The organism is Methanofollis formosanus (assembly GCF_019633745.1).
Taxonomy (GTDB): Archaea; Halobacteriota; Methanomicrobia; order Methanomicrobiales; family Methanofollaceae; genus Methanofollis; species Methanofollis formosanus.
This window is the reverse complement of sequence record NZ_CP037968.1, coordinates 994573-1052243: the sequence shown is the minus strand read 5'-3', so window position 1 is coordinate 1052243 and position 57671 is coordinate 994573. Positions and strand designations below refer to the sequence as shown.

The 57671-nt window shown below is 60.5% G+C and carries 41 protein-coding genes, 2 tRNA genes and 1 riboswitch (2 of these 44 only partly in view); of the genes, 18 read left to right on the top strand and 25 right to left on the bottom strand.

Annotation, left to right across the window (positions count from 1 at the left end; translation table 11 throughout):
* Positions 1–459: the 5' portion of a TrmB family transcriptional regulator gene (locus E2N92_RS04725; RefSeq protein WP_220682540.1), read on the bottom strand. The gene continues 303 nt to the left of window position 1, outside the view; only the first 459 of its 762 coding nucleotides appear in the window; its start codon is at positions 457–459; its stop codon lies beyond the left edge, outside the window.
* A gap of 91 nt (positions 460–550) precedes the next feature.
* Between E2N92_RS04725 and E2N92_RS04720 the strand changes: the two genes are divergently transcribed.
* Positions 551–877 carry a DMT family transporter gene (locus tag E2N92_RS04720; RefSeq protein WP_220682539.1) on the top strand — a complete coding sequence of 109 codons (327 nt, stop codon included), beginning with the start codon at positions 551–553 and terminating at the stop codon, positions 875–877.
* A 1115-nt stretch (positions 878–1992) separates the two neighbouring features.
* Here E2N92_RS04720 and E2N92_RS04715 read toward each other — a convergent pair.
* Positions 1993–2508 carry a ferritin gene (locus tag E2N92_RS04715; RefSeq protein ID WP_220682538.1) on the bottom strand — a complete coding sequence of 172 codons (516 nt, stop codon included), beginning with the start codon at positions 2506–2508 and terminating at the stop codon, positions 1993–1995.
* A gap of 830 nt (positions 2509–3338) precedes the next feature.
* Here E2N92_RS04715 and E2N92_RS04710 point away from each other — a divergent pair.
* The gene (locus E2N92_RS04710) at positions 3339–3698 is read left to right on the top strand and encodes a transposase (protein ID WP_220682537.1); all 360 of its coding nucleotides are present in this window, start codon (positions 3339–3341) and stop codon (positions 3696–3698) included.
* A gap of 20 nt (positions 3699–3718) precedes the next feature.
* The gene (locus E2N92_RS04705; protein WP_246589318.1) at positions 3719–4132 is read left to right on the top strand and encodes a transposase; all 414 of its coding nucleotides are present in this window, start codon (positions 3719–3721) and stop codon (positions 4130–4132) included.
* 73 nt (positions 4133–4205) lie between these two features.
* Here E2N92_RS04705 and E2N92_RS04700 read toward each other — a convergent pair whose 3' ends face one another.
* Positions 4206–5048, bottom strand: coding sequence for a thiamine pyrophosphate-dependent enzyme (locus tag E2N92_RS04700; protein ID WP_220682536.1), 843 nt, complete (start codon positions 5046–5048; stop codon positions 4206–4208).
* Positions 5045–6700 carry a 2-oxoacid:acceptor oxidoreductase subunit alpha gene (locus E2N92_RS04695; RefSeq protein ID WP_220682535.1) on the bottom strand — a complete coding sequence of 552 codons (1656 nt, stop codon included), beginning with the start codon at positions 6698–6700 and terminating at the stop codon, positions 5045–5047. The genes E2N92_RS04700 and E2N92_RS04695 overlap by 4 nt, the downstream gene beginning before the upstream one ends.
* 98 nt (positions 6701–6798) lie before the next feature.
* On the opposite strand from E2N92_RS04695, the gene E2N92_RS04690 reads away from it, so the two are divergent.
* A complete protein-coding gene (locus tag E2N92_RS04690; RefSeq protein WP_220682534.1) occupies positions 6799–7299 on the top strand; it encodes a hypothetical protein in 501 nt (166 codons plus the stop codon).
* 438 nt (positions 7300–7737) lie between these two features.
* Here E2N92_RS04690 and E2N92_RS04685 read toward each other — a convergent pair whose 3' ends face one another.
* Positions 7738–8433 (bottom strand): 2,5-diamino-6-(ribosylamino)-4(3H)-pyrimidinone 5'-phosphate reductase, encoded by a 696-nt coding sequence (locus E2N92_RS04685; protein ID WP_220682533.1) that lies wholly within the window; start codon positions 8431–8433, stop codon positions 7738–7740.
* Between the two features lie 226 nt (positions 8434–8659).
* On the opposite strand from E2N92_RS04685, the gene E2N92_RS04680 reads away from it, so the two are divergent.
* Both E2N92_RS04680 and E2N92_RS04675 read left to right on the top strand, forming a co-directional pair.
* Positions 8660–9940: a sensor histidine kinase gene (locus E2N92_RS04680; RefSeq protein WP_220682532.1), complete on the top strand. Its 1281-nt coding sequence runs from the start codon at positions 8660–8662 to the stop codon at positions 9938–9940.
* Positions 9930–10298 carry a response regulator gene (locus E2N92_RS04675; protein WP_220682530.1) on the top strand — a complete coding sequence of 123 codons (369 nt, stop codon included), beginning with the start codon at positions 9930–9932 and terminating at the stop codon, positions 10296–10298. The genes E2N92_RS04680 and E2N92_RS04675 overlap by 11 nt, the downstream gene beginning before the upstream one ends.
* 228 nt (positions 10299–10526) lie before the next feature.
* Here E2N92_RS04675 and E2N92_RS04670 read toward each other — a convergent pair whose 3' ends face one another.
* Positions 10527–11507 (bottom strand): DNA-methyltransferase, encoded by a 981-nt coding sequence (locus E2N92_RS04670; protein WP_220682529.1) that lies wholly within the window; start codon positions 11505–11507, stop codon positions 10527–10529.
* 170 nt (positions 11508–11677) lie between these two features.
* Here E2N92_RS04670 and E2N92_RS04665 point away from each other — a divergent pair, with 170 nt between their 5' ends.
* From E2N92_RS04665 to E2N92_RS04655, 3 genes are all read left to right on the top strand, one after another.
* Complete coding sequence (locus E2N92_RS04665) at positions 11678–12328, top strand: DUF4013 domain-containing protein (protein WP_220682527.1); 651 nt, start codon at positions 11678–11680, stop codon at positions 12326–12328.
* Positions 12329–12394: 66 nt separating this feature from the next.
* Positions 12395–12799, top strand: coding sequence for a DUF2178 domain-containing protein (locus E2N92_RS04660; RefSeq protein WP_220682526.1), 405 nt, complete (start codon positions 12395–12397; stop codon positions 12797–12799).
* Entirely contained in the window at positions 12792–12992 is a 201-nt protein-coding gene (locus E2N92_RS04655) for a helix-turn-helix transcriptional regulator (RefSeq protein WP_220682524.1), read from the top strand. The genes E2N92_RS04660 and E2N92_RS04655 overlap by 8 nt, the downstream gene beginning before the upstream one ends.
* 668 nt (positions 12993–13660) lie before the next feature.
* On the opposite strand, the gene E2N92_RS04650 is transcribed toward E2N92_RS04655, so the two are convergent.
* On the bottom strand, positions 13661–14245 hold the full coding sequence (locus tag E2N92_RS04650) for a Yip1 family protein (protein ID WP_220682523.1): 585 nt from the start codon (positions 14243–14245) through the stop codon (positions 13661–13663).
* A 175-nt stretch (positions 14246–14420) separates the two neighbouring features.
* On the opposite strand from E2N92_RS04650, the gene E2N92_RS04645 reads away from it, so the two are divergent.
* The 4 genes from E2N92_RS04645 (at position 14421) to E2N92_RS04630 (ending at position 18091) form a co-directional block, all read left to right on the top strand.
* Positions 14421–15611, top strand: a complete 1191-nt coding sequence (locus E2N92_RS04645; protein WP_220682522.1) for a COG1361 S-layer family protein — start codon at positions 14421–14423, stop codon at positions 15609–15611.
* Positions 15611–16288 carry an ABC transporter ATP-binding protein gene (locus E2N92_RS04640; protein WP_220682521.1) on the top strand — a complete coding sequence of 226 codons (678 nt, stop codon included), beginning with the start codon at positions 15611–15613 and terminating at the stop codon, positions 16286–16288. Before E2N92_RS04645 ends, E2N92_RS04640 begins: the two co-directional genes overlap by 1 nt.
* The gene (locus E2N92_RS04635) at positions 16285–17463 is read left to right on the top strand and encodes an ABC transporter permease (protein WP_220682519.1); all 1179 of its coding nucleotides are present in this window, start codon (positions 16285–16287) and stop codon (positions 17461–17463) included. The genes E2N92_RS04640 and E2N92_RS04635 overlap by 4 nt, the downstream gene beginning before the upstream one ends.
* 102 nt (positions 17464–17565) lie before the next feature.
* Positions 17566–17627: riboswitch (Fluoride riboswitch) on the top strand.
* Between the two features lie 77 nt (positions 17628–17704).
* Positions 17705–18091 (top strand): fluoride efflux transporter FluC, encoded by a 387-nt coding sequence (locus E2N92_RS04630; RefSeq protein ID WP_220682518.1) that lies wholly within the window; start codon positions 17705–17707, stop codon positions 18089–18091.
* A 15-nt stretch (positions 18092–18106) separates the two neighbouring features.
* On the opposite strand, the gene E2N92_RS04625 is transcribed toward E2N92_RS04630, so the two are convergent.
* Together E2N92_RS04625 and E2N92_RS04620 are read right to left on the bottom strand one after the other, a co-directional pair.
* Positions 18107–18772 (bottom strand): dihydrofolate reductase family protein, encoded by a 666-nt coding sequence (locus tag E2N92_RS04625; RefSeq protein WP_220682517.1) that lies wholly within the window; start codon positions 18770–18772, stop codon positions 18107–18109.
* 120 nt (positions 18773–18892) lie between these two features.
* Positions 18893–18966 (bottom strand) — tRNA-Phe (locus tag E2N92_RS04620).
* An 88-nt stretch (positions 18967–19054) separates the two neighbouring features.
* Between E2N92_RS04620 and E2N92_RS04615 the strand changes: the two genes are divergently transcribed.
* Positions 19055–20020: a DHH family phosphoesterase gene (locus E2N92_RS04615; RefSeq protein ID WP_220682515.1), complete on the top strand. Its 966-nt coding sequence runs from the start codon at positions 19055–19057 to the stop codon at positions 20018–20020.
* Here E2N92_RS04615 and E2N92_RS04610 read toward each other — a convergent pair.
* Positions 20013–20786, bottom strand: a complete 774-nt coding sequence (locus E2N92_RS04610) for a hypothetical protein (protein ID WP_220682514.1) — start codon at positions 20784–20786, stop codon at positions 20013–20015. The two genes, E2N92_RS04615 and E2N92_RS04610, sit on opposite strands and share 8 nt — an antisense overlap.
* A gap of 50 nt (positions 20787–20836) precedes the next feature.
* Between E2N92_RS04610 and E2N92_RS04605 the strand changes: the two genes are divergently transcribed.
* A complete protein-coding gene (locus tag E2N92_RS04605; RefSeq protein ID WP_246589317.1) occupies positions 20837–21709 on the top strand; it encodes a GNAT family N-acetyltransferase in 873 nt (290 codons plus the stop codon).
* A gap of 52 nt (positions 21710–21761) precedes the next feature.
* Positions 21762–23762 (top strand): methionine--tRNA ligase, encoded by a 2001-nt coding sequence (gene metG, locus E2N92_RS04600; protein WP_220682512.1) that lies wholly within the window; start codon positions 21762–21764, stop codon positions 23760–23762.
* Positions 23763–25006: 1244 nt separating this feature from the next.
* On the opposite strand, the gene E2N92_RS04595 is transcribed toward metG, so the two are convergent.
* From E2N92_RS04595 to E2N92_RS04585, 3 genes are all read right to left on the bottom strand, one after another.
* Positions 25007–25081: transfer RNA gene (locus E2N92_RS04595), tRNA-Arg, on the bottom strand.
* Positions 25082–25137: 56 nt separating this feature from the next.
* The gene (locus E2N92_RS04590) at positions 25138–25536 is read right to left on the bottom strand and encodes a DUF473 domain-containing protein (RefSeq protein WP_220682510.1); all 399 of its coding nucleotides are present in this window, start codon (positions 25534–25536) and stop codon (positions 25138–25140) included.
* A 5-nt stretch (positions 25537–25541) separates the two neighbouring features.
* Positions 25542–26264 carry a proteasome assembly chaperone family protein gene (locus tag E2N92_RS04585; protein WP_220682509.1) on the bottom strand — a complete coding sequence of 241 codons (723 nt, stop codon included), beginning with the start codon at positions 26262–26264 and terminating at the stop codon, positions 25542–25544.
* Positions 26265–26427: 163 nt separating this feature from the next.
* Between E2N92_RS04585 and E2N92_RS04580 the strand changes: the two genes are divergently transcribed.
* Positions 26428–26736: a DUF5611 family protein gene (locus tag E2N92_RS04580; RefSeq protein WP_220682508.1), complete on the top strand. Its 309-nt coding sequence runs from the start codon at positions 26428–26430 to the stop codon at positions 26734–26736.
* A 54-nt stretch (positions 26737–26790) separates the two neighbouring features.
* Here the strand turns inward: E2N92_RS04580 and E2N92_RS04575 are convergent, their stop codons facing one another.
* From E2N92_RS04575 to E2N92_RS04540, 8 genes are all read right to left on the bottom strand, one after another.
* Positions 26791–27363 carry a hypothetical protein gene (locus tag E2N92_RS04575; RefSeq protein ID WP_220682507.1) on the bottom strand — a complete coding sequence of 191 codons (573 nt, stop codon included), beginning with the start codon at positions 27361–27363 and terminating at the stop codon, positions 26791–26793.
* Positions 27305–27469: a hypothetical protein gene (locus tag E2N92_RS04570; RefSeq protein WP_220682505.1), complete on the bottom strand. Its 165-nt coding sequence runs from the start codon at positions 27467–27469 to the stop codon at positions 27305–27307. Before E2N92_RS04570 ends, E2N92_RS04575 begins: the two co-directional genes overlap by 59 nt.
* Before the next feature lie 17 nt (positions 27470–27486).
* The gene (locus E2N92_RS04565; RefSeq protein WP_220682504.1) at positions 27487–30423 is read right to left on the bottom strand and encodes a NosD domain-containing protein; all 2937 of its coding nucleotides are present in this window, start codon (positions 30421–30423) and stop codon (positions 27487–27489) included.
* A gap of 29 nt (positions 30424–30452) precedes the next feature.
* The gene (locus tag E2N92_RS04560) at positions 30453–31616 is read right to left on the bottom strand and encodes a hypothetical protein (RefSeq protein WP_220682503.1); all 1164 of its coding nucleotides are present in this window, start codon (positions 31614–31616) and stop codon (positions 30453–30455) included.
* Between the two features lie 615 nt (positions 31617–32231).
* The gene (locus tag E2N92_RS04555) at positions 32232–36551 is read right to left on the bottom strand and encodes an Ig-like domain-containing protein (RefSeq protein ID WP_220682502.1); all 4320 of its coding nucleotides are present in this window, start codon (positions 36549–36551) and stop codon (positions 32232–32234) included.
* Positions 36552–37003: 452 nt separating this feature from the next.
* Positions 37004–38092 carry a hypothetical protein gene (locus tag E2N92_RS04550; RefSeq protein ID WP_220682501.1) on the bottom strand — a complete coding sequence of 363 codons (1089 nt, stop codon included), beginning with the start codon at positions 38090–38092 and terminating at the stop codon, positions 37004–37006.
* A 23-nt stretch (positions 38093–38115) separates the two neighbouring features.
* Positions 38116–44799 (bottom strand): NosD domain-containing protein, encoded by a 6684-nt coding sequence (locus E2N92_RS04545; protein WP_220682500.1) that lies wholly within the window; start codon positions 44797–44799, stop codon positions 38116–38118.
* A gap of 451 nt (positions 44800–45250) precedes the next feature.
* Positions 45251–49321: a NosD domain-containing protein gene (locus E2N92_RS04540; protein WP_220682499.1), complete on the bottom strand. Its 4071-nt coding sequence runs from the start codon at positions 49319–49321 to the stop codon at positions 45251–45253.
* Positions 49322–49862: 541 nt separating this feature from the next.
* Between E2N92_RS04540 and E2N92_RS04535 the strand changes: the two genes are divergently transcribed.
* A complete protein-coding gene (locus E2N92_RS04535; protein WP_220682498.1) occupies positions 49863–50576 on the top strand; it encodes a DNA alkylation repair protein in 714 nt (237 codons plus the stop codon).
* Positions 50577–52141: 1565 nt separating this feature from the next.
* Here E2N92_RS04535 and leuS read toward each other — a convergent pair.
* The 4 genes in view from leuS to E2N92_RS04515 are tightly spaced (at most 27 nt apart) and all read right to left on the bottom strand, a layout consistent with a single transcriptional unit that may run on beyond the window.
* Complete coding sequence (leuS, locus tag E2N92_RS04530; RefSeq protein ID WP_220682497.1) at positions 52142–54934, bottom strand: leucine--tRNA ligase; 2793 nt, start codon at positions 54932–54934, stop codon at positions 52142–52144.
* Positions 54935–54957: 23 nt separating this feature from the next.
* Complete coding sequence (locus E2N92_RS04525; protein ID WP_220682496.1) at positions 54958–56880, bottom strand: PINc/VapC family ATPase; 1923 nt, start codon at positions 56878–56880, stop codon at positions 54958–54960.
* A gap of 27 nt (positions 56881–56907) precedes the next feature.
* A complete protein-coding gene (gene hisI, locus E2N92_RS04520) occupies positions 56908–57270 on the bottom strand; it encodes a phosphoribosyl-AMP cyclohydrolase (RefSeq protein WP_220682495.1) in 363 nt (120 codons plus the stop codon).
* Between the two features lie 5 nt (positions 57271–57275).
* Positions 57276–57671 carry the 3' end of an A24 family peptidase C-terminal domain-containing protein gene (locus E2N92_RS04515; RefSeq protein ID WP_220682494.1) on the bottom strand. 399 nt of this gene lie beyond the right edge of the window, so the window shows 396 of its 795 coding nt (coding positions 400–795); its start codon lies beyond the right edge, outside the window; the stop codon is at positions 57276–57278.

The following is a 57671-nucleotide window of genomic DNA, read 5'->3' as shown; positions in this document are numbered from 1 at the left end:
CTCTTTGAGGACGCTCGCGAACTGGCGGAGATATTCGGGGTATGCGGAGAGGACGATGATCTCGTGCTCAGCACGGTCGATCATCTGCCTGACCCGGTTTTTGATCGCCCACTCGGAGTGAAGGGACCAGATCAGGGACCGGTGCGGGTACTCGGAGCCGATCCTCTTCAGGGCGTCGGTGGCCCGGTTGAGATCCCGGTTAAAATCGTCCCTGATGGCGCCGAGGACTTCTTCCGGTGCGACGGCCGCGTACCGCGTCGGGGTGCCGTGCTGGACATCGAGGTAGCTTTTTCTGACCAGTGCGTTCAGGATCTGATAGATTTTCCCACGCGGGACGCCGCTCAGTTCTGAGATCGTCCTGGCCGTACCCTCACCCATGCCGACGAGGGCGACATAGGTCCGCGCCTCGTACTCGTTCCACCCGATTGCCTTCAGGCATGCTACCGGATCGTCGGTCATCGTCATTTCCTGGAACCCGGAGGAGATGATGTTTTGCAACCCTGCCAGTTGCATCCCCCTTATATCGCGGTGTTGCACACCAGGGATCTGCATGAACGCCTTATTCATCCTTCTCGGTGCGGTCGGTATCGAGGTCTGCGCCACGACCTGCCTCAAACTCTCCGACGGATTCACCCACCCTCTGCCCTCTCTGGGAGTGGTGGCGGGGTATGCGACCTCTTTCTGGCTCCTCTCCCTTGTCCTGAAGGAACTGGACGTCGGTGTCGCCTATGCCGTCTGGGCGGGCCTTGGCACCGCGCTCGTCGCGGTGATCGGGCTTCTTGTCTTCAAGGAATCGTTCAGCCTCTTCAAGGCCGCATCGGTCCTGCTGATCGTCCTCGGCGTCGTCGGGCTGAACCTGGGCGGGGGCGTTCATTGAAGGCCGGACGAAAAAAAGAGGGGTTTTCAGTCCTCGGCGGCGACCACCCTGCGGACTGGTCCGGGGATGCAGATGGGGAAAGAAACCCCGGAGGTTGGTGCCCCCGATGAGCCCGTCGCCGGCTCATGGGCTGAAAATAGCCTTTAAGATTATAATTTCGGCTTTGTAGAATCGGACATGAACCCTGGGCTCAAGCATACGCGATGAAAATTCTTGGTGGTCTCTAGTGAGTGGATCCTTGCTCCCTCTTCGGAGCAGGACACCACATAGGGCGACCACTTCGTTGCCGCCCCCACCCATCTTCGTCGTGAGGGGTCCGGGGTGTGCAACCCCCCGGTGCGAGATTCCAGGAACGATTCTACGATGAGGGCGGCACATCGGATCTATCACGCCTTCCCAAACATCGGTGCCGGGGGCGCTGCCCCCGGACCCCCGGGACGAAGATAGGGCCGGGAAGGCAGAGGCCCGATCATTCAGGAGATGCATCTGCAATATCTGTATCAGTCCTGAAGGCGGGTGGTGGATTCAAACCATTATGGAAACCTGGAGAGATGATCGTCAGGATCATTTTCATGGTAAAACCTCTTGATGACTATCTCTGCGGGGGGCTTGCCCCCCCCCGGTCCCCCCACGACGAGGATGGGCGGGGGCGGCAAGGAGGTGTTGGCCCGAGGGAGTGTCCTGCTCCGACGAAGGAGCACGGATCCACACACCCTCGAGACCAACGAGAATTTTCATCCCGTATGCTTGAGCCGCGAGTTCATGCTCAATTCTACAGGGCCATAATTCCTCTTAAAATGGCTGGAATAATCCAATATTTTGGCTCTGTAGAAACCATCCTCTTTTCATCACCTCAACCCCCTGTGACCTTCATTCCATCGCCTTCCCTCATGCTCACGCCGGGGGCGCTGCCCCCGGACCCCCGGGATTGCGATAGGGTTGGGAAGGCGGAGAGATGACCACAGAGAGGGGGGTGCAGTCCACCTCCCTATCGTGATGCGGGGGGTCCGGGGGGCGGCCAGCCCCCCGCAGAGATAACCATCAAGAGCATTTCTACAAAGCCAATATTTTTGTAGAGTTTGGACTTCAAATTCTCGAGAGATAAAAAAAGGATTTCAGGGCGCCCCCTGTGTCGGCGGCGTGAAGACCCTGGTCCCGAGTTCTTTGTCGAGCATGAAGAGCCCGTTGGTCTCGTCCCCGATCAACTGGAGTTTCCCGATGATCTCGGTGTCGTTGGCCTCTTCCTCGACCTGCTCGTCCACGTACCACTGGAGGAAGTTGGTGGTGGCGTGGTCCCTCTCGGCCATGGCAAGGTCGACGAGGTCGTTGATCATCTTCGTCACCCGCTGTTCGTGGGCATAGGTGGCCTCGAAGACCGCAAGCGGCGACTCCCACTCGTTGGGGGGTGCCTCGATCGGGAGCATCGTCACCCGTCCGCCCCGTGCGATACAGTAGTCGTAGAACTTCATCGCGTGGAACTGTTCTTCCTTTACCTGGACCTGCATCCAGTTCGCAAAACCGGGGAGGCCGCGGTCCGAGAACCAGGCCGACATCGAGAGGTACAGGTAGGCCGAGTAGAGTTCACGGTTGATCTGGCGGTTCAGCGCCTCAAGCATCGTGTGCGAGATCATGCTCTCACCAGGTGTCTCCAGGACATGCCCGGCAATAAAGGGATCGTTTGGTTCGTGTCGGCGAGGGAGTGGGAGGTGAGGTCACATTTTTTCGGCTAGATCTCGTCTGGCTCTTTTCTCCCTGATAAGGGGGTCAGGGGTTCCCCCGGACCCCCACGCCGGGACAATTGGCAGGGGGACGGCACGGCAGAAGATGCAATATTATCGGCTCTGTAGAATCAGGCATGAACCTCTGGCTCAAGCATACGGGATGAAAATTTCTCGTCGTTTGCTCTCTCTCTATTCAAGACAGGAGAATCTGGGGGGATCGTGTTCCATCGCCGCCCCCACCTATCTTCGTCGTGGGGGTCCGGGGGTTTCCCCCGGCGCGAGATTGTAGGAGAGATTTGACGATTCGAGGCGGCTGATCCACCAGAGGAATTTTCTATCCTCTGCGTATCAGCTTCAACGGGATATGGCAAGTTCAGACTCTCATGCAAACCTGAAGAGCGGATCGTCAGGATCATTTTCATGGTAATTTTTTATGAGGGGAAAGCACGCCTCAAGCATATGGGATGAAAATATCATATCAGAACTGGATCAATTCTTGCCCCTCATCCTTACGAACGAGGAGCGAGTAGAAGTCGAGCATCATGCCGCCCCCCGGCTATCTTCGTCGTGGGGGGTCCGGGGGCAGCGCCCCCGGCGCAAGCATGAAAGAAGGCGATGGATGCAGATCAGAGGGGGGTTGAGATGATGAAAAGAGGATGGTTTACCATGAGCATATCCCAAAAGTGATCCTCTAGTCACATTGCCGAATTATAAATCATATTGGATTAAACCTTTATATCGTGGCATTCAGCGAGATCGATGATAGCCTCTGGTCAATCATCAGCGATTACCTTCCCCCTCAGAAGCCTCCCACTGGACGACCGCGTTCTGATCTTCGTCTTTTAATGAATGGAATTCTCTTTGTTCTTACTACAGGATGTACATGGAGCGATGTTCCTGAAAAATATGGAACCAAATCGACGGTACATCGATTTCATCAATATCTATGTGAGAAAAGTGCCTATCAGGCGATATTTTTTGATCTCCTTCAGCGAGGATACGATCTCAAAATCGTTGATCTGTCCCATTGTTCGATTGATACAAAGTCTATTCCCGCAAAAAAAGGGGTATCATCGGATTTGATGGCCATAAGAAAATAAAAGGGAACAAACTGAGCGTATTGGTCGATCGAAACGGTAGACCCCTTTCTTGTGTTGTATCCCCTGCAAATAATCATGATTCAACACTTTATACACAAACCCTTGAAGGATTCACGTTTTTCGGAAATAAATTCAAACCAATATTCATATCCGCAGATCCAGCGTACGATTCAATAAAAATAAGGGCATACAATGACCAAAACAGAATAAAGAGCAATATTCCAATAAATACAAGAAACACAAAAGATCCAGAGAATAAAAGAACAGTACCCTTTGATCCAGAACTTTACAAGAAAAGAGGAGCCATCGAACGATTTTTTAGTTGGATTGAAGCATTTAAGAAGATTGCTCCAAGGCACGAAAGAAAAGAAGAATCATTCCTTGGATTGATCATGTTCGCATGTGGGATCATGATCTGGAGAGTTTTGGGATGACCTCCATGAAAAACATTTCATGGGGTATGCCTGAGGCGTGCTCTCGACTCATGCCTGATTCTACAAGGCCATATTATCTCCTCCCCTCAAGCACCTCCCTGATCACCTCCCGGCGCCGGTGGTCGGGCAACCGTCCCATCGGCGGCCAGGCCTCGCGCTCCCGCTCGATCTCGTAGAAGACGCCGAGGGCGATGGGGGCGCCGTCCGAGTAGTCCCACTCACGCGCCCGCTCCAGCGCGGCGGTCAGGTCGGTGGTGTCGTGGCCCTCGAGTTCGTAGACCTGGTTGTTGTAGGCGGCGGTGAGGTTGTTGTACGTGGCGCAGACCTGGAGCACCTCCACAAAGGAGAAACCCCGGTGGAGGACCGCCCGGCGCAGCACCTCCCTGAGGTGATCGAGGCGGCGGGTGTAGACCCTGGCCACAAAGGTCGCTCCTGAGGCGAGGGCAAGTTCGACCGGGTTGAAAGGACGTTCTTTCACGCCTGCGGGGGTCGAACGCCCTTTGAACCCGGTGTACGAGGTCGGGGTGTACTGCCCGGTGGTGAGACCGTAGACCCGGTTGTCGTGGACGACGGCGGTGATGTCGGTGTTCCGCTTGGCCGCAAAGACGAGGTGGCCGAGTCCCTCGGCATAGGCGTCGCCGTCGCCGGCGCAGGCCACCACCGTCAGGGAGGGGTCGGCCAGTTTGATCCCGGCCGCCACTGGAAGGGTCCGGCCGTGGATGGCATAGAAACTGTTGACCGCGAGGTAGTCGGCGATCTTGGCATGGCACCCGATCCCGGAGACGAGCACGAACTCCTCGGGCCGCTGATCCTCATCGGCGACGAGACCGGCGAAGACGTCCTTGAGGGCGTGCTGCACGGCGAAGTTGCCGCATCCCGGGCACCAGGTGTTCTGCGCACCGGTGATCCAGGTCATATCCCCACCTCCTTCAGCCGCCGCTCCAGGTCTTCCAGGAAGAATGGCCGTCCGTCGTACTTCCCGACCATGGCGTCGACCCGGTGCCCCTCCGCCCTGACCAGTCGGGCGAGTTGCCCGTCCAGGTTCTCCTCGACGGCGATAATTCGGCCGGCCCCTGCAAGCGCCGCACCGAACTGTTCGGTCGGGAACGGGGAGAGGACGACCGGCCTGACCACGCTGAGTCCCAGGTCGCCGGCCGCTTCGGTGCAGACCCCCGCGGTCGAGCCCCAGCAGAGGAGGACGGTCCCGGCCGCGGGATCGCCGGCGGTCATGACCGCGGGGTAACCCCTGAGCACCTTGGCCATGGCCTGCTCCTTCTCCTTCCGTTTTTCAGCCATATGGGCGACGGTCTCCGGATCCTCGACGGTGATCCCGGCCTCGTCGTGGGCGTACGAGTTCACCTTCACGACCGCCCCGGCCGTCCCGGGATCGGCGAGCGGCGAGACGCCGTCCGGGCCGGGGGCGTACCGGCGGTACCCGCCGTCGCCGTCCCAGCGGACGGGCGGGAGCGGGGGCCTCCGTGGTGCGCCGTGGAAGGTGTACATCCCCTCGCCGAGATTTTTGTCGGTGAGCAGGACCGCCGGCGTCTGGAACCGCCAGGAGAGGTCGAGGAGTGCCCCGGCCCAGTACCATGCCTCCTCGAGCGTGGCCGGGGCGGCGACCGGGCGCGGGAACTCGCCCTGGCCGGCCGAGAGGGCGAAGAGCAGGTCGCCCTGCCCCGAGTAGGTCGGAACACCGGTGCTCGGCCCGGGCCGCTGGGCGAGGACGACCAGCACCGGGAGTTCGGCCATCCCGGCCAGGGAGAACCCCTCGGTCATCAGGCAGAATCCTCCGCCCGAGGTGCCGACCGCCACCCGCCGCCCGGCGTACGCCGCCCCAAGTGCCATCAGCATCACTCCGATCTCGTTCTCCGGGTGAACGACGCTCGTCCCGAACGCCTCCTGCCCGGCGGCCAGGAAGTGGAGGATGCCGGAGGAGGGCGTCATCGGGTAGGCGATATAGCCTTCAAGCCCGGCGTCCACCAGACCGAGGGCGACGGCCTCGTTTCCGCTCAGGGTGGGAAGCACCTGCCCGGCCGTGGCCTGGGCCGGAAGGGTCATGACCCTCTCGGCCGCCTCGTAGCCGCGCCCGGCCACCCGCAGGTTCGCTTCCACCGCCTTCGGCACCGCCCGGCGGAGCACCGCTTCCACCGTCTCCCATGGGATGGCGCAGGCTTTGCAGAAGGCCCCGATCAGTACCATGTTCCGCGTCACCGCCGGAGCCACCTCTTCTTTCACGATCTCGTCGAGGGGGAGGCCGGTTCCCTCAATCTCCCGCACCCGGCCGGTGTCGTAGATGATCCGGCCGCCGGCACGGATCCGTCCCTGGTGGCGGCGGACCGTCTCCTGGTCCAGGGCAAGGACAAGGTCGATCCCTTCACGGTGGCAGTACGGTTGCGCCGCCGCCCCCCTGACCACGGCGAAGTTGTGTCCTCCCTTGATCAGGGAGGGATAGTCGTAGTACATCGCGGCCCGCAGCCCGCAGCCCGCGATGAGGCGCATGACCACCGACCCCGCAATGTTGATCCCTTCGCCCGCTCTCCCTCCGATGAGCACTGCGATCTCGTCCATAATTCCCCCTCGGCGGGAGGTGCACCGGGCCCGTAATATACCTTTGCCCCGCGCCCCATCGCAAAAGAGAAATAGAGGTACTTCGCAGACACGGAGGTATGAAAAAAGTATCGTTCTTCCTTGCTCTAGGAATCGTCGCCATGGCGGCGGTTTTTGCGGGATGCACGGGCACATCGCCTGAGGCGACCCCCACCCCGACCCCGGTCCAGACCACCACTGCAGTCCCCACTGAGACGACAGCTGCGCCGTCCGTTCAGCCGGAACCGACCGACGAGATGCCGACCAATTATCGGGTCAAGGCATCCGCACAGAAGGATCCCATCGATCACATGATCACCGTCACCTTTGACGGCGGCATGGGACAGGAGAATGTGAAGGAGATCAAGGTGACGGTCACCCGCTCGGACGGCACGACCGAGACGCAGACGATGGCCAAACCGTCGGGCAAGTCACTTTCGACCGGTGAGAGCGTCGAGTTTGCAGGGACGGCACAGCAGGACCGGATTGAGGTCTGGGCCACCATGGACCGCCCGCTCGGTGCGGACGGGAAGACCGTCTTCAAGATCTACGACTCGGCCCTCCCGCTTGAGCGGCCCTGATTTTTTCTCTTTTTTGGGCTCTGTAGTATTTGGCATGAGCCCCGGGCTCAAGCATACGGGATGAGAATTTCTTGTCACTTGCTCTCTCTCTCTCTCTTTTCAAGACAGGAGAACTGGTGGAGACTTCGTTCCATCGCCGCCCCCCCTATCTTCGTCGTGGGGAGACCCCCAGAACCCCCCACGCGAAGATAGGCGGCGGACGGCAACCCCCCCTTTCATGGTCATTGCTCCGCCTTCCGCCACAATCTTCATCCTGGGGGTTCGGGGGGTCTCCCCCCGGCGCGAGACGACGGTGAAGATTCGACGATCTGGGGCGGCCTTTCTGATCGACGTACCTTCTCCCACCATCGGCCGGGGGCCGCTCTGCCCCCGCGTGAGCATGAGGGAAGCGATGGATTCGGTTCACAGGGGTTTGAAGTGATGAAAAGAGGATGATTTCTACAGGGCCGAATGAACCTCTTTTTTGACGACCCAGCGCAGCAACACGCCGTCGTCGACCCGCTCGACGCCGGCGAGTTCGAGACGCGGGAACTCGTCCTCTCGCGCGAACCCTTCGCCGTCGGCGGGTGTCGGGGCGCCCGCTCCCCCGATGACGATCGAGCCGACATAGGTGATCAACTCGTCCACCAGGCCCGCCCTGAACAGTCCCCAGATCAGCGTTCCTCCGCCCTCGACCATGAGGCGGCCAACGCCGCGGGCGGCCAGTTCGTGCATCAGGAGGGTGAGGTCGGTGTTCTGCTCTCCGACGACGACGACCTCGGCCTTCTCCCGAAGGGCCTCGACCCGTCCGGCCTGCGCCGCAGCCGAGACCGCGACGATCCGCCGCCCTTCGCCTTTGCAGAGGATGTCGGCGTCCAGGGGTGTCCGGGCCATCGAGTCGACGACGACTCTCAGGGGGTGCTCGTCCTCTCCCCGCGCCCTGCGCGCGGCCTTCAGGTCGGGCGATTTGACGGTGAGAGACGGATCGTCGCCCAGGACCGTCCCGATCCCGACCATGATCGCGTCAGCGCCGGCCTTGATCTCGTCGACTCGTTTGAAATCATCTGCGCCTGAGATCTTCACCTGCCGCCGTTCTCGTGTCGAGATCTTGCCGTCTGCGCTCATCGCGAGGTTGACAAAGATATATGGACGCATGCCCTGAGGTTCGATGGACGATTACTTATTCATGCGCCTGCTTGAAAAAATGAAAGAACATAAATAACGATCCCGTTTACCTCTCATTTGTACAATGTTTTCGAGAGGTTCGAACACATCAGATGTCTCTTTCACTCCGTGGATGTCTTCTATTCAGACTCTAGGAGTGAATGGGTTTTTATTGGCTCTTCTTTTTCTTACGGGCCTCTATTCGCTCTTCTCTACGGTGGGGGTCGCGCAGTCGTACCTCTATTACATCCCCCTCGTCATGGTGACGGTCTGGTACTCGAACCGGTCGATCTGGACAGCGGCGGCCCTCTCCCTGGGATATGCCGCCGTCACGCTTTTCCTCGCCTTCGGTGGCTATTCTCTCGACCCGGTCCTTCTCTTCCTCTTCACGATGCTCTATCTCTGGGGGATGACCGCGGTCACCCTTTTCTCCTCCCAACGCTCGGTCCCTGCGACCATGCTCGACGAATCGCCTCTCTTCTTCTCTCTGGATCCCGGGTCGCTTGAAATCAGCAGAATAAGTCAGGACCTTGCAAGCCGTCTGGGACTTTCGGGCTCTTCTTCCGGAAATCTTCTGCTGTCGTCGCTCTGTGCCGACCCGGACGAGGCGGAGGTGTTCTCCGGGTTGGTCGGCACCGGGATGGCGGTCGCCAGATTTGAGACCGCCCTCCGCGGTCGGTCGGGGGAGGAGGTGCCGGTGCTTCTCTCCTGCGTTCCGGGAGAGGAGGGGTGCCGGTGCACTGTCCTCGACCTCTCTTCGCTCCAGTTGTACAGGGAGATGGATGAACGGGCCGGGGCCGAGGCGGCGAGGTGGCAGGACTTTACCACCACTGCGGCCCATGAACTCAGGACCCCGCTCCAACCGGTCCTCGGCTATCTCAGCCTCCTCCTCGATGACCGCGACTACTATGGGATCAGAGATGAGGCGGCCGGGATGCTGGGGGTCTGCCTTGAGAATGTCGACCGGGAACGGCGTATCGTGAACCGGATGCTTGAACTGAGTCTCCTTGAAAGCGGAGATATGAAGAACAGGCCGGTCGAGGTGGACCTTGCAGCGCTGATCCGGGAGGTGCTCGATAGCCCCGACTTCGTCGCCAGGGCCGAATACAGGGTGGCGGTCCCCGAGGGTATGACGGCCCTGGTCGACAGGGACCAGTTCTTCCAAGTGCTGGAGGGCCTCGTCTCCAATGCCGTCGAGTACGGCGGAGAGCAGAAGATTGTCGAGATCTCCTGCGGGCAGGAGGGGCGGCGGCAGTGGGTGAGGGTGAGGGACAACGGCCCGGGGATCGACCCGGCCAAACAGCGGATGATCTTCGAACCCTTCTCTATCGGGGACGGCGAGATGTTGAGCCGTCGATACGGGCGGATGGGACTCGGCCTCCCGATAGCCGAACGGTATGCCCGCCAGAACGGGGGGCGGATCGAGATGGAGAGCACACCCGGCGAGGGGAGCACCTTCACCATCGTGCTGGAACGGAGGAACGGCGGTGAGACCTGAAGTCCTGGTGATCGACGACGACTGCCCGATCCTGGAGATGATGAGGGTGGTGCTGGACCGGATCGGGTACCGGCCTCTTCTCGCCGCGTCGGCGTCCGATGGTCTCGCCCTCCTCAGGTCGACTCGTCCCGACCTCCTCCTCCTTGATGTGACGATGGCCCCGGTCGACGGGTGGCAGGTGCTCGACGCCCTGGCCGCGGACCCGGCCCTCCCGAAGGTTCCGGTGATGCTCTTCACCGCACGCCCCCTCGACACGGCCGAGTATGAACACTATCGGGAGGCTGTCGTCGCGGTGCTTGAGAAACCGATCGCGCCGATGGAGTTGAAACGGGTTCTGGACCGATTTTTTGCGGGGTGATCGGCTTTTTTGGGCTCTGGAGAAATCCTCTTTTCACCCCCGTTTCGCGCCGGCGGGTTCCACCCTCCTGACCCTCGAAAATCGAATGATACACGGAAGATCGAAGATCTTCCTGTCAAGAAAATGCTCCGCATTTTCGGCTTTGTAGAATCGGGCATGAACCCAGAGTTCATGCCCAATTCTACGACGCTGAAATCTGAGGGATGAACGGGCATGAAAGCCCGGTGATCACCCGCTGAGTTCTTTCAGCGCCCGTACGATCGACCACCGCCCTCTCCCGAGTTCTTCCTGGAGAATTTCGATGGAACGTTTTCGTGTCTTCCCCCGGCCCCGCAACTCCTGGTACCGGCGGTCAAGACGGCGGCGTTCTTCACTCGTCCAGCGTTTCCGCTGATTTTTTGGGGAGCCTGTCGCCGGAGAGCGGAGTGAACTGAGGAGGAAACCGGGTTCGACCTTCTCCAGATCGCGGACGCCGGCATCGAAGATCGGCTCCGAGACCTCGAACCCGACGAACGCCCGGCCGAGTCCGATCGCAACCCGTGCGGTCGAGAACCCGCCCATAAAAAAGTCACAGACCAGGTCGCCCTCGTTGCTGCTGTACTGGATCATCCTGGTCAGCAGGGCGGTGGGCAGTTCATTCTTGTTCTTCACCTGACCGGGTTTGTACTCGCGGTTGATGACCCAGACGTCCTCCCGGTCCTGGTAGTTGAGGGAACCCCCGTCCGGCGCCTGCTCGCCGGTACCGTACCTGGCCTCGAGGTTGAAGGTCCGTCTTCCACCCGGTTTTTCATAAAAGAGGATGTGGTAGTGGGACGAGACATATTTCCTGCTGGTATACACCCCGAAGTTGTACTTCCAGATGATATGGTTCACCTCGCGCAGCGAGGTCTGGCGCAGGGCATGGAGGATATGGTAGAGGTTGGTGTAGCCTGAGACGATATAGATCGAACCGCCCGGTTTGAGGACGCGCTCTGCCTCGCGGATCCACCTGAGGCTGAACTCCGCGTATTCCGATTCGGGAACTTCGACATACCCGTCGACCACATATCTTTCGTCCCGGTTGTAGTGCCGGTGGAGAGTGTCGCCGCCGATGCCGTACGGCGGGTCGGTGATGATCAGGTCGACCGATCTGTCCTCGATCTCCTCTCTGGCGCCGGTGACGCAGTCTCCGTTGTAGAATGTGTTTCCTTCATGTGCTATGGACTTCATCGCTATTCCTTTGAGGGGCTCCCATCCTGACCACGCCGTGGAAGGGGGGTGAGCGAGAGTACTGTATCTATCTGTTTACTTCTGGTTCATGACTCTGCCTCTTTGGGCCGCCGACGCCGCAAGTCTTCTCTACCCCCCGGGCACACCTATGAGGGAGACGTGAGTATTGAATGGATCTTGGTGCACTCTTTATGGATGCGGCCCGGTATACGAAGGGCACCTTCTGGGGGCGGTGGAAGGACACGCTCAAGCTGCTGGTCAGTTTTGTCATCTTCCCTCTCTTCTTCGGGTATGTCGTTCAGATCCTGCGTGGGGAAAATCCGGCACCGTCGGTGCGGTGGTCCTGGCGGATGTTTGTCGACGGGATCAAGATCTGTCTGATCTGGATCTTCTATATCGTCCCGGTGCTGGTGGCAAGCGTGATGCTCATCACCTACGTGCTGGTCCTCTACGAGATGGAAGGCGTCGGTGCGATCGAGCCTCTTCTGCCCGAGATCATCGGTGGAGTCCTCGGTGTCCTGGTGTTCTATATCCTGGTGTCCCTGTTTGTAAACTTTGCAACGATCCGGTTTGCCCGCGAGCGGAGATTTTTTGCGGCGTTCTCGTTCGGGGAGATCTGGAGGTGCATCGACCGCATCGGTTTCTGGCAGTATGTCGCCGCGGTGGTCCTGATCTCCGCTTTCGTGAATGCGGTTCTTGCTCTCTGCATGCTCATACCCGTGGATGAGGTTGCGCTTGTGCTTACCCTGCTGGTCACGATCCCGCTGGGGATCTTCCAGGCCAGGTATTATTCGAGGATCTATGACCTGGCGATGGAGTGAGGCCCTCCATCCCCTGATGTCAAGGTATATTAACAGTGGCCGCGAACACGTTTTATAACGCTGTACATGAATCGAAGCCAGTTTTTCCTCTGTATCACTCTCATCGCCCTTGTGGAGGTTGTCGTCTTTGCGCTCGCCCTGAGCATGGGCTACGACGCCTTTGCAGAGCTCTCTTTCTATATCGCTCTGCTCCTGGTCTTCGTCTGCAGGCAGCGGGTGAAAGGGGTGATCTGGGACGAACGGCTGAGCAGGGTCGAGGAGCAGGTGGCCGAGAAGACGTTGAAGATCGCGCTCTTCCTGATGATCTTCTTCGGGCTGGGCTTTTTCGTCTCCGGGGCACTTCTCCAGCTTGAGAGGCCGATGAATGACGGGCTGTTCCTCCTCGAACTCGCGGGTGGGATCATCTTGCTGTACCTGGTCCTCTGGATCATCGCGATAAAGCCGTTCTGGGATGAAGGGGACGATGAATAACAAACTCAAGGTCTACCGGGCACTGCACGACCTCACCCAGGAACAGCTGGCGGTTGCCCTGGGGGTGACCCGGCAGACGATCATCGCCATCGAGAAGAAAAAATACGATCCTTCCCTTGACCTTGCCTTCAAGATCGCCCGCTATTTTGACGTTGCCATCGAGGAAATCTTCTCGCCCGAAGATAGTCAGTGACCGCGCGGCATCTGCAGGGTGCCGGAAGGGCATGCCGGAGATCCTGAATCCTCACCTCATGACAGATCAGCAGATGAAGAACACCAACTCGTACCCCCGGTGTCGAGGATAGGGAGGGGCGGCAGTTGAGGGTTCTGTAAAATCACTCATGAAGCGAAAGCACGCCTCAAGCATACGCGATGAAAATGTCTCATCGCTTGATCTCTCTTTTCAAGACTGAAGAACCGGTGGAGACCTTTTTCCATTGCCGCCCCACCTATCCTCATCGTGGGGGGTCCGGGGGGTTTCCCCCCGGCGCGAGATGACAGGAAAGATCCTGCGATTGGGGGCGGCACGTTCTGATCATCACGCCTTCCCACACATCGGTGCCGGGGGCTCTGCCCCCGGACCCCCGGGATGAAGATAGGGCTGGGAAGGCAGTTTTGTTCTCCGCATACCGGGTATGAGAGAAATCTGTGTGTTCAAATTCTCACCCATAACTCCAGCATTGAACATCTGGATCATTTTCATAGTAATCGGGCTTTAGGCATACTTTCGCCTCGTGTCCCGTCCTACAAAGCCCGGGAAGGACGTTCCAAAAAAGAGAGGGCGGGGGGAGACGATGGTATAGGGGTCCCGCCCATTCAGGTGTGTGTGCTGGTTGGGTGGTCCAGAGGTGTCTGATCTTCTCAGATCGCGATGGACAGCATGGAGACGATGAGGATCAGCACGGCGATCACAGCGGCCTTTGCGGTGGTGAGTTCGTGGGCGTGCTTGAAGCCGAAGAACCAGATCACCGTCGACCAGAGGGTGAAGATGAGTCCCAGGACGACAAAACCGAGGGCGGCGCCCATCTTCTCGATGTCCATGTGGTAGACGAGGAGGAGAGCGAGGCCCAGGACTCCCATCAGGACCTGCGGGAGGTTGCCGTACCCCACGACGGCGAGCGTCGACTTGAATGACCCGGTGCCGCCGAGAACTTTTGCGATCACATGGAGGATCAGCGACTGGATGCCCCAGATGATGAAGATGCCAATGAAGATGGCGGCTGCGGCCAGGATGCCGACAAATGGTCTCAGGACTTCTGCGTCGGGGCCTTCCAGACCTGGCAGGGGCACGGCCCCGGCGGCGAGGTAGGCGGTGAGCGCCGCCAGCAGTGCGGTGAAGAGGATGATGAGGCCCGGTATCTTGATGCTCTCGATACGTTCGCCCAGCGATTCGAAGAACCGTTCCGGGGCGGTAAGGATGTCGATGAGGGATGTGTCGGTGTTCATGATATGCTCCGTGTACCCGCGGCCGCCACGGCGACGGCCTGGTGCAGAGAAATGTAAGGCGTGTTTGTCTATATGAATGCTCCTCTTGACATATGGTAAGGTATTAAAGACAAAATGTACAACATACTTTACACAGTCGTGGGCGCAGGCGCCCACCACGGAGATCAGCATATCCATGACATACCGCACACCTCTCGCCCTCATTCTCGGGCTGATGATCCTCGTCTGTTCCGCCGCCGCGGCCTCCGCGACCGGAGCGGCCTCGCATGTATCGGTCACGAACATGACTGTCGAACCGGCCACCCTCATGCCCGGCGACACCGGGACGGTCACCGTCGATGTCGCGAACAGCGGTACCGAACCGGTCCAGATCAGCAGGGCCGTCCTGAAAGGCACCGAGATCAAAACTCTCAACGACCGGACCTATGAGGCGGCCGGGACCGTCGGGCCCGGCACCACCGTCTCGTACACCTTCACGGTCAGGGCAGACCCGAACACCCGTGACGGTGTCTACTACCCCTGGTTCTCCCTTGACTACGGCCAGGACGGCAGCCTGAGCACCCATGTCCCGGTCAGGATCGAGGAGACCCCGCTCACCGTCGTCGTCACCGACCGCCCGGATACCTTCACCGAGGGGAAGAAGGAGCATATCGCCCTCGTCGTCGGCAACCCCCGCACCTCCCCGGTGACCGGGATTACCGTCGCCCCGCGCGGGGAAGGGATCGAGGCCGCCCAGACCGGGTGGTTTGTCGGTACCCTTGCCCCATCGGCCCAGGCGAACGTGACCCTGGACGTCATCGCTCACCAGGAGACCGACCTCGCCTTCGACATCACCTACCACACCGGGCCCAACACCCACACCACCACCGTCACCCTCCCGGTCGCCTTCGGCCAGTCCAACACCAGGGCCGAACTGGTGGTGAACAACATCGAGGTCCACGGCAGTTTCGGATCGTACTCGGTCAGCGGCGACATCACCAATGCCGGGCTTGAGGCCGCGAAGTCGGTCGTCGTCACCTCGGGCGACCCGGCCGTGCCCGAGAACCCCTATCCCGAATACGCTATCGGCAGCCTCGACCCCGACGACCTCGCAAGTTTCGAACTCGACTTCAGCGCCGAGAACGCCTCGTCGGTCCCGCTCGTGATCACCTACCGCGACGCCGACGGCACGCCGTACACCAGGACGATGCCGGTCAGCATCGACCAGCACCAGGCCTTCACGACCGGCGTGCACGGGGCTGACGCCACCGAAACGAAGGACGAGGCCATCCCCCTGCCGGTGATGATCCTCTTCGGCGTGGTCGGCCTGGGGGTCATCGGGGCGATCCTGAAGAGCAGCGGGCTCCTGAACAGGTGGAGGAAATAATGGGAGACGAGCCGGTCATCCGCCTCGTTGACGTCGTCAAGATCTATCCGCGGGTCGCCGGAGACGTCAGGTCGCTCGACGGCGTCTCGCTCTCCATCGACCCCGGCGAGTTCGTGGCGATCATGGGCCCGTCCGGCTCGGGCAAGTCGACTCTCCTCAACCAGGTCGGCTGCCTGGACACGCCGACCGAGGGGGACGTCGTCATCAACGGGGTGAACACCAGAAATCTCTCCGACGACGCCCTCACCGACCTGCGCCGGGACGCCATCGGGTTCATCTTCCAGAAGTTCAACCTCATCCCGGTCCTGACGGCCAGGGAGAACGTGGAGTACCCCTACATCATCAAGCACAAACACGCAGGGGGGGAGGGGCGGGCCCTGGAACTCCTGGAGAAGGTCGGGCTCGACGCCGAACTGGCCACCCACACCCCCAACGAACTCTCCGGCGGGCAGCAGCAGCGGGTGGCCATCGCGAGGGCCCTGGTCAATGACCCGGCGATCCTCCTCTGCGACGAACCGACCGGCAACCTGGACTCGAAGATGGGCGTCCAGATCATGGAACTCCTGACCGATCTGAATCAGGCCGGCAAGACGGTGGTGATGGTGACCCATGACCCGGGCACGGCGGAGTACGCCGACCGCGTGGTCAGGCTCATGGACGGGAGGGTGGTGGCATGATCGGCACCGACATCTACTTCGACCTGGCAAAGCGCAATGTCCGCCTCCACTTTCTCAGGTCGGTCCTGGCGGCGATCGGGATCGTCATCGGGGTCTTTGCCATCACGACGATGGGGATCCTGGGCTCGGCCCTCCAGGTCTCGGTGACGAGCGGCTTCGGCGACGAGGGCGGGAAGATCGCCGTCTCCCCCGCGAGCGGCGGGGGCGGGTTCTTCGGCGGGAGCGAGGAGACGCTCAGCATCCCTGAGGTGAGAAAGATCGAGCGGGCGAGCATGGGCAACCCGGTCGTCCCGTTCCGTTCGACCTTCTCGAAGATCCGGGCCGCCGGTGAGGACGGGTATGCCTCGGTGTACGGACTCGAACCCGACGATATGCCGCTCGTCGTCGAGGTCGAGAAAGGCGTGATGATCCATGGCGGCGACCGTGCCCTCGTCTCCTCGGACATCGCCGAGGAGCACGACCTCACGATCGGGAGCAGGATCACCATCGGCGACGGTGAGCATGCCAAGAAGGTGCGGGTCGCCGGCATCCTGAAGAACTCAGGGTTCGGCACCGGCATCTCGACCTACAGTTCGATCATCATCACCGACCGGCTGTACCAGGAACTCAACGGCAAGGAGAGCGGGTACGACAGGGCCCTGGTCATCGTCGAGAACCTCGACGAGGTCGAGAAGGTGCGGGAGAGCCTGGACAGGAGTCTCAACGGGAGAAAGGAGACGGTCGAGATCTCTGACCCCAAGGCCCTGGTCGAGATGATCTCGGGGGTTCTTGGGGCGGTCTCGATGGCGGTCACCGGGATCGCGGGGATCTCGCTGCTGGTCGCGGCAGTGAGCATCTTCAACGTGATGATGATGTCGGTGACCGAGCGGACGCGCGAGATCGGGATCCTCCGGAGTATCGGGGTCAGGAGCAGGGAGATCATCAGGATGTTCCTGTACGAGGCCGGGATCCTGGGCGCGATCGGGGCGGTGATCGGCGGGATCCTCAGTCTGATCGTCGGCGGGATCCTGGTCGCGGTGATGCTCGAAGACGTCTCGTATCTCTTCGCCCCGTCGGTGCTGATGAACGTGGTCGTCGGGATCGGCGTGGGCATCGGGATCTGCGTGCTCTCCGGTGTGTACCCGGCCTGGAAGGCCTCGCGGCTCTCCCCGATCACGGCGCTGGCGGCCGAGTGAGAGGGCTCTTCCCTTTTCTCTCTTTTTCAGGGGAGTGACGGCCGCCAGCTTGATATCTTTCCGAGTTCCATTTCTATACTCCATGGGTTCGGGCCTCTCTTCGAGGGGTCGGGCGATGAAGTCCGCCTTGAACCGCCGTCCTGGCTGATGACTTCTCTTCTCCACCGGTTATCGGGCGCGCAGGGATCTCTGTGCCCGCGTCCGTTCGAGAGCCGGCGGTCATGATATACGGAGGACTGCGATGCACTATGGATTGCTGCTTATCGGGACCGGCGGGTTTGCCGGTGCACTGTTGCGCTACGAGATCAGCGGATGGCTCCAGGAGGGGTACGCCTCCTTCCCGGTCGGGACGCTGGGGGTGAATGTGCTCGGCTGTTTCGCGCTCAGTTGGGTGAGTTATATGGCCGAGTATACCGGCGTGGTGAGCGAGGAGATGCGGATCTTCCTGACTGTCGGGCTCCTCGGGGCCTTCACGACGATGTCCACCTTCGGCCTGGAGTCGTTCAGGCTCCTTGAGGACGACAACCTCCTGGGTTTCGGGGCCTATGTAGGGGCGACCCTCCTCCTGACCGTCCTCGCCATCTATGCCGGGCGGGGATGTGCCGGCGCGGTGGCGGCGGCACTCTGAATTTCCTTTTTCCATTCACCCGACGCGGTAGACGAGGTGGACGCACCCGTCGCCCACTTCGCCGACCCGCTCCAGGACAAATTGTGCTCTCTTCTCATCCAGGCTCTCGAAGAGGTGCTTCGCGCCACGGCCGGCGAGCGCGGGGGTGAGGACGAGACTGAGACTCTTCACCAGACCTGCCTCCAGGAGGGCGGAGTTCAGCCGCTCGCCGCTGTCCGAGACGACGACCTGCACGCCGAACCGCTGGTGCAGCGCCTCCAGCGCGCTCCGCAGGTCGACCCGCTCTTTCCCTGCCCTGATGACGGGGTAGTGGCGTGCGCTGAGGTACTCGAGGTACGACGCCGGCGTCTCTTCGGCGACGAGGACGACGATGTCCCGACAGTAGTCCGAACGCCGGTAGACGTGGAGGAGGCCGTGCAGCCTTCCTCTGCTGTCGACGAAGACCCAAAGGGGGCGGGGGTCTCCTGTGTGCACCGCGGGGCGCTCCATGTCTCCGCTCTCTTCGGGGGGAACCTCCGCCAGGTAACGCTCGATGCCGCTCACGGCGGTCATCGACCCGACCAGCATGGCGTCGGGCGTGAACTCGGCGGCGACCTGATAGTGGAGGCCGATGTCGGGTTCGAATCCGGTGACCGCGCCGTCGATGCTCATGCTCGTATGGACGATCACATCAGGCAGCATGCTCTCGTCTCTCCTCTCGGAGAGGGATAAGGGTGTCGTCCCGCGTGGGCGGGGTATCGAGACGAGTGGTGCGGTAAAAAGCGCTTCCACTGGTGCTTTTGAATTGAATGTAAAAAGGAGTGCCCCAGCCCGGATTTGAACCGGGGACAACCAGATCTTCAGTCTGGCGCTCTCCCAGTCTGAGCTACTAGGGCAGCCATACCATATTGGCGTTCCTGATTAATAAACGGTACGGTCGCCCACGCCGCCTTTTTTATCCCTCCGTGGTTCCAAGAATAGGTAATGGTAAGCGTCATCGAAGGCAGGAAGACCACCGACGAGGATATTGTCGCCGCTGTGGAGGGGCGGAAGAACGGGGTCCTTCACCTCACGCACAACGACCTCGACGCCGCCGGCGCCGACGCCATCCACCGGATGGTGTACGGGAAGATCACCACGATCTTCGCCTCGGTCGGGCGGTACGACTCGATCCTTGCACTCATCGCCGGACTCCCGGGCCGCGGTGACGTCCTCTCGATCAGCGACCTCGGGTACAAGAAGGGGGTCGAGGCCTCGGCGAAGGCCGCGGCCGCGAACGGATGGAAGATCGAGTGGCGGGACCACCACCGGTGGACCGAGGCCGAGGCCGACCTGGTCAGGCCACACTGCTCTCTCCTCACCATCGACACCTCGGTCTGCGCCACCGGGATCGTCGCAAAGGCCCTCCGTCCCGACGACCGGACCGCCGTGGAGGTGGCGCGGGTCGTCTGCGACTACGACCTCTGGAAGAAAGAGGACCCCCGCGCCGACGTCCTCGGGCTCGTCACCCAGCGTCGCCACCTTCTCCCGCATATCAGAAACCTCCTCTCGCAGGGGCGGTTCACCGACCGGAAGATCGAGGAGATCTATGCCGAGATCAGGGCCGAGATGGACGCCGCCATCGGGGCCAGCATCAGCGAGGCGAAGATCTACCGGGAAAAATACACCATCGCCTTCGCCCCCCTCCATGGCTACCCCTCGGAGACCGCCCACGCCATGAGGGACGCGCTGGGTACCGACATCGAGGTGATCGTCTCCAGGAACGGGCGGTTCTCCATCCGTTCGGTCCCGCCGGTCTGCCACCTCATCGCCCGCGAGTTCGGGGGCGGCGGCCACCCCAACGCCGCCGGTGGGAGTTTCACCTTCTCGCTCATGGACCGTTTCTTCTTCTGGCTCCTGAAGCGCAACCGCCACTTCAAGGAACTCGTCAAAGTCGCCGATTCTATTTGAGGACGTACGCCTCTTCGAGGAGCGCCGTCCAGGCCTCCTCATCGCCGCTATCGGTGTAGCCCCCGGCCGAGATCTCGTCGGGGTCGAAGACGTCGAGCGCCTCGCCGAGGGCCTGGTGGTCGGGGTGGAGGAGCGAGAGTTCGCGGATATCGTAGCGGTCGATGAGGTCCGCGGCCTGTCCCAGTTCGGACGGAGCAAGGGGGAGGAGGGACTGGTGTTCGAGCACCGCCTCGAGGGCGGCGGGCTGCCGCGTGAGCGGGAAGAAGAGCGATCTGGTCCCGGCCAGGAGGTCGAGTTCGGTCTCGTCGGCGTCGTCGATGAGGATGACGTGCCCGCCCACCCCGGCGTCCCGCATCTCGCGCAGCAGGCGGCGGAAGGCCCGGCAGACCTCCTCCTCCGCCTCCTCCGGGTCACCGAAGTACCGGTCTTCGAGCCCGAGCATCGAGGGCGCCGGCAGGGAGAGCCAGGCGTTCTTCTTCCATCCCCTGAGGTCGTCGAGCGCGGCGTCGGGCACGGTCCCGACCTCGCCGGTCACCGCCCCGTCACCGACCCCGGCAAGACACTCGAGCACCCGCTCGCCGTAGAAGATCCCGCCGACGGCCGGGAAGTCCACACCGTCCTGAAGGGCGGCAGAGCGTTCGATCCGGTACGCGAGCAGGTCGCCGCCCTGTCCCTTCCGCCGCTCCACCCAGCGGGCCAGGTCCGCCACCGCGGGCGTCCCGACCTCGGCCCCGAAGCCCCGTGTCCTGACCGGTATCCGCTTCATCACCAGAGATGCTCCTTTCCCCCATATAGGAGTGATGAAGAGAAACGCTGATGTACCCCTGCTTTCCCATCCTCTTCATGGAGAGAGAGTGTGTCGTCAGGCGGATGGAACGCGCCGACGTCGACTTTGCCGTCGGCCTCGCACGAGAGGAGGGGTGGAACCCGGGTGTCCACGACGCGGAGGCCTTCTATGCCCAGGACCCGGAGGGCTTTTTTGTCGCCGAGGTGGGCGGCGAACCGGTCGCCTGCTCCTCGATGGTGCGCTACGACAATGAGTTTGCCTTCTGGGGGCTTTTGATCGTCAGGCCCGAATACCGCGGCCTGGGCTACGGGCTCGCGGTCACGGAGGCCGCCTTCGCCCATGCCGGCGGCCGGACGATCGGTGCCGACGGCGTCGTGGCCATGCAGCCGAAGTACCGCGACCGGTTCGGGTTTGTCCTCCACTACCGCAACATCAGGTTCCGGGGTATGGGCCGGGGCGAGATGCCCGGGGGCCTGGTCCCACTCTCCGGCGTGCCGTTCGAGGAGGTCGTCGCCTACGACGCCGACGTCTTCCGGGCCCCTCGGCCGCAGTTCCTCGCCCCCTGGCTCGCGCAGGAAGGAGCGACCGCCCTCGCCGCCCTCGGGCCCGACCGGAGACTGCAGGGGTACGGCGTCGTCAGGCCGTGCTTCGAAGGATACAAGATCGGTCCGCTCTTCGCCGATACGCCGGCGATCGCGGAAACTCTTCTCGACGGCCTGGCGGCCTCGGTCCCCGACGCGGCGTACTTCTTCGACGTCCCCGAACCGAACCCCGCCGCCCTCGCCCTCGTCCATGAGCGGGGGATGGAGCAGGTCTTCGAGACCGCACGGATCTATCTCGGTCAGGCGCCGGCCGTTCCCCTGGACCGGGTCTTCGGCGTCACGACCTTTGAACTCGGATGACCTGATGCGCTTTAAATAATGTTTGTATATCTTCACCACCAAGAGGTATGAGATGAGTGGCAAACCGTTGCTGGTGACATGCGGCCTTCCCTACACGAACGGCCCCTGTCACCTCGGGCATCTCCGGACCTATGTCCCGGCTGACTTTTATGTCAGATATCTCCGCCGCTGCGGAGAGGACGTGGTCTTCATCTGCGGGTCTGACAACCATGGCACGCCGATCGTGATCAGCGCCGAGCAGGAGGGCACGACCCCCCGCGACCTCGCCATGCGGTACCACGCGCACTTCGACGAGACCTTCAAGCGCATGGAGATCACCTTCGACCACTTCGGGATGACCGACGACGAGATGAACCACCGCCAGACGCAGGCGATGGTCCAGGCCCTTGTGGACAACGGGTATGTCTATTCTGAGACGATCCAGCAAAGTTACTGCACCACCTGCAAGCGGTTCCTCCCCGACCGGTACGTGGAGGGCATCTGCCCGTACTGCGGCGCCGCGGCGCGGGGCGACGAGTGCGACCGCGGCTGCGGGCGTCACCTGGAGCCCGGCGAGATCAAGAACCCGATCTGCAAGGTCTGCGGGTCGCCTGCCGAGATGCGCGAGCAGGAGCACTACTTCTTCAAACTCGGTGAGTTCAAGGAGTTCCTCCTCGAGCATCTCAGCCACCTCGGGGGCACGGCCAACGCCCGCAACTATGCCACCGGCTGGGTGCGCGAGGAACTGCACGACTGGTGCATCACCCGCACCCTCGACTGGGGCGTGAAGTTCCCGGGCCGCGACGACCTGGTCGTCTATGTCTGGGTGGACGCCCCCATCGGCTACATCTCCTTCACCAGGGAGTGGGCCGAGGAGACCGGGAACGACTGGAAGCGGTACTGGCGCGGCGACGGCGATATCGTCCACTTCATCGGCAGCGACATCATCTACCACCACTGCATCTTCTGGCCGGCCCTGCTCAGCGGTGCCGGGTACGGCACGCCCTCGGCGGTCGTGGCCTCCGGGATGGTCAAGATCGACGACCAGAAGTTCTCGAAGTCGCGGGGTTATGTGGTCTGGACGAACGAGGACTACCTGGACCAGGGCCTCCCGGCCGACTATCTCCGGTACTATCTCCTCTCGTACACCAGCCACACCAAGGAGCTGAACTTCTCCTGGAAGGTCTTCCAGGAACGGGTGAACTCCGAGATCGTCAACACTCTCGGCAACTTCCTGTACCGCACCCTCCACTTTGCCCAGAAGTTCTTCGGCGGCGTGCCGGCCGGGACGGCGGCGCCCGAGGTGACGGCCGAGATCGAGCGATCGCTTGCGGCCGTCGACCACGCGGTGCGGGAGTACGAGTTCAAGGGTGCGGTCGACGCCATGATGGCCCTCGCCGCCTACGGGAACACGCATATCCAGAACCACGCCCCGTGGAAGTTGATCAAGGAGGACCGCGAGGCCGCCGCGCAGGTCATCGTCGATTGTCTCCAGGTGGCGAAGGCCCTCACGCTCCTGGTCGAACCGGTTCTGCCCGAGGCCGCCCAGCGGGCTTGGGAGATGCTCGGCCACGAAGACGCCGTCTCGGCCCATCCGGTCAGCGAGGGGCTTGCACCGGTGCAGGAGGGCGCTCTTCCGGCACCCTCGCCGCTCTTTGCCAGACTCGAGGACGACCAGGTCGCCGCCCTCGAGAAGATCCTTGAGGGCCGCGTCGCAGAAGCGAAGAAGAAGGAACTGAAAACTATGACCGAAGCAAACCAGATCTCTATCGATGACTTTGCGACGATGGACCTGCGGGTCGCCCGCGTCCTCGCCACCGAACCGGTGAAGGGTTCGAAGAAACTTCTCAAGATCCAGGTCGACCTGGGCGACGAGCAGCGCCAGGTGGTCTCGGGCATCGCGCCCTTCTACAATCCCGAAGACCTTGTCGGGAAGAGCGTGGTGATGATCGCCAACCTCAAGCCCGCGAAGATCTTCGGGATCGAGAGCAACGGCATGATCCTTGCCGCCGGCGAGGAGGCCTCCCTCCTGACGCCCCTGAGGGACGTCAAGCCGGGGACGAAGATCTGCTGAACTTTTGATATTTTCTTTTTTTTTGCTTCGGGGAATTGGGCATGAACTTTTGGCTCGAGCGTACGCGATTGAAAATCGTTCAGAGAACCTCTCTCAATCGCGACAGCGCACTCGGAGGAGATTGCTCAATTGCCGCCCCCACCCTATCCTCTCGCGAAACGGCAGAAAAAGATCGTGCGATGGAGGGGCGGCACGTTCTGATCGGTACGCTTTCCTGTCAGCATGACCCCGAAGATAAAACCTGGACGGGGAAGCGCGGATCTCTTTTCAGCGGGATCACGCACCCCGTGCCGTCCCCCGTCCTATCCTCTCGCGAGATGGCAGGAAAGATCCGATGGAGGCGGGACGGCACATTCTGATTACGACACCTCTTCCTCTGTCGCGAACCCGACGATAGAAACCGGACGGGAAAGGGGGATCGCTTTCCGGGGGGATCACGCGCCCCGCGCCGTCCCATATCCTATCCTCTCGCGAGATGGCAGGACAGATCGATGAAGACGGAACGGCACATTCTGATCGCGAAACCTCTTCCTCCGCCGCAACCCCGAAGATTGGAGCGCCCGATCACTCCCGTCACAAAAAAGTACAGCAGCCATGAACACCCCCCGCGCCGTCCCCTGGCTATCCTTTCGTGAGATGGCAGGCCCGTCCGTGCGATGAGGGGCGGCACGTTCTGATCATTACGCCATCCCGTTTTCATGACCCCGGAGATAAAACCTGGACGGGGAAGCGCGGATCTATTTTCAGCGAGAACACGCGCTCCGTGCTGTCCCCTGTCTTATCTTCTCGCGAGATAGTCGAACAGATCCGATGAAGACGGGACGACATGGTTTGATCATGTTGCCGTCCCGCTTTCATGACCCCGAAGATAGAACCGGGACGGGAAAGGGCTGATTATTCTTCAACAGAAACACGCGTGATGCCGTCCCCCGTCCTATCCTCTCGCGAGATGGCAGGACAGATCGATGAAGGCGGGACGGCATGGTTTGATCATGTTGCCGTCTCGCTTTCATGACCCCGGAGATTAAACCTGGACGGGGAAGCGCGGATCTATTTTCAGCGAGAACACGCGTCCCGTGCCGTCCCCCGTCCTATCCTTTCGCGAGATGGCAGAACAGATCGATGAAGGCGGGACGGCATGGTTTGATCATGTTGCCGTCTCGCTTTCATGACCACGAAGAAGAACCGGGCGGGGATAGATGGAACGATCATCCTGAAGAATATCGAAACGTTGCAAAATCGGACGGGCCTGGAGGGATTCGAACCCCCGGCGTCCGGGTTAGAAGCCCGGCGCTCTATCCTGGCTAAGCCACAGGCCCCGGCTGAGCCAATAACTATTGCTCTCGCAGATTATTAAATTTGTGAAGGGGGGAGGTCAGATCGCCCGGTAGTGGGCCGCCTTGACCACCTCGACCGTCACCGGTTCGCAGATCGTCCCGGTCCGCACCGTCTTCACCATCGAGTTCGCGCAGTAGCGGAGCTGGCTCCGCGCCGTGAGCCGTTCCCGCTCCTCGTAATAGACCGGGTGGATGTAGTCGACCACCCGCTTCATGCTGACACTCACCGAGAGCACCCTGACGATGATCCCGACGTCGCCCGGCGAGAGGTCCTCGAGGTCGACGTTGGTGAGGAAGAGGTAGGTGTCGGGCCCGGGCTCGAGGGCGGCGATCGAGATCACGTTGTGGGCGCTCTGCAACTCGAGGGTCCGCGGCTTGCCCATCTTCAGTTCGTTGAGAACGGCCCCTGAAATCCCTGTCAATGCGGTCATCTTCATCTCGATCACCCGTACATCGGAAGGTACTCTTTCTTCTGTACCGGCTCGGTCCGCTGGACTTCTTCGGCGAGTTTATGCATCGTCGCCTCGATATCGGCCGCCTGTTCGAGGAGCGGATCGATATCGACGTCGAAACCGTAGAGGGTGTTGAGGACGGCGAGGGTGGCGGCCGATGAACGGGGGTCGGGCGTGTTGACGGTCTCGCCCAGGAACCCGAAGCCCGGGATGTCCCTGATCTTGCACTCGGTCAGGACACTCCCGGCGATCCCGGAGATGCTCCCCATCGGGAGGACGACCGTATGCTCCTGGATCCGCTCAAGCATCTCCCCATGGGTGGCGACCCCGAAGACCCGTTTCTCAGGCTCGTTGGTGACGATCCCGGCGATCGCGATGACCTCTCTGGGCTGGTACGGGGCGATCCAGTCCATGATCCCGTTCGCCACCTCGTAGCAGATCATCGGGTGGATGGGAATGTCCGCGACGATAGCCACAATATCGCCTTTTTCATAGATCCTGACCGGTACGTTGATGACTCCGTTTGCCATCATCGCGACCGGCGGGAAGTATTTGCTGGTGATATTCCCGATCAGGTCGAAGTCCAGTTGTTCGACGAGGTACTGGAGGGCGATGCTCCCGACAAGTCCGTTGCCGGGAAAGCCCATGAGTACGACCGGGTGTTCCCCGTGCAGGGGTTCAGATGTGATTTTGACATCCGGTTCGGACGACATCAACCTACCATGGGCAGGGGAGCATAAATAGTATTCTCAGGCGGTCTGTTGCGCGGTCGGCCCGGCCCTCCGCGGATGGTTTTTATGGGGGTCAGAGCATGTTTTTAGGTGGATGCCCTGCCCTGTCTAAGGGTTTATCCGGTCGGCCTGCACACCTGATCGTATGCAGGAGTACAAGATCAAGCGGGGGTTCACGAAAGGGCTGGAGGAGCGGATGGTCGCTTCCTTCTCCGAGTGCTTCGAGATGGAGCCCGAGGAGAAGGACGGGCACTATGTCATCTCGTACGGGGCGCTCAAGCGGCTTGACGTCTGCCTCGGCGAGAAGGGGAAGACCGTGCTGGTGGATACCGAGTCAGACATGGAAGCCGACGACGAGACGATCCTGGACACCAACCGCCGCTTCAGGAAGTACCTCGATGCCGTCACGGGGTACAATTCGAAGGAGCGGGCAAAGAAGTTGCAGAAGGACTGAGTCCCCCTCTCTTTTCTCTCTCTGGGGGCGACGGAAAAAAAGGGTGAGTTCGTCTTATTTTTTCTTCAGGTAGATCGCTGCGCCCGCGACGACGACGATGAGGAGGACGCCCGTGACGATCGGGAGAGTCCGGTCTGTCGTCTCGCCGCGGGGTGCCTCGACACCGTTCGCGTCGGTGACCTGTGCTGCCGGGCGGTCGTCGTCTCCGGCGGAGGGCGTTTGTGCGGCGGTGAAGAGTGCGAAGGTGCTGAAGTGCGAGACTTCGGCGGTGACGGTCATGGTCTCATAGTCGATGGTCGTCGGGATCTCTTCCCATCGTCCTGCTTCGGCGTTGTACCACCTGACGGTGAGGTCACCCTCTTTGAGGTCTTTCCATTTCTCCGCCGGGATCTCGAAGGTAAGGGTGATGGCGGGGTCGAAGGTTGCGCCGGCCGGTCCGCAGAGATAGGTGTATCCTGCTGCGACGAACCCGGTCACGCCGGCGGCGTCGGGCACCTCGCCGGGTGACGCGGGCCTGATGGTGATCTCGTCGAGGGGCGTGCCTTCGGAGTTGTGGGCCGCGGTGCCTTCAGGTACTGAGAGGGTTGCGATCCGGTCTGATGAGACGACGGCTGCGGGCTCGTCCACCGTTCCGGTAGCGGAGGTTGCGAGCGTTGTGCTGCCGACGACCGGTGCTGCCGACCAGGGCCGCCATCACGACGATGAGCACGATGATTGCTGTTCTGCCTTTCATTCTACTCCTCAAAAAATTTAGATGCTGATGGCGGCAAGGGTGCCGCCGGTCCGCATGAAGACCCAGTAGCCCTCGCCGGGGTTGAGGTCTCTCTCGTCAGAGTGCGACCCGCTCCCGCTGTTGATGATCGAGGGTGCGTAGGCCTGTTCTTCGGCGTCGAGGCCGATGAGGATGGCCCATGCATCTTTGACCGATGCGAGTGCGTCCTTTGCCGGTGCCGGACTGACGTCGGAGAACCCGATGGCGTTCCATCCGGGCACGAGGGCCTTTGTGGGTGCGGTGGTGGGTTTGAGCGAGTCGAAGGTGAGTGCGACGGTTGCGGTGGTGTTGGAGTAGATCCAGACGCCGTCGAGCGGTTTGACCGGAGCATCGCTCTTGAGGACTTCCCAGCCTTCCGTGCCGTCGTAGCCGAAGATCGAGTGGCCGGCACAGTCGACGTTCTCAAAGAGGGCGACGGTGTCGTTGCCTGGTGCGAGGGTCCGCGGGACCGAGACGAAGTTCCATCCCTTCTTGAGGGTGAGGACGGTGAACTCGGGCGACGGTGCAGCGCTCACCGTCACCTCGGCGGTGCCGCTGACCTCGCCGCTTGTGGCGGTGATGGTCGCGGTGCCGGCGGCGACTGCCTCGACGTATCCGGTTGCGTTGACGGTTGCGACGGCGGTGTCGCTGCTCGTCCAGGTGAACGCGGTCTCTGCGATCTCCTCGCCGTACTGGTCATAGGCGGTCGCGGTGAACTGCTGCCCGTCACCGGCGGTCATGCCGGCGGTGGCCGGGATGAGGGTGATGGTGGTGAGTTCTGCGGGTGCGAGGCTCACCGTCACTTCAGCGGTGCCGCCGACCTCGCCGCTCGCGGCGGTGATGGTCGCGGTGCCTGCGGTGAGTGCCTCGACGTATCCGGTTGCGTTGACGGTTGCGACGGCGGTGTCGCTGCTCGTCCAGGTGAACTCGGTCCCTGCGATCTCCTCGCCGTACTGGTCATAGGCGGTTGCGGTGAACTGCCGGCCGTCACCGACGGTCAGACTGGTGGTGGCCGGGTCGAGGGTGATGGTGGTGAGTTCGGGAGCAGGTGCACTGATCACACCGTTCTGCCACTCGCCCATCATCGGGTACTCGTCCTTGTATGCTCCGAATGACATCGGTGTGTCGCCGATGCCGTTTGTGTCGGCGTCGGTGCCGGTGTATCCGGTGTAGTAGTTGCCGACGTAGCCGGTGCACTCGCCGCCGCGGTAGGTGTAGGTCACCTCTTCGGGCGAGTGGTAGGTGTTGGCGGTCTTGATCTCGACGGGGCCGAGGAAGGCGTTGGCCCAGATGGTGTTGCCCTTTGCCGCGTCCTTGATACAGATCTCGGCTTCTCCGTTGTTCTCACAGGTATTTTTGACGATCAGATTTTTGTGGGCAGTGTCGCGGATACTGAGGCCACGGCGGGTGTTCTCGTGGCAATAATTCTCCTCGATGGTGTTGTTTGTCGCCGAACCCCCGAGGTGGATGCCTTTATGGCAACCAGAACAGTTATTCCTCCTGATAATGCAGTTGCTGGTATCTTTGAGACAAATACCCGCCGGCTCCCGGGATCCCGGGGGACAGTCGTACTCCTGGGCGGTGCATTTGTCGAGTTCGTCGCCCAACCCTCGGACCGTGAAGCCCTCAAGGGTTACGTCGTCGGTGAAGACTCCGAAGACCGGTTTGTCGGCGGAGGCGGCGGTGACCGTCACGGTGCCGGCGCCATTTTCAGTGACAATGACAAGGTGTTTATCCACCAGCACGTTCTCGGTGTAAGCGCCGTCTTTGACGACGATGGTGTCACCGGCGTTTGATGCAGAGACTGCATCGCTGATGGTGGTGTAGACGCCCTCACCACCGTCGTCGTCGACGTACCGCGTCTTCGGTTCGGGCAGTGCAACCGGGACATAGGCGTCGTGCGTCGCGTTCAGCGGTGCGTGGTCGGTGCCCAGGCCGTCGGGGAGGACGTACGGGGTGTCGATGACGCCGTCGTTGTTCTCGTCGTCGCCGGTGTGGGCGGACCAGAAGTTGCCGAGGTACCCGGTGTGGGTGGTGCTGTTGTAGGTGTAGGTGATGGGGGCGGTTGAGTTCCAGTGGGTGAGGGTAGGGGCGGTGGTGCCGGTGTGAATGGTGAAGGCCCCTTTATTGTCGGTGAAAGTGTTGAGGAAGATCTGGTTGTTGTCGCCTGCCTCTCTCCAATAGATGATGCCGCCGTTTCGTGTGAAGGTGTTTCTGGTGATGGTGTTGTTGGTTGCTTCTGCTTTCCAGATTCTGATCGCATCACCCGTGTTGTCCTTGAAGGTGTTGTTGGCGATGGTGCAACCTGTCGCATAGTGAAGATTTAAGGTATAAGTACATGTGCCGTTCTCGAAAATGTTGTCCTCGATGGTCGCGTTTGCGGCTTCTTTTCTGATAAATAGGGCACCGTTAGCCCCAGGTATGTTGACGAAGGTGTTATTGACAATCCGGGGGGATGCACCCTTTACATTGATTGCTGTATGGGTTCCTGATGATAGATTTAGGACACTGTTATTTGCAAACATACAATTCGGCGCATAAATTATCATGGTGGTTGATGCCGTCATCCCGTCAAAGACACAGTCCCTGATAATGCAATCATGACCATATACCGACAGCACAGAAGCTTTGAGGATCGTAAGCCCTTCAAGTGTTGTTCCAGATCCCTTGATCTCAAGGTTAGCTCCATTACCGTCGACTATGACAATATCAGACCCCTCTCCCGTGAGGGTGAGGTTGGGTATGGTTAAGTCACTAAATGCTGGATAGGTTCCCGCTCTGACGAAGATCGTGTCGCCTTCTGCGGCGGCGTCGATGGCATCCTTGATAGTGGTGTAAACTCCCTCGCCGCCGCCGCCGTCGACGTACAGGGTCGTCGCCGTCGTCGGTGCGATGAGAAGCAGAATAAGGCAGAAAATTCCAATCGATTTTTTCATGAAAATCACCATAGAAAAGAAAAAAAGGGTTAGTTGGTGTGGTGATGCGTCACCACGAGCTTTACGTAGTCAGTTGCGATGTGAGATAATTTATCCTCGCAATCGTTTTCATCGTAGAACTGAGCCGTGTTCTGCTTCACGAACACCGTGACATTACCGTTGACGACGTAGTCACCGATGTTTGAGGTGATGTCGCCGGAGAGGGTCTCGTAGCCGGTGCCGCTCTTCCAGATGTAGGTGGTGGCGCCCTGGTCCGCGGAGGTGTTGTCGTGGCTGCCGGTGCCGTCCCAGGTGACATTGAGTTTCTCGATGTTGCTCGCACTCTCCGTGACGTTGAAGACGAAGCGCTGGGCGGCATAATTGCCGTTGGTGGAAGTGTTGAACCAGTAAACGTCGCCGTCATCGGCGTCGATGTTTGCGCTGGTGAATGGGGTGTTCGGCATGTTCCTGGTGCTGGGGGTGGCGTTGACGCCGCCCTTGTACGCATACTCGACGGTGTCGCCGCCGGTGGCGAAGTCATAGCGGTGCGGGGGGTAGACTTTAATCCTGTCGACGTACTTTGCCGAGAGCCCTTTTGCCGACGGCCAGCTACCGCTGCTGTCGGTATAGTTGTGACGGTACCACGGGTCAAAGGCCGCTTCCATGTCGCGGAGCGTCAGGTTGAGCGAATCGGCAACACCATAGGAGTCTGGGGGGGTGTAGAAGTACAGGCGCATGCCCCACCTGAAATTCGGCACATAACTATAGTCCCCGTCCCACCACGTCAGAATCATTTCGCCCTGCCGGGAATGGGGGGTGTAGACGTTGTCATATCCAAAGTAGACCGCAAAGTTGTCGTCTGACTGGATCATAACTTCATCGCCGGAGCTCATCCCCCCGACTTTGTCGACGAGGTCAGAGACGGCAGTACCGTTGTGGTCACAGAACCAGATCATATTCTGGCCACTGTCGCCCCACGGATCGTTGGAGTTGAAGGTCGGACCCTGCATATATACTGGGCCGTTGCTGTACTTGTTGGAAAGATTGGTCCGCATCTCCTGCCATGTCAGAGATTCGGTCTGGTCGACTGCGGAGTAGTTGTTGTCAGCGTACTTCGTGATCGTCACGCTCGTTGTTGCCGCGCTCGCCGGTGCCGCCATCAGGGCGATGCACAGGCAGACTGCAATCAGCAGAAATCCGGATTTTGATTCCATTTACTCGCCTCTCCGATTTTATGTGGTCGATCCAATATAGATCAAAGAATGCTCGAATGAACTATAATAAAAATATTTTGATTATATTTCCGACCGTGTTAATGACGTTTTGTTGATCACATTGTCCTCATGTGCCACATACCTCTCGTACCCACTCTCCAGATTTCAGGTGATTCTAACCCCTGTGCCGGATGTGATGAGGGAGGCGGGATATGGCCGTATTCTTTGGGGTATTCGTGGGGAGAAGAGAGATGGGCGGATTTTGAAATTTTAGGGAGACCAATCGGCCCGGATATATCATGCGCGCAATAATATATTGCGGCTTCTAATAAACAATGGATCTTGGGCATTTCTCCGGGATCGTCAGGTTCATGATGGTCGTGTTGCGGATAGAGATGAGATGGGGTCGTAAGAGTGGCACATCAGAACCACAAGGGCGCCATGAGAATGTACCCGGACGACAGATGTCCGGCCGTTGGAGAAGAGAGCAGCGGGGACGACCCCCCCATCTTCACGATCATCTCTTTGCTCTCCCTTCCCCGTTGCCATCCCGGATCCTCCCGGCGTGAGGGTGGGGCGGGGGCCGCCGTGACCCCTGCAACGAGAAAAAAAAGGTTAGGTGCTGATGGCCGCCAGGGTTCCGTCGGCACGCATGTACAGCCAGTATCCCTTGCCCGGTATCATGGGGCAGGTGTCGGCGTGGGTGCCGGTGGCGCCGTTGATGGCCGAGTGTTCGTATGCCTGCTTTTCTGCGTCGAATCCGATGAGGATGGCCCAGGTGTCTTTCACGGATGTGAGGGCGTCTCTGGCGGGTTCTGGCGCGATGTCTGAGAACCCGATGGCGTTCCATCCTTCTGCGAGGTGCTTTGTCGGGGGGGTCGCGGGTTTTGCGGGGTCGACGGTGATTTCGACGGTGGTGCTCTCTGCTGCGTAGACCCAGATGCCGTCGAGGGGCCGGACGATGTCGTTCTCGCCGAGGGTCTTCCAGAGTCCTGCGGCGGCGTCGAAGGCGAGGATGGAGTGGCCGGCGGAGTCGACGTCCGCGAAGATCAGAGCGGTGTCGTTGCCGGGTGCGAGGGTCCGCGGGACGGAGACGAAGTTCCATCCCTTCTTGAGAGTGAGGGCGGTGAATTCGGGTGAAGGTGCAGCACTCACCGTCACTTCGGCGGTTCCGCTGACCTCTCCACTCGTCGCGGTGATGGTCGCGGTGCCCGCGGCGACCGCCTCGACGTATCCGGTTGCGTTGACGGTTGCGCCGGCAGTGTTGCTGCTCGTCCAGGTGAACGTGGTCTCTGCGATCTCCTCGCCGTACTGGTTGCGGGCGGTGGCGGTGAACTGCCGGCCGTCACCGACGGTCAGGCTGGCGGTGGCCGGTTCGATGACGATGGTGGTGAGTTCTGCGGGTGCGAGGCTCACCGTCACCTCGGCGGTTCCGCTGACCTCGCCGCTCGTGGCGGTGATGGTTGCGGTGCCTGCGGCGACCGCCTCGACGTACCCGGTAGCGTTGACGGTTGCGACGGCGTTGTTGCTGCTCGTCCAGGTGAACTTGGTCCCTGCGATCTCTTCGCCGTACTGGTTGCGGGCGGTCGCCGTGAACTGCCGGCCGTCACCGACGGTCATGCCGGCGGTGGTCGGGTCGAGGGTGATGGTGGTGAGTTCGGGAGCAGGTGCACTGATCACACCATTCTGCCACTCGCCCATCATCGGGTAATCGTCCTTGTAGGTGCCGAAGGACATCGAGGTGTCGCCGATGCCGTTTGTGTCGTCGTCGATGCCGGTGTATCTGCTGTAGTGGTTCCCGACGTAGCCGGTGTACTCGCCGCCGCGGTAGGTGTAGGTCACCTCTTCGGGCGAGTGGTAGGTGTTGGCGGTCTTGATCTCGACGGGGCCGAGGAAGGCGTTGGCCCAGACGGTGTTGCCCTTTGCCGAGTCTTTGATGCAGATCTCGGCTTCAGCGTTGTTCTCGCAGGTGTTGTTGAAGACGAGATTGCCGGCGACGGTGTCGCGGAGGCTGAGGCCGCGCTTGCTGTTCTCGTGACAATAGTTCTCTTCGACGGTGTTGCCGGTGGCGTCGCCGCCGAGGTGGATGCCGTTGTAGCACCCGGCGCAGTCGTTCTTCCTGACGATGCAGTCGTCGAACCCGACGATCTCGATGCCCGCGACGTGCTCGTCGGTCGGCCCGCGGACCGCAAAGCCTTCGACGGTCACGCCGTCGGCGTTGACGTCGAAGACCGGTTTGCCGGTGGTCGCGGCCGTGACGGTCACGGCGCCGGCGCCGTTCTCGGTGCGGATGACGAGCAGTTTGTCCACCAGCACGTTCTCGGTGTAGACGCCGTCCTTCACGACGATGGTGTCGCCGGCGTTCGAGGCCGCGACCGCATCGGAGATAGTGGTGTAGATCCCATCCCCGCCGTCGTCGTCGACATACAGCGTCGCCACCGGGGGCCCTGTCGGAACATCTCGTGCCGCCATCAGCCTGATATCATCGACACCGACGCTGAGGTACCGGTATTTACTGCTGCTCTCATTGAAATGGGTCTGCAGCCTGAAGGTGTGCTCACCCGGTGCATATCCTGAGATGTCGATGACGTAGTTTTTCCACATGCTCCCGTCATTCTTTCCTTCGACGATCTCCGTGTCGTCCAGGAAGATCTTCGCCCAGTCTCCGTCGACGGTCCTATCCAGGTACACATAGGCGTCGAAACTGAGGGTGGTCGCCCTCTCCGGGAAGATGATCGTCCGCTCTGCCAGGGAATTCTTCGTCGACCAGCCCGAACTGATGCTGTTCCTTCCTTCATGGAACTTGGCATCATTCACCAAGAAGTTCGTCCCGGTCCATCCTGCGGCCGACTCGCATGGGTCTGCCCATGCAACGATCTCGGTCGGGAAGACGGTTGCGGTCCCGTTAACGCCCTCTACTGTTGCGACGACGTGAGCGGTACCGATGGCGTGTCCTGTGTACAGTCCGTCCTGTTCGATCTCGCCGACCGTTTCGTTGCTGAACGACCAGGTGACCGGGATATTCTTCATAACATCGTCGTACTGGTCGTAGCATATGGCTACGAACTGCTGCACCTCCCCGGCAAAGACATCTGCCAGTTCCGGTTTGACGACGATCCGCTCGACGGCCGGTGGATCACGGGTATAGATATGGATCTCTTTGACGAACTTCGTCGAAATACCCTTGGGTGATGGTTCGTCCTCGTAGAAGTGCCAGTCTGACGGCCTGAGACAGTTGACCATGTCGTCGATGCCGAAGACATGCCATCCGTGCGGGTTGGTTGAGTTGTCGGCGAAGAAGAAGACCCTCATCCCGTCTCGGTATCCTCCTGGCACCTTTTTGCCGTCGGCCTCCCAGGTGAGGACCAGAGGCCCCTGCCTTGCCTCGTATTCATAGATATTCACATACCCGAACGACACCTTCCACCCGTCCCGTGCCCTGACGGTGATCCGGTCGCCCGGTGTCATGCCACCGACGAGGTCGCAGAGATCCCGGACATCCGTCCCTCTCATGACGCCGTAATCGACGAGGTTGACGTCCTCGGTCGGATTCCACTTGTCGTAGGGCTCGTTCGGATGGACCATTTTCCACTCGTTCTCGAAGACCGGTCCCTGGTGATAATACCTGGTCTTGCCGTCGCCGAGGACCGGGAGGTTGCGTTCCATCCATCTGAAATGCACGGTCGTTGAGTTGACGACGGTGCCGTTCTCTGCATGTTTGATGACGGTGACCTCGGTCGTCCCACCATAACTGGGCGGCGTGATGGTGAAGGTTGCCTCGTTGTTCGTCTCGTTCGTCTCCGTCACCACTTCACCTGCATCGACGACCGCTCGCAGCATCTTCATCTCGCGCCGCGGCGGTTCCCAGGTGAACGTGAGGTCCGCCGCCGCCCCGCCGCCGGCAAGGCTCTCGACGGTCAGGTTCCCGACGACGATCTCCTCCTCCGATGTAAGAGTGGCATACAAAAAGACCGAGAACGCCTCTGCGGTCGCGGTCCCGTTGTTGGTGACCGTCACCGTATCCTCGAACGCAACGTCCGCACCCTCCCCCGTGCAGCCCGGCGCACCCGCAATGGCAATGACGAGGTCGGCCGGGTCGATGGGCCCGCCGGTGATCTCGCCGTTCCGCCAGAGTCCCATCATCGGGTACTCGTCCTTATAGGTACCAAAGGACATGGGTGTGTCGCCGATGCCGTTGGTGTCGGCGTCTGCGCCGGTGTACCGGCTGTAATAGTTGCCGACATGGCCGGTGCACGCTTTCGAACCATAGGTGTATGTCACCTCTGCCGACGAGTGATAGATGTTCGCCGTGCGGAGTTCAACAGTGCCGTTGAAGGCGTTGGCCCAGATGATATTGTTATTCGCTGCGTCCTTGATGCAGATCTGGTCTTCGGCGTTCTTCTCGCAGGTGTTGTTGAAGAGGAGGTTGCCGGTAGCGGTGTCGCGGACACTAAGACCACGTTTGTCGTTCTCGTGGCAATAGTTCTCCTCAACGGTGTTGCCTGAGGCGTCGCCGCCGATGTGAATGCCGTTGTAGCAGCCTGAAACGTCATTCTTCCTGACGGTGCAGTCTTTGAACCCGACGATCTCCACGCCGCCCCAGTCGCCCGGTCCGCAGACCGTGAATCCTTCGACCGTCACGCCGTTGGCGGCGAGGTTGAAGACTGGTTTTGCGGGAGAGGCAGCGGTGACGGTGACTGCACCGGCGCCGTTCTCGGAGCAGATGCAGAGCAGTTTGTCCACCTGCACGTTCTCGGTGTAGGTGCCGTCCTTCACGATGATGCCGTCTCCATCGGCGGCAGCCGTGACCGCCGCCCCGATAGTCGTGTAGACTCCCTCGCCACCGTCGTCGTCGACATACAGCGTCGCCGCTGCAGCGGGGGCGATGAGGAGGGTGAGCAGAATAAGACAGATAATTCCAGTTGATTTATTCATCGATATCACCGAACGGAAAAAGAGGATGCGGCGTGGCGGAAGACCGCCACGGACCGAGCTTCTGCCCCTGCCCCGGGGGGGCACTGGAGAGGCATCGCTTTGGGGTTTTTCATTCTCAGGATCGTACGACGTAAACTCATGGTTTCACTTCCGGTTGGTTTTTAGATACGTGAACGTCGATCGGGCGAGTTATAAATCTCTTTTCATGAAAGTGTAAATTATATTAACTAAATTGCCTTTACCCATTTGACCGCAACGGGGCCTCGAAGGCGCGTGAAAGATCTCTGTTGCTCTGAAAAGGTCGGGATGCCGCTCCGGCTTGTCCGTATTATTGTAATTGTGGCATTTATCTCTATTGGATGGATCACATTCGGCTTTTTGGGCATTATGGCACGAAAAAAGAATAAAATAATCTGATTTGTATTCTGCGCGTCTGATCTATCCTGGGAGGTTTAGTCTTTCTTCTTCATGTAGATCGCGGCACCGGCGATGCCAACGATGAGGAGGACGCCCGTGACGATCGGGAGAGTCCGGTCTGTCGTCTCGCCGCGGGGTGCCTCGACACCGTTCGCGTCGGTGACCTGTGCTGCCGGGCGGTCGTCGTCTCCGGCGGAGGGCGTTTGTGCGGCGGTGAAGAGTGCGAAGGTGCTGAAGTGCGAGACTTCGGCGGTGACGGTCATGGTCTCATAGTCGACGGTGGTCGGGATCTCTTCCCATCGTCCTGCGTCGGCGTTGTACCACCTGACGGTGAGGTCACCCTCTTTGAGGTCTTTCCATTTCTCCGCCGGGATCTCGAAGGTAAGGGTGATGGCGGGGTCGAAGGTTGCGCCGGCGGGTCCGCAGAGGTAGGTATAGCCTGCTGCGACGAACCCGGTCACGCCGGCGGCGTCGGGCACCTCGCCGGGTGACGCGGGCCTGATGGTGATCTCGTCGAGGGGCGTGCCTTCGGAGTTGTGGGCCGCGGTTCCTTCAGGTACTGAGATGGTTGCGATCCGGTCTGATGAGACGACGGCTGCGGGCTCGTCCACGGTGCCGGTCGCGGAGGTTGCGAGCGGTGTGCTGCCGACGACCGGTGCTGCCGGTGCCTCGACGGAGGGTGCGACGGTTCTCACCGGAGCGGGGTTCGAGGGGCTGCCGCCCCCGCCGCCGCCGCTGCTGCCGGGGGTCGGGGTCGGCGTGGTGCCGCTCTTCGCTGCAAGGGCGATGGTGTGCACCTCGCCGGGGCGGAAGGTTGCCTTCCCGGCTTCCTTGCCGCCAACGGTGAAGGTGACGGTCTTGCCGACGTCGTCGGCGTAACCGGTGACCGGGAGGTTCTGGTCGGTGTTTTTGTCGCCGCCGAAGGTGCCCGGTTCGTCGATGGTGATGGTCCCTGCGACCTCGCCGTCGATGAGGGCGAGGATGGTCGTGCCCGCGGGTGCGGGTGTGCCGTCGATGGTGACGGTGCCCTTGTACTCGTCTGGCATCTGCGGCACTTCTTCTGCCGCCATGACACCTGTGACGAGTGCGAGGGCGATGATGAGAACGATGGAGATTCTTTTCATGGTCTTCTTCCTCACGAAAAAAATTAGGTGCTGATGGCCGCCAGGGTGCCGTCCGCCCTGAGGAACAGCCAGTATCCCTTGCCCGGTATCATGGGGAGGGTGTCGGTGTGGCTTCCGACGGCGCCGTTGATGGCCGAGTGTTCGTATGCCTGGCTCTCGGCGTCATAGCCGATGAGGATGGCCCAGTTCTCCTTGACGGAGATGAGTGCGTCCTTTGCCGCTGCCGGTTCGATGTCTGAGAACCCGATGGCGTTCCATCCCTCGGAGAGGTGCTTTGTCGGCGGTGTCACGGGTTTTGCCGGGTCGACGGTGAGTTCGACGGTGGTGCTCTGGGCGGCGTAGACCCAGATGCCGTCGAGGGGGCTGACCGTGTCGTTCTCGCCGAGGGTCTTCCAGAGTCCTGCGGCGGCGTCGAAGGCGAGGATGGAGTGGCCGGCGGATTCGACGTCTGCGAAGATCGCGGCGGTGTCGGTGCCCGGTGCGAGGGTCCGCGGGACCGAGATAAAGTTCCATCCCTTCTTGAGGGTGATGCTGGTGAACTCGGACGACGGTTCTGCACTCACCGTCACTTCGGCGGTGCCGCTGACCTCGCCGCTCGCGGCGGTGATGGTTGCGGTGCCGGCAGCGACTGCCTCGACATAGCCGGTGGCGTTCACGGTTGCGACGGCGGTGTTGCTGCTCGTCCAGGTGAACGCGGTCTCTGCGATCTCCTCGCCGTACTGGTCGTAGGCGGTCGCGGTGAACTGCTGCCCGTCACCGACGGTCATGCCGGCGGTGGCCGGGGCGATGACGATGGTGGTGAGTTCAGACGGTTCGGTGCTCACCGTCACTTCGGCGGTGCCACTGACCTCGCCGCTCGTGGCGGTGATGGTCGCGGTGCCGGCGGTGAGCGCCTCGACGTATCCGGTGGCATTCACGGTTGCGACGGCGGTGTTGCTGCTCGTCCAGGTGAACTCGGTCTCTGCGATCTCCTCGCCGTACTGGTCGTAGGCGGTTGCGGCGAACTGCTGCCCGTCACCGACGGTCATACCGGCGGTGGCCGGTACGAGGGTGATGGCGGTGAGTTCGGGAGCAGATGCACTGATCACACCATCCTGCCAGGTGCCCATCAGGGGTGCGTGGTCGGTGCCCAGGCCGTCGGGGAGTTCGTACGCGGTGTTGATGACGCCGTCGTCGTTGGTGTCCTCACCGGTGCAGTTGGACCAGAAGTTCCCGAGATAGCCGGTGTGTTCAACGCCATGGTAGGTGTAGGTGACGGGAGCGGTGGCGTTCCAGTGGGTGACGTTCGGGGCGGTGGTGCCCTCCCGGAGGCCGACGCTCGAGACGTTGTTGTTCAGGAAAATCTGGTTCCCGTCGCCGGCTTCACGGAAGAAGAAGGAATTTCCGCCGGTATCGAAGGTGTTTCCGCTGATGATGTTGTTGGTAGTAGCCGTGCCGCGGAGGTACATGATCCCGTAGCGCGTTGTAATGTTCATGAATGTGTTGTCGATGACGTTGCAGTCTGTTGAATCTCTCAAATACACGACAGATACGGGAGATCCTGTCGTATTCATGAAAGTGTTATCATCGAGCGTGAGATTGTTGCCTTTTAGATAGACCTGGAGTGCGATTTCTTCGAGTACGCAGTTTCTGACAACCGAATCGTTGGCCGGGCCATAATATCCTAAGTAGAAACTCGGCCTTCCATTGAGAAATGTCAGGTCGTCGAGGACTGTCCCTGTGGCGTCATAACTGTTACTTTCAGGGATCTTGAGGCCCTGACTGCCCTGGCAGTCCACGATGACCGATTCGGCCCCATCTCTGCTCATGATGGTTATGTGAGGTTTGTTGACATTGAATCTTGAATAGGTGCCCGGCAGGACGGAGATCGTATCGCCTGGCAATGCCTCGTTGAGCGCTTCCTGGATGGTGGTGAAATCGGCGCTGCCGTCGTCGTCGACGTACCAGGTTCTGGGATCCATCGGCCCGCCGGTGATCGTGCCGTTCTGCCATGAGCCCATCATCGGGTACTCGTCCTTATAGGTGCCAAAGGACATCGGAGTGTCGCCGATGCCGTTCGTGTCGGCGTCGGTGCCGGTGTACTGGCTGTAATAGTTCCCGACATAACTGGTGAAGGTGTCACGCCCGTAGATGTAGGTCACTTCGGCGGGTGAATGGTAGGTGTTTGCCGTGAGGAGTTCGACGGAGCCTTTGAAGGTGTTGGCCCAGATGATGTTGTCTTTCGGTGTGTCCTTGACGCAGATCTGGTCGTCGGTGTTCTGCTCGCAGATGTTGTTGAAGACCAGGTTGTCGTGGACACTGTCGCGGAGACTGATGCCGCGCCTGGTGTTATCGTGACAATAGTTCTCCTCGACGGTGTTGCCGGTTGCGTCGCCGCCGAGATGGATGCCGTTGTAGCACCCCGAACAGTCGTTCTTCCTGAAGGTACCGTTGTCGAATCCGACGATCTCGATGCCCGCGATGTGTTCGTTCGTCGGGCCGCGGATCGTGAAGCCCTCCACGGTCACACCGTCGGCATCGACGTCGAAGACCGGTTTGGAGGCGGCGGCGGCCGTGACGGTGACAGCCGAAGTGCCGTTCTCGGAGCGGATGCAGAGTTGTTTGTCCACCAGCACGTTCTCGGTGTAGGTGCCGTTCCTGATGATGATGATGTCGCCTGCGATGGCTTCTCTGACCGCCTCGCTGATGGTGGTGTAGACTCCCTCGCCACCGTCATCGTCGACATAGAAGGTCAGGGGGCCGGACGACTCTATGGTGCCGTCCTTCCACGCCCCCATCAGGGGTGCGTGGTCGGTGCCGCCGTTGTTGCGGGCGAAATAGGGGGTGTCGCCGATCCCATCGCCGAAGGCATCCTTGCCGGTGTAATGTCCGTAGTAGTTGCCGAGATAGTTGGTGAACGTCTTGCCGCGGTATGTGTAGGTTATCGGCTCGGTGGTGTTCCAGGTACTGGCAGAAAGGTAACCACAGAGTTCGTTATATTTATTGTCCACGAAATTATTGAGATAGATCTCATTGTGACTTGAATAGTCCAGTTTAATGCCGTTACGGCTGTGGGAACAGGTGTTGTTCACCACGGTGTTGTTCCCGGTGAACTGATCTAGCCAGATGCCGTTTCCAGGGCAGTAAACGCAGTTGTTCCCGGTTACGGTGTTATTTTTGCCCTTAATCTGGATGCCGTGCATGCAATCAGTACAGGTATTTTCTGTGACCGAGCAGTATGAGGCAGAGATGCGGACCCCTGCCTTGAAGGCAGTTGAGGAGTTTGCTCCCTTGATCGTAAATCCCGTGATATTCACAGATTTCCTGACAATCGTAAAGACATTGTTGGCTGGGTCCGCTGCTAGGACCCTTGTCGATGCAGAACCGTTCTCAGACTTGATTGTCAGCAGCTCTTTGTCGACGTACACGTTCTCGGTGTAGGTGCCGTCCCTGACGATGATGATGTCGCCTGCAGCGGAGGCGTTGATCGCCGCCTGGATGGTGGTGAAGTCGGCGCTGCCGTCGTCGTCGACATACAGCGTCGTCGGACCCGTCTTTCCGCCGGTGATCGTGCCGTTCTTCCAGAGCCCCATCATCGGGTACTCGTCCTTGTAGACGCCGAAGGACATGGGTGTGTCGCCGATGCCGTTGGTGTCGGCGTCGGTGCCGGTGTACCGGCTGTAGTAATTCCCGACATAGGCGGTGAAGGTCTTCGCGCCGTAGGTGTAGGCTACTTCTTCTGGTGAGTGATAGGTGTTTGCAGTTCTGAGTTCGACGGTTCCGTTGAAGGTGTTGGCCCAGATGACGTTGTTCTTCGCTACGTCCTTGATGCAGATCTCGTCGTCGTTGTTCTTCTCGCAGGTGTTGTTGACGAGGATGTTGGCGTTGGCGGTGTCGCGGACACTGAGACCGCGTTTGTTGTTCTCGTGACAATAATTCTCTTCGACGGTGTTGCCGGTGGCGTTGCCGCCGATGTGGATGCCGTTGTAGCACCCCGAACAGTCGTTCTTCCTGACGATGCAATCGTTGAACCCGACGATCTCAATGCCGCCCCAGTCACTGGGGCCGCAGACCGTGAAGCCTTCGAGGATCACGCCGTCGGCGGCGAGGTTGAAGGCCGGTTTTGTGGGGGAGGCAGCGGTGACGGTGACTGTCGACGCACCGTTCTCGGAGCTGATGCAGAGTTGTTTGTCCACCTGCACGTTCTCGGTGTAGGTGCCGTCGCGGACGACGATAATGTCACCCTCGGCGGCGGCCGTGACCGCCGCCCCGATGGAGGTGTAGACTCCCTCGCCGCCGGCTTTATCGACATACCATGTCTTCGACTCCTGCACCGGCCCGCCGGTGATCTCGCCGTTCCGCCAGAGGCCCATCATGGGGTAGTCGTCCTTGTAGGTACCAAAGGACATCGAGGTGTCGCCGATACCGTTGGTGTCGGCGTCCGCGCCGGTGTACCGGCTGTAGTAGTTCCCGACATAGCCGGTGCACGCCTTCGTACCGTAGGTGTAGGCCACTTCTTCTGGGGAGTGGTAGGTGTTCGCCGTGCGGAGTTCGACGGTTCCGTTGAAGGCGTTGGCCCAGATGACGTTGTTCTTCGCTGCGTCCTTGATGCAGATCTCGTCCTCTCCGTTCTTCTCGCAGGTGTTGTTGACGAGGATGTTGGCGTTTGCGGTGTCGCGGACACTGAGACCACGCTTGTCGTTCTCGTGGCAATAGTTTTCTTCGACGGTGTTGTTCGTCGCTGTTTCACCGATGTGAATGCCGTTGTAGCAGCCTGAAACGTCGTTCTTCCTGACCGTGCAGTCATTGAACCCGACGACCTCGATCCCGCCCCAGTCACTGGGGCCGCAGAACGTGAAGCCTTCGAGGGTCACGCCGTTGGCGGCGAGGTTGAAGACCGGTTTGGTGGGGGAGGCGGCGGTGACCGTCACGGCGCCGGCGCCGTTCTCGGAGCGGATGCAGAGTTGTTTGTCCACCTGCACGTTCTCGGTGTAGGCGCCGTCGCGGACGACGACGGTGTCGCCGGCGTTCGAGGCCGCGACCGCATCAGAGATGGTGGTGTAGACGCCTTCGCCGCCGTCGTCGTCGACATACAGCGTCGCCGCACCAATCGGCCCGCCGGTGATCTCACCGTTCCGCCAGAGCCCCATCATCGGGTACTCGTCCTTGTAGGTGCCGAATGACATCGGTGTGTCGCCGATGCCGTTGGTGTCGGCGTCCGCGCCGGTGTACCGGGTGTAATAGTTCCCGACATAGCCGGTGAAGGCTTTCGAACCATAGATGTAGGCCACTTCTTCTGGGGAGTGGTAGGTGTTTGCGGTTCTGAGTTCGACGGTTCCGTTGAAGGCGTTTGCCCAGATGATGTTGTTCTTCGCTGCGTCCTTGATGCAGATCTCGTCTTCTCCGTTCTTCTCACAGATGTTGTTGACGAGGAGGTTGACGTTGGCGGTGTCGCGGACACTGAGGCCGCGCTTGTCGTTCTCGTGGCAATAGTTCTCATCGACGGTGTTGTTCGTCGCAGCTCCGCCGAGGTGAATGCCGTTGTAGCAGCCTGAAACGTCGTTCTTCCTGACCGTGCAATCGTTGAACCCGACGATCTCCACGCCACCCCAGTCGCTCGGGCCGCAGACCGTGAATCCTTCGACCTTCACGCCGTTGGCGGCGAGGTTGAAGACCGGTTTTGTGGCGGCTGCGGCGGTGACGGTGACGGCCGACGCCCCGTTCTCGGAGCGGATGACGAGATCTTTGTCCACCTGCACGTTCTCGGTGTAGGCGCCGTCCTTCACGATGATGGTGTCGCCGGGGTTCGAGGCCGCGACTGCATCATTTATCGTGGCGTAGGCGGTGCCCCCGCTGGCATCGACGTACCGGGTCGTGGGACCGACCGGGGTGGTCGGCCCGCCGGTGATCTCACCGTTCCGCCAGAGCCCCATCATCGGGTACTCGTCCTTATAGGTACCAAAGGACATGGGTGTGTCGCCGATACCGTTCGTGTCGGCGTCCGCGCCGGTGTACCGGCTGTAATAGTTCCCGACATAGCCGGTGAAGGCTTTCGAACCATAGGTGTAGGCTACCTCTGCCGACGAGTGATAGATGTTCGCCGTGCGGAGTTCAACAGTCCCGTTGAAGGCGTTTGCCCAGATGACGTTGTTCTTCGCTGCGTCCTTGATGCAGATCTCGTCTTCAGCGTTCTTCTCACAGGTGTTGTTGACGAGGAGGTTGGCGTTGGCGGTGTCGCGGACACTGAGGCCGCGCTTGTCGTTCTCGTGGCAATAGTTCTCCTCAATGGTGTTGTTCGTCGCCGCTCCGCCGAGGTGAATGCCGTTGTAGCAACCCGAACAGTCGTTCTTCCTGACGATGCAATCGTTGAACCCGACGATCTCGATCGCACCCCAGTCACCCGGTCCGCAGACCGTGAAGCCTTCGATGGTCACGCCGTTGGCGGCGAGGTTGAAGACCGGTTTTGTGGCGGCTGCGGCGGTGACGGTGACGGCCGACGCGCCGTTCTCGGAGCGGATGCAGAGTTGTTTGTCCACCTGCACGTTCTCGGTGTAGGCGCCGTCTCGGACGACGATGCAGTCTCCATCGGCGGCGGCCGTGATGGCCTCGCCGATGGTCGTGTAGATCCCTTCGCCGCCGTTGTCGTCGACATACAGCGTCGCCGCTGCAGCGGGGGCGATGAGGAGGGTAAGCAGAATAAGACAGATAATTCCAGTTGATTTATTCATCGATATCACCGAACGGAAAAAGAGGATGCGGCGTGGCGGAAGGCCGCCACGGACCGAACTTCTGCCCCTGCCCTGCGAGGGCACTGGAGAGGCAGCGCTTTGGGATTTTTCATTCTCAGGATCGCACGACGTAAACTCATGGTTTCACTTCCGGTTGGTTTTTAGATACGTGAACGTCGATCGGGCGAGTTATAAATCTCTTTTCATGGAGGTGTAAATTATATTAACTAAATTGCCTTTACCCGTTTGACCGCAACGGGGCCTCAAAGGCGCGTGAAAGATCTCTGTTGCTCTGAAAAGGTCGGGATTCCACTCCGGCTTGTCCGTATTATTGTAATTGTGGCATTTATCTCTATTGGATGGATCCCATTCGATGTTTTGGGCATTATGGCACGAAAAAAGAATAAAATAATCTGATTTGTATTCTGCGCGTCTGATCAGACTTTTGTAATCAGACCGCGGTTCCCGCAAGGGTGCCGTTCTCACTCGCTCCGAGCCAGTAGCCCTTGCCCGGGAAGAGGACGCGGCCGGCGGCGTCGGCCGTCACCGGCGTCTCGTAGATCTGCCGCAGGGCGTCGTAGCCGACGCACCGCTCCCACCGCCCTTCCGCCGAGACGAGGGCGAGGGCCGCAGGTTCGGTGTCGGTCCCTGAAATGCCTATCAGGTTCCAGCCCTTCGAGAGCCGCTTCGCCGGCGGGAGATGGACCGGATCGGTGTCGAAGGTCAGGGGCACGGCGGCCGCGTCTCCGGCATAGACGAGCACCCCGGTGAGGGGGGTGACGGGATCGTCCGGGCCCAGGGCCTGCCAGCGCTGCGTCCCGGCGTCAAAGGTACAGAGCGAATGCCCGGCAGACTCTACGCCCGCGAAGACCAGGGCCGTGTCACTGCCCGGCGCCAACTGCTTCGGGACCGAAACAAGGTTCCAGCCTGGGGCAAGTTTGATCGCTCCCTCTTTGAAGGCCGGGTTCTCGTCCGGCGAGAGGACAGCGATCTGCTGTACCATCTGATTGTTCTCGACGGCCGCCTCTTCAGCCGGGCCTTCGACCACCGCTACAAAGGTGTACTGGCCCTGGCTTTCCGGTTTCCAGGAGAAGGCGAAGGTCGCCCTCTCGCCGGCAAGAAGACCTGCGGCCTCCTGCTTCCCGAGGGCCGCACCGTCCACTGTGAGGTTGACCGCGAAGGCCCCGGCCGCGGTCCCGCCGATATTCTCGACCGTCACCACCACCGTGGCATCCTCCCCGGCCACCGCCGGGCCGTCGGTCGCGATCGTCACCGGCGCCAGGTCGGGCCCCACGCTCTGACCGAGCACCACCCGGTCGAAGACCTCGCCCGGCGGATAGACCTTCGTGATCTCGCTGCTGTCCTCCGAGACCCCGGCCACCGGCACGAACTCCATCGTAACCGTCCCTTTCGCCGGGTCCACCTGCACCCGCTCATAGCCCAGGATATATTCCATGCCAGCCTGGTATCCAGGCTCCTTCTCCTCTTTGAGTGGGTACTGCATCCCGCCGCCGGTCGCCGCGATGATGTACTGCGTGCCGTTGACCAGGTACCGCTGGTATGAATGGACGTCCCCGTTGAAGATGACGTCTACCCCTCTCTCCTCGACGGTCTCCCGCCACGCCTCGTCAGGCCATCCCTGACCATGGACCTCGCCCGAGTGGTACGGCGGCTGGTGGAAAGCGGCGACTGTCCAGCGTGCATCGTCGGCCGCCGCCAGGTCGTCCTTGAACCAGGCCGTCTGCTTCGCCATCTGACTGCCCTTCATGCTATTGGAGTCCAGCACCGTCACATGGAGGTCGCCGCAGTCAAAAGAGTACCACTGCGGCAGAGCGAAGGTCTCATAATAGATGCTTCTGTTGTTCTCGTGGTTCCCGAGGGCGGTGTAAAGAGTGGTGTTCGCGAACATCGCCCCACCGGCCGCAAAGAACCGGTCCCATTCGTCCGGATTATTCACTTCGCTGACCGTATCGCCGACAAGGAGGACGAAGACGGCGTCCCCCTCCTCTTCTGCGATCCGCTCTGCGACCATTCCGTGCCTCTCCAGTTGTGTATAATATGGCTTCTGTTCCTGCGAGTCGCTGTACACGATGAACGTGAACGGTTCTCCGGTATCGGGGAATGTCTGGAAGGTGAAATCGCGGGTCGTATTCTGCCCGGCCCTCACGCGGTAATGATAGGTCGTCCCGGCTTCAAGCCCGGTGAGGACGACGTGGTGGAGGCAGGACTCCTCGGTGTCGGTGACCGTGTGGGCGTAGGAACCGGGAACGTACCCGGACGCCGGGGCATAGTCCACCTGCCCGACCGTCGGGACGGCGCTCTTCCAGCTGATCGTCGTCTCCGTCCTGGTCGTCCCGGTGATGTACGGCCCGTGAACGATGCCCGGTCTGGCCACGGTCATGGTCATCTTCCCTTCCACCGTGCCCGACGCCGCGGTGATCACCGTGGCCCCGACCTCATGGGCGACAAATGCACCGTCCTGCCCGATCGTCCCCACCGTCTCGTTGCTGCTGGTCCAGGTGAAGGATGTTTCAGGTATCTCGGTACCGTACTGGTCATAGGCAACGGCGCTGAGTGTCAGTCTCGTCCCCGGCGTGACGGCCGCGGATGTCGACCCGACCGAGATGGTGGAGAGAACCGGGGACGATACCCCGAGAGTGTAGTTTGCCACCGGTTCGATGAGCGGATAATAGTCGAAGTCGTCGCACCGGGAGATCGGGAAGGGCGTGTCGCCGATGCCGTCCCCGTCCTCGTCGGTGCCGGTGTAACCCTTATTCAACGGCCCCGGCTCAAAGTAGTTGCCCATCCTCCCGGTATGGATCTTTCCATGATAGACATAGGTGGCCGGACGGGTGGTGTTCCAGGTGTTGACCTGTCCCGGCCTGACGCTTGCCGGACACCATCCCTGGAAGGTGTTGAGGTAGATGGTGTTGTTCTGCGACCCGTGCTCGAGGGTGATCCCGTACCCGCCTTCCTGGAGATAACTGTCGACGGTGTTGTTGGTAACGAGGTTGTTGTTGGACGCCCTGAAGTTCAGGCCGCCGCCGCCCTCCGCCCCGGAGGCGTTGTTGCGGGTGATGATGTTGTTGTGCGAACTTTCCAGCCAGATCCCGTAATCGGCGTTCCAACTCACCTCGCTACCTTCGATCCGGTTTTCGTTCGCACCGCCGGTCAGGTAGACCCCCCGGTAGCAGTCGGTGGTCGATACGTTCCTGACGACCGTATGGGTCGCTCCTCGCAGGGAGATGCCGTAACTGTTGTTGGTGCACCGGACGTCCTCGATCAGTCCTCCCGAGGTGCCGTGGAAGACCGCTCCTGACCCGCCCAGTTCTGCGTCTCGCAGGGTCAGGCCGCGGATGACCACCCCGTCGGCGGTCACGTCAAAGACATTGTCGTCCTGGCTGTGGGTTTCTGCGACCCTCACGATAGTCGTGTCCTTCCCGTACTCGGAGGTGATGAGAAGGCGTTTGTCTACATCGACATTTTCCCGGTATGTCCCGTTTCTGATGATGATCGTGTCGCCCTCGTGGGCGGCGTCGACTGCCTTCTGGATGGTATCGAAGGTGCCGTTGCCGGAGGGATCGACGTACCATTCTCCTGTCGCCTTTTTCAGGTCGAAATGAAGAGAGGCGTCCCCGTCTGCCGGCACGGTCACGGTCTGCTCTGCATCAAGGTACCCGTTCTTGCGTACGGTGACCGTATGCTTCCCGGCCAGGACTGAGGTGAAGGTGGTGTTTGTCGTGTTGCCGGTGTCTGAGAAGTCCACGAAGACGGTCGCACCTTCAGGTGCCGAAGTGACGGTGAGGCTGCCGTACGCCGGGCCTTCGTCCTGGCTGTAGATGGTGACCTCACCGACATTCTTTACTGAGAGTCCGCTTGTCGCCGGCCATATGCCGTTATAATAGTGCCAGTATTTTTCGTCGAGGCATGCCTGCATATCGGAGTGGCCGAAGACGTGTCTGCCCCAGGGGTTGGTCGAGGTGTCGGCATAGAAGAGGAGGCGCATCCCGACGAAGTAGTCGGGGGGATAGCCCACACCCTGGTAGTCTCCGGTGATCGATTCCTCGCCAATGTACCAGCAGATCACCATCGGCCCCTGGCGCGGCTTGGGGTCGTACACGTTCTCGTACCCGAACGTCTTGTAAAAACCGTCCGGGGATTCGATCCTGATCTCGTCTCCGGGACTCATCCCGCCGACAAGGTCACAGAGATCCCTGACATCGGTCCCTTTCGGTGCGCCGTAATCGCGGCTGTCGACGTTCACCGATTCCGAAGGATCCCATTTGTTGTCCTCGTCAAAGGTCGGTCCCTGCATATACCAGTGGGTCTTCCCGTCCCCCAGTACCGGCAGGTTCTTTTCCATCCATTCGTAATCGACGGTTTTCTGTGCGATCACCGATCCGTCTTTGGCGAGTTTAGTGATCGTCAACTCGGTCGTGCCGGTCTGGGGGCCAGCCATTGCCGGCGCCACGAGGAGGAGGCCGGCGAGGAGGATGAAGAAGAGAAGCATTCCTCTTTTCATCGCCCTGTCTGGATGAGTATGTCGAGATAATTTGTAGGGTTGATTTTTTTTTGATTCCATGCGATTTAGTCCTGTAAATTATATGTTGATACCATCTCTAGATCGGCAATATAAATTGATTTTGATTCTTCCGTCAAATATGTTAAGCAGATTTTATGAATTCTCTGAACCCGTTGCAACGGGAGAATTCGGCAATATGCGGGTTTTAATCCCTGAAATCGGTTTATATTTCAAGAATCTCTCCGCCATGGCGGCATTGTCGGTGATAGCCTGGTTTTATCTGTTTTCTGTATGGGGATTCAATCATATCCCGTATTGTGATGAGGTATTCCTGATGCGCCTGGATATCTCAGGGGACGGCCTATTATCTCGGAGATCCGCCCACCTCCGGAGAGCGGATGCCGCACCCTCTCCCGCACCTGCTCGCCCCTCCCTCGATCGTCCATTCATAATCCTGAGTGATGACCCCGGAAGTTCCGGTGCGGCCTGACCCGGCGGTCCCTTCGGAACCCTTATTTTTACCAACTCCCCAGCATTTTCCATGGACCCGGTCATTGCGCAGATCCGTGAAGAACTGCAGGAGCAGGCGGATCCCGAGATCCGGAAGAACTCCCGACGGTTCTTCAAGGAAGAGATCGTCTGCTATGGCCTCAAGACCTCGGCCGTCCACGCGATCGCGAAGAAGTACTGGAAGGAGGTGAAAACGCGGGACAAAGCGGAGATCTTCGCCCTCTGTGAGGAACTCTACCGGTCAGGATATATGGAGGAGGCCTTCATCGTCTCGAAATGGGCGCACCTGCTGAAAGACCGGTACGAACCCGGAGACCTCGCCGTCTTCAGGCACTGGATCGAGACCTCCATCTCCAACTGGGCCGAATGCGACGGGCTCTGCAACCACGCAGTGGGCGACTTCATCGAAGAATACCCCGGGTACATCGAGGAGCTCAAACGCTGGACACAGTCAGAGAACCGGTGGATGCGGCGGGCCGCCGCCGTCTCGCTGATCGTCCCGGCAAAACACGGAAAATTCCTGGACGACGCGATCGAGATCGCCGATCTTCTCCTCACCGACGAAGACGACCTGGTGCAGAAGGGGTACGGCTGGCTCCTCAAGGAGGCGAGCAGGCAGCACCGGGACGAGATCTTCGCGTATGTGATGGAGCACAAGAAAACGATGCCGCGGACGGCGCTGCGGTACGCCATCGAACTGATGCCGAAAGAGATGAGGGCGGAGGCGATGAAGAAGGACTGGTGAGCGCCCCTCAGACACAGCCGGCCCGTAAACATCTGCCAATAGCAGATAGGATTGGTTTTCTCACACCTCGATCGCCGCCCCCGCCGATGGAACACGATCTCCACCGGTTCTTCAGTCTTGAAAAAAGAGGGATCAAGCGACGAGAAATGTTCAATCGCGTATGCTTGAGCCCGGGGTCCATACTAAATTACTATGAAAATGATCCTGACGATCCTCTCTTCAGATTTGCATGAGCGTTTGAACCTGCCATATCCCTTTGAAGCCGATACGCAGAGGATAGAAAATTCCTCTGATGGATCGGCCGCCCCCATCGTCGAGATTTCCCTGCCATCTCGCGCCGGGGGGGTTGCACCCCCCGGACCCCCCACGATGAGGATAGGTGGGGGCGGCGATTGCGTGAGGTCTCCACGAGTACTCCTGTCTTGAAAAAGAGCGATCAAGCGACGAGAAATTTTCATCCCGTATGCTTGAGGCAGGCGCTCGCCTCATGAAAAATTACTATGAAAATGATCCAGACGATCGTCTCTTCAGATTTGCATGAGAGTTTGAACTCGCCATATCCCTTTGAAGCCGATATGCAGAGGATAGAAAATTCCTCTGATGGATCGGCCGCCCCCAATCGTCGAGATTTCCCTGCCATCTCGCGCCGGGGGGAAACCCCCCGGACCCCCCACGACGAAGATAGGTGGGGACGGCCATGGAACACCATCCCCCCCGATTCTCCTCTCTTGAAAAAGAGCGATCAAGCAACGAGAAATTTTCATTGCGTATGCTTGAGGCGGGCGCTCGCCTCATGAAAAATTCTACAAAGCTCATCTCTGCGCATCCGGTGGTCCTGAGAATCCGCCCACGATCCGGGCTTCTCTTCCGCCCTTTTCAGGGGCGTACGGTGGGTCCATGAGGTTTTGTATTACTGGAAGTCATATCGGCAGTCTGTGGGCCTTGTGAGGGGCGTTTTCTCCCTCGCGTTGGAGAAAATACGACTATTCCGCCTGGACCTGAAATGAAGCCCGATCCGGTCCCGGATCCGGGGATCTGTACCGGGATCCGGGGAGGATATGGCCGTATTTGGGGAGGTCGAGGGGTAGAGCACCTGGCGCGAGTGATAAAGGGGATACGTCGTTTCGAGGTGCCACCCCACGGTCCCCTGCGAGAAACCTGATAGGCGGCGGACGGCAATCCCCTCTTCATGCTTCTCAATTCCGCCTTCCCTGCCCAATCGCCATCCCAGGGTCCGGGCGGCAATCGCTCCCAGCGTGAGGATGGAGGAAGGCACGTCGATCGGATCGGCCGCCCTCAATCGTCGAGATTTCCCTGCCCTCTCACGCCGGAGGGTGCACCCCCGGACCCCGCCGGAGAGAGGATAGGCGGGGGCGGCAATGGGGAGGGTCTAACCAGGATGACCATGATCATTTTCATCCCGTATGCTTGAGCCTCAGGTTCATGCCTGATTCTACAGAGCCTTTTTCCCTCTCCACCGTTGCCCCGGTGAGACGATGTGGAACCGCGAAAGATTCGCGCTGACACCAGAACTGAGAATCTTTCCAGAACGAAAAAAAAGAAAATTATTCGATGACAATCGCCGGCTTGAACGGCAGAGCGGCGTCGGCCTTCATCTCGCCGCTCCCCTCTGCCTCCAGCACCCTGACCGGGACATTGAACTCCCGCTGCAGGAACTCCTGCGCCGCAGTGAGCACTGCCGTCTCGTCGAGGTCGTGGGCGGCGACACTCTCGACCAGTTCGGGGGGCAGACGGTGGATGAACTTCGTCACCTGCTTGGCCGCATCGGCCGCCGCCTTGCCCTTGCCGCGGAGGCCCTCGTCGGCCATCACCAGTTTGACCGCCTGCTTCGGGTCCGCGGCGCCCGCGATGATCGAGAAGACCTGCCGCTTCCATGCCGGGGCCACGTACAGGTTCACCGCACGCGGCTTCATCTGGATGATCCGCATGATCGACTCGATGTCCTCCACCGTCCTCGCCAGGAACTCCTCGGCCAGTTCAGTCCTCTCGTCGATCTTCGCGGCGTCGGCCACCGGCCACGGGGCAAAGGCCACCGGTTCGTCGTGTCCCATCTGGTGCCAGAGTTCCTCGGAGGTGTACGGGACCACCGGGGCGAGCAACCGCACCCAGGCCGAGCAGAGTTCCTGCACCGCCGCCGAACCCGGGGCGATCGTCGGCAGACGCCGGCGGTACCACTTCAGGTCGGCCTCGATCCCGAAGAACGCCTCCTGCAGCGCCTGCCGCGTCTGGAAGTTCTGCAGCGCCAGGGTGGTATTCTCGATCCGGTGCTGGAGCCTGGAGATGAGCCACCCGTCGATCTCGCGCCCGTCGTTCTCCTCGACGGCGATCCCCTCGGAGACCGTATTCCAGAACCGCTCGATCTGCTTCTTCGCACCGATCACCAGTTCGTTACGCCAGTCGAAGTCCTGCCAGGGCTCGGCCGAACCCACCAGGAACATCCGCACCGTATCGGGCCCGAACTCGTTGAGGGCGTCGTCCAGGAGCACCACATTCCCCTTGGACGAGGACATCTTCGCCCCGTTCAGCAACCCCATCCCGAAGATGACCATACCCTGCGGCTGCTTGTCCTCCTCCATCACCGCACGGTGGTGGAAGAGTTGGAAGGTGAGGTGGTTGGAGATGAGGTCCTTCGCCGAGAACCGGTAGTTGTACGGATACCAGTACAGGAACTCCGCCCTGATCAGATCCAGCGTCTCCTTCGGCACCGTCGTCGGGTTCCCGGTCCCGTAGATGATATAGTCGAAGACCTCGGGCGTGAGCTTCTCAGGTTCGATCTTCTTGATGTGGTGGGCGATCGTGTAGAACGCCATGTACAGCGTCGAGTCTGAGAGCGGCTCGATGATCCAGTTCGTGTCCCACGGGAGCTTCGTCCCAAGCCCCACCCGGCGGGTGCAGGCCCAGTCCTTGAGCCAGTCCACCGTCCGGTCGAACTCGGCGCGGACCTCCTGGGGCACGATCTTCATCTCGTCGATCTGCCGGTGCACCTGGGCCTTCCACGCCGGGTCCGAGTACTGGAGGAACCACTGGTCATGGAGGATCTTCACATACACCCGGCCACCGCACCGGCAGACCACATCGCGGGTATCGAACTCGAACATCACCTTCGAGCCGTACTCCTCGAGCATGATTGCGGCCACATCGTCGCGGGCCTGCTTCACCGGCTTGCCGGCCTGATCACCGCAGTTGGCGAGGAGGGTGCCGTGGAGGAGTTCTGCGCCGTAGACCTCGCGGGTCACCTCGTCCATCCTGGGATCGAGCTGATGGGTGATCCCGGCCCGTTCGATGGCGTCCTTTGCCGGGAGATCGCCGTAGCCCTCGGACGTGATGATCGCCACCGGCTCGATCCCGGTGAACTCGCCCTGCTCCTGGAGGTCGCGGAGCGCGATGTAGTCGAAAGGCGCATGGGCTGGCACCGACATCACCAGTCCGGATCCCATATCGGGGTCCACGAAGGCCGCCGGCAGGACCGGCACCTCGCCGCAGAGCGGGTGGGAGGCCGTCGACCCCACGATCTCAGCGCCCGACACCTCGCCGGTCACCTCGATGGTGTGGTCCTGCATCTCCAGTTTGTACGCCGCCTCGCGAGAGAGCACCCACTCCTCGCCGTCGACCTTTGCCCGCAGATACGTCACCTCCGGGTTGGCCCAGAGGTTCGTGACACCGTAGACCGTCTCGGGCCTGAGCGTGGCGCACGGGATCTTCGCACCCTGCCACTCGAAGAGGATGAGGGTGAACTTCATGATCTCGGCCTTCTCGCCCTCCAGCAGGTCGTGGTCGCCGACCGGGTTGTCGCAGGACGGGCAGTACTTCACCGGGTGGACGCCCTTGACCACATGCTCGCCTTCCTTGAGGTGAGCATACTGCCACTCGATGTACTTCGAGTACTGCGGGTCCACCGTGATGAACCGCCGCCGCCAGTCGATGGAGAGCCCGCACCGGCGCATGATCCGCTCGTAGTCCCCGGCAAAGTACTGGACGATCGTCATGGGGTCGTCGAAACGTGCCAGCACGTCCTCGGGCACCTGGTAGAGATCGCGGTACAACCGCACCGTGTCGGGATCGCCCTTCGCGATCCTCTTGGAGATCCCGATCACCGGCGTCCCGGTCACATGGAACGCCATCGGGAAAAGGACGTTCTTGTCCTGCATCCTCCAGAACCGTGCGACCACGTCGGGCACGATATAGGTCCGGCCGTGCCCGACATGCATCGCCCCGCTCGGGTAGGGGAAGGCGACGTTCAGGTAGAACTTGTCCTTCTCGTCAGGGTCGGCCTCGAAGGTCGACGGCCAGACGTCGCGGTACTTCTCTTCCAGTTTCTGTATATCCCACTCAGCCACGAATTGTCACTCCTGAACTTCACTTATACTGCTCTCAGCCTGATGATCTCATGGTCGTTGTATCTGCGAATCAACTCCTGCGCGATGCTGCTGCTCTTTGCAAGATCGATCTCGCCCTTCTCGTTCACCGTCGCCGTGAAGAGATACTCTTTCCCGGCGAAGACGTCCACGATCGCCTCTCTGTGCTCGGGGGCGACGAGGGTCAGGTGCCGCTTCTCGATACGAAGCCTGAGCCCCTCGCTCGCCTCGAGTTCCTCGGCCTCAGTCTCGACTGCCGTCTTGGGGAGTTCTGACCTGGGCCTGATATCGATCCCGACCCCGAGTTTGTTGACGATCGCCGCGATATTCTTCCCGCCGCGCCCGATCGCCGCCGGAACGTCCTTGTCCTCGATATAGGCGACCGCCTTGGTGTCACTCTTCATGAAGACGTCCACCTGCCCGACGGTGTAGCGTCCGAGCTCGTGTCTGATCTGCTCTTCGGTCGCTTCCTTCGTCGGTTCCTCCATCTCCTCGACTGCTTCGGGCTTCGGCGCCGCCTTCTCGACGACCGCTGCCGTCGGCCTGGGCCGCTGCGGCTCTGCAGGACGGGGGCGGGGTGCGCCGCGGAACGGTACCACGACTGTCTCGCCCTCGTACTTGAAGACCTCGAAGGCGATCTCGCCGGAGAGGGAGTCGCGGACTGTCGTCACCGGGCGGATATGGAGGTTGGGGTTCATGCCCTCGGGCACCTTGATCGCGAAATCGACATCGAAGACCCGGGTGATCTTCCCGTTGTCCACGAAGATGATGGTGTTCACGATCTGGGGGAGGACGCTCGATTCGATCCGCTCGAAGAACCGCTGGAGGGCGTCCTGAACCTGCATGGCATGGATCACGCCGACCATCCCGACGCCCGCAAGCCGCATGTCGGCAAAGACCCTGAAGTCCTCGTTCTTGCGCAGTTCGTCGAAGACCACGTAGTCGGGCCTGACCAGGAGGAGCACCTCGGCGGTGTTCTCCATGCTCCCTTCGAGGGCGGTGTACTGCGTGATGTTGTCGGGCACCTGGAGGTCGCGGGGCGCCTCCATCGTCTTGACGATAAACTCCTCGTCCGAGAGATAAGTCGCGATGCTCTGGGCAAGGGTGCTCTTCCCGGCGCCGGGCGGCCCGGCGATCAGCACCCCGCGGCGGGTGTCCCTGACCCGCTCCTTGATCAGGTCGGCCATCGCGTACTGGTCCAGGGTCACGTCCCGGATCGGCCTGACCGCCGTGATCTCCATTCCGTCGGCGAAGGGCCGGCGGGCGATGGCCATCCGGATCGACCCGATCTGCACGACCGTGATCCCGCGGCGCTCGATCTCGATGAAGCCGTCGGGGTCGCGCTTGGCCCGTTCCAGGATCTCCTGCGCCATGGTGCGGAGCTCGTACTCGTTCATCGGGTTCTCGCGCAGTTGCACCAGGTGCATCGCCTCGGGCGTCCCCTTCTTTGCCACCGGGGGCACCCGTTCCTTAAGGTACACCGCGACCGTGTCCTCGTCGAAGTACTGGTCGATGAGCAGCGGGGTCGCCTCCCCGGTCTGCGGTCTGAGATAGAGGACATCGATCCCCTTGGCCTTCGCCACCTCGGACTGGACCACGTCGCTGGTGATGAACTTCGCATCGTACTCGATGGCGACATTCCGGATCAGGGCGTCGATCTCGCCGCCGCTGGCGAGTTTGACCTGGTTGAGGTTGGGGCGTTCGCCCACGTACCGCAGTTCGATCGTCCCTTCGGTCGCCATTCTGGAGAGTTCTTGCAGTTCGGTAAGCCCGGAAAACCCGATCTCGCGCCCCTGGTTTGCCTGGGCCTCGAGTTCTGCGACGACTGCTTCGGGGATGATTATTGTCGCACCTGTATATTCGCCGGCCTTTATCATGGAGGTTATGCGTCCGTCTATGACGACACTGGTATCAGGCACTATTTTCATAAAAAATTCACCATAGTTTACGTGTGTTTATTCCTTATTAGCATATACTTTTGATGGATCGAAGAGGGGGGCGGCGATCTCTTCTCCGTCGATACGTCGATAAAAACACGAATAATGCCCGGTATGACAGGCCGCCCCTTTCTGCTCGACAAGGTAGAGAAGGGTGTCCGCATCGCAGTCGGCGCGCACCTCGAGGACCCGCTGGACGTTCCCGCTCTCTTCCCCTTTTTTCCATAGTTTCGCCCGGCTGCGTGACCAGTAGTGGGCAAGCCCCGTCTCCAGGGTCAGACTCACCGCCTCCTCGTTCGCGTAGGCGAGCATCAGCACCTCGCGGCTCTTCGCGTCCTGGACGATGACCGGCACCAGGCCGTCGGTATAGTTCAGTTCCATCTTCTTCAGGCCCCTATGAGGATCCTCATGATCATATAGAAGAGATCGCCAATAAACAGCGCGGTGAGGAATCCGGCGGTGATGGGGATGATGAAGGGGACGGCGTAACTGATCCAGACTGGTCCGGCCTGTTTGTAGAGCGCAAGTTCTTTTCGGTACTTCTCTGGATGCTCGCGGAGGTCTTTTGTGTACATCCGCCGCTCGCCTCCTTTCACGGTCCGGCGCAGCGAGTCCCTGATCCGCAGAAACCGGCGGGTCAGGGTGCCGTCGGCGCTCTCCTCGATCTCCTCCATCACAAACCCATAGTGGTCCCTGATCTGTTCCCCGTCCACCGGGTACCCGAGGAACATGTACGGGAAGGGGGCGAGATCCCGGTTCGCGACGTTCCTCGCGAAGAGGAT

Coding starts and splice junctions, on each gene's coding strand:
- E2N92_RS04720 (WP_220682539.1), top strand. CDS start 551: ATGAACGCCTTATTCATCCTTCTCGGTGCGGTCGGTATCGAGGTCTGC.
- E2N92_RS04715 (WP_220682538.1), bottom strand. CDS start 2,508: ATGATCTCGCACACGATGCTTGAGGCGCTGAACCGCCAGATCAACCGT.
- E2N92_RS04700 (WP_220682536.1), bottom strand. CDS start 5,048: ATGACCTGGATCACCGGTGCGCAGAACACCTGGTGCCCGGGATGCGGC.
- E2N92_RS04695 (WP_220682535.1), bottom strand. CDS start 6,700: ATGGACGAGATCGCAGTGCTCATCGGAGGGAGAGCGGGCGAAGGGATC.
- E2N92_RS04690 (WP_220682534.1), top strand. CDS start 6,799: ATGAAAAAAGTATCGTTCTTCCTTGCTCTAGGAATCGTCGCCATGGCG.
- E2N92_RS04685 (WP_220682533.1), bottom strand. CDS start 8,433: ATGCGTCCATATATCTTTGTCAACCTCGCGATGAGCGCAGACGGCAAG.
- E2N92_RS04670 (WP_220682529.1), bottom strand. CDS start 11,507: ATGAAGTCCATAGCACATGAAGGAAACACATTCTACAACGGAGACTGC.
- E2N92_RS04665 (WP_220682527.1), top strand. CDS start 11,678: ATGGATCTTGGTGCACTCTTTATGGATGCGGCCCGGTATACGAAGGGC.
- E2N92_RS04660 (WP_220682526.1), top strand. CDS start 12,395: ATGAATCGAAGCCAGTTTTTCCTCTGTATCACTCTCATCGCCCTTGTG.
- E2N92_RS04655 (WP_220682524.1), top strand. CDS start 12,792: ATGAATAACAAACTCAAGGTCTACCGGGCACTGCACGACCTCACCCAG.
- E2N92_RS04650 (WP_220682523.1), bottom strand. CDS start 14,245: ATGAACACCGACACATCCCTCATCGACATCCTTACCGCCCCGGAACGG.
- E2N92_RS04645 (WP_220682522.1), top strand. CDS start 14,421: ATGACATACCGCACACCTCTCGCCCTCATTCTCGGGCTGATGATCCTC.
- E2N92_RS04640 (WP_220682521.1), top strand. CDS start 15,611: ATGGGAGACGAGCCGGTCATCCGCCTCGTTGACGTCGTCAAGATCTAT.
- E2N92_RS04635 (WP_220682519.1), top strand. CDS start 16,285: ATGATCGGCACCGACATCTACTTCGACCTGGCAAAGCGCAATGTCCGC.
- E2N92_RS04630 (WP_220682518.1), top strand. CDS start 17,705: ATGCACTATGGATTGCTGCTTATCGGGACCGGCGGGTTTGCCGGTGCA.
- E2N92_RS04625 (WP_220682517.1), bottom strand. CDS start 18,772: ATGCTGCCTGATGTGATCGTCCATACGAGCATGAGCATCGACGGCGCG.
- E2N92_RS04615 (WP_220682515.1), top strand. CDS start 19,055: ATGGTAAGCGTCATCGAAGGCAGGAAGACCACCGACGAGGATATTGTC.
- E2N92_RS04610 (WP_220682514.1), bottom strand. CDS start 20,786: ATGAAGCGGATACCGGTCAGGACACGGGGCTTCGGGGCCGAGGTCGGG.
- E2N92_RS04605 (WP_246589317.1), top strand. CDS start 20,837: ATGTACCCCTGCTTTCCCATCCTCTTCATGGAGAGAGAGTGTGTCGTC.
- metG (WP_220682512.1), top strand. CDS start 21,762: ATGAGTGGCAAACCGTTGCTGGTGACATGCGGCCTTCCCTACACGAAC.
- E2N92_RS04590 (WP_220682510.1), bottom strand. CDS start 25,536: ATGAAGATGACCGCATTGACAGGGATTTCAGGGGCCGTTCTCAACGAA.
- E2N92_RS04585 (WP_220682509.1), bottom strand. CDS start 26,264: ATGTCGTCCGAACCGGATGTCAAAATCACATCTGAACCCCTGCACGGG.
- E2N92_RS04580 (WP_220682508.1), top strand. CDS start 26,428: ATGCAGGAGTACAAGATCAAGCGGGGGTTCACGAAAGGGCTGGAGGAG.
- E2N92_RS04570 (WP_220682505.1), bottom strand. CDS start 27,469: ATGAAAGGCAGAACAGCAATCATCGTGCTCATCGTCGTGATGGCGGCC.
- E2N92_RS04565 (WP_220682504.1), bottom strand. CDS start 30,423: ATGAAAAAATCGATTGGAATTTTCTGCCTTATTCTGCTTCTCATCGCA.
- E2N92_RS04560 (WP_220682503.1), bottom strand. CDS start 31,616: ATGGAATCAAAATCCGGATTTCTGCTGATTGCAGTCTGCCTGTGCATC.
- E2N92_RS04555 (WP_220682502.1), bottom strand. CDS start 36,551: ATGAATAAATCAACTGGAATTATCTGTCTTATTCTGCTCACCCTCCTC.
- E2N92_RS04550 (WP_220682501.1), bottom strand. CDS start 38,092: ATGAAAAGAATCTCCATCGTTCTCATCATCGCCCTCGCACTCGTCACA.
- E2N92_RS04545 (WP_220682500.1), bottom strand. CDS start 44,799: ATGAATAAATCAACTGGAATTATCTGTCTTATTCTGCTTACCCTCCTC.
- E2N92_RS04540 (WP_220682499.1), bottom strand. CDS start 49,321: ATGAAAAGAGGAATGCTTCTCTTCTTCATCCTCCTCGCCGGCCTCCTC.
- E2N92_RS04535 (WP_220682498.1), top strand. CDS start 49,863: ATGGACCCGGTCATTGCGCAGATCCGTGAAGAACTGCAGGAGCAGGCG.
- E2N92_RS04525 (WP_220682496.1), bottom strand. CDS start 56,880: ATGAAAATAGTGCCTGATACCAGTGTCGTCATAGACGGACGCATAACC.
- hisI (WP_220682495.1), bottom strand. CDS start 57,270: ATGGAACTGAACTATACCGACGGCCTGGTGCCGGTCATCGTCCAGGAC.